This is a genomic window from Chryseobacterium taiwanense (genome assembly GCF_000813825.1).
GTDB classification, from domain to species: Bacteria; Bacteroidota; Bacteroidia; order Flavobacteriales; family Weeksellaceae; genus Chryseobacterium; species Chryseobacterium taiwanense.
In genome coordinates this window covers 1-57671 of record NZ_JWTA01000003.1, presented here as the reverse complement: position 1 = coordinate 57671, position 57671 = coordinate 1, and the positions used below count along the sequence as shown (strand labels likewise).

General features: G+C 34.2%; 47 protein-coding genes (1 of these 47 running past the window's edge). 29 read left to right on the top strand and 18 right to left on the bottom strand.

Annotation, left to right across the window (positions count from 1 at the left end):
* From RM51_RS03025 to RM51_RS02985, 9 genes are all read left to right on the top strand, one after another.
* On the top strand, positions 1-2859 hold the 3' portion of the coding sequence (locus RM51_RS03025; protein WP_039365007.1) for a T9SS C-terminal target domain-containing protein. Its footprint begins 495 nt before the window's first position; only the last 2859 of its 3354 coding nucleotides appear in the window; its start codon lies beyond the left edge, outside the window; it ends in the stop codon at positions 2857-2859.
* 250 nt (positions 2860-3109) lie between these two features.
* Positions 3110-5962, top strand: a complete 2853-nt coding sequence (locus RM51_RS03020; RefSeq protein ID WP_039365004.1) for a T9SS C-terminal target domain-containing protein — start codon at positions 3110-3112, stop codon at positions 5960-5962.
* Positions 5963-6101: 139 nt separating this feature from the next.
* Complete coding sequence (locus RM51_RS03015; RefSeq protein ID WP_039365000.1) at positions 6102-8948, top strand: T9SS type B sorting domain-containing protein; 2847 nt, start codon at positions 6102-6104, stop codon at positions 8946-8948.
* Between the two features lie 139 nt (positions 8949-9087).
* Positions 9088-11934 carry a T9SS C-terminal target domain-containing protein gene (locus RM51_RS03010; protein WP_039364997.1) on the top strand — a complete coding sequence of 949 codons (2847 nt, stop codon included), beginning with the start codon at positions 9088-9090 and terminating at the stop codon, positions 11932-11934.
* Positions 11935-12092: 158 nt separating this feature from the next.
* Positions 12093-15455, top strand: a complete 3363-nt coding sequence (locus tag RM51_RS03005; protein WP_228375768.1) for a T9SS type B sorting domain-containing protein — start codon at positions 12093-12095, stop codon at positions 15453-15455.
* Between the two features lie 127 nt (positions 15456-15582).
* Complete coding sequence (locus RM51_RS03000) at positions 15583-16371, top strand: hypothetical protein (protein ID WP_039364991.1); 789 nt, start codon at positions 15583-15585, stop codon at positions 16369-16371.
* Between the two features lie 115 nt (positions 16372-16486).
* On the top strand, positions 16487-17266 hold the full coding sequence (locus RM51_RS02995; RefSeq protein ID WP_039364989.1) for a DUF6759 domain-containing protein: 780 nt from the start codon (positions 16487-16489) through the stop codon (positions 17264-17266).
* An 81-nt stretch (positions 17267-17347) separates the two neighbouring features.
* Positions 17348-18025: a tRNA (guanosine(46)-N7)-methyltransferase TrmB gene (gene trmB, locus RM51_RS02990; protein WP_039364986.1), complete on the top strand. Its 678-nt coding sequence runs from the start codon at positions 17348-17350 to the stop codon at positions 18023-18025.
* Between the two features lie 95 nt (positions 18026-18120).
* The gene (locus RM51_RS02985) at positions 18121-18579 is read left to right on the top strand and encodes a DUF6759 domain-containing protein (RefSeq protein WP_039364984.1); all 459 of its coding nucleotides are present in this window, start codon (positions 18121-18123) and stop codon (positions 18577-18579) included.
* Positions 18580-18655: 76 nt separating this feature from the next.
* Here RM51_RS02985 and rpsB read toward each other — a convergent pair whose 3' ends face one another.
* The 3 genes from rpsB to rplM all read right to left on the bottom strand — a co-directional run bounded on the left by rpsB (position 18656) and on the right by rplM (position 20449).
* Positions 18656-19417, bottom strand: a complete 762-nt coding sequence (rpsB, locus tag RM51_RS02980; protein WP_039364980.1) for a 30S ribosomal protein S2 — start codon at positions 19415-19417, stop codon at positions 18656-18658.
* A 182-nt stretch (positions 19418-19599) separates the two neighbouring features.
* Complete coding sequence (gene rpsI, locus RM51_RS02975; RefSeq protein WP_039364978.1) at positions 19600-19986, bottom strand: 30S ribosomal protein S9; 387 nt, start codon at positions 19984-19986, stop codon at positions 19600-19602.
* A gap of 7 nt (positions 19987-19993) precedes the next feature.
* Positions 19994-20449, bottom strand: coding sequence for a 50S ribosomal protein L13 (gene rplM / locus RM51_RS02970; RefSeq protein WP_007843275.1), 456 nt, complete (start codon positions 20447-20449; stop codon positions 19994-19996).
* A gap of 326 nt (positions 20450-20775) precedes the next feature.
* On the opposite strand from rplM, the gene RM51_RS02965 reads away from it, so the two are divergent.
* Positions 20776-21900, top strand: coding sequence for a DUF3667 domain-containing protein (locus RM51_RS02965; RefSeq protein WP_039364972.1), 1125 nt, complete (start codon positions 20776-20778; stop codon positions 21898-21900).
* Here the strand turns inward: RM51_RS02965 and RM51_RS02960 are convergent.
* Positions 21897-22229 (bottom strand): hypothetical protein, encoded by a 333-nt coding sequence (locus RM51_RS02960; protein ID WP_039364970.1) that lies wholly within the window; start codon positions 22227-22229, stop codon positions 21897-21899. The genes RM51_RS02965 and RM51_RS02960 overlap by 4 nt on opposite strands.
* Positions 22230-22438: 209 nt before the next feature.
* On the opposite strand from RM51_RS02960, the gene RM51_RS02955 reads away from it, so the two are divergent.
* From RM51_RS02955 to RM51_RS02930, 6 genes are all read left to right on the top strand, one after another.
* The gene (locus RM51_RS02955; RefSeq protein WP_039364968.1) at positions 22439-25786 is read left to right on the top strand and encodes a methylmalonyl-CoA mutase family protein; all 3348 of its coding nucleotides are present in this window, start codon (positions 22439-22441) and stop codon (positions 25784-25786) included.
* A 117-nt stretch (positions 25787-25903) separates the two neighbouring features.
* A complete protein-coding gene (locus RM51_RS02950) occupies positions 25904-26770 on the top strand; it encodes a peptidase associated/transthyretin-like domain-containing protein (protein ID WP_039364966.1) in 867 nt (288 codons plus the stop codon).
* The gene (locus RM51_RS02945) at positions 26767-27477 is read left to right on the top strand and encodes a Dph6-related ATP pyrophosphatase (RefSeq protein ID WP_039364964.1); all 711 of its coding nucleotides are present in this window, start codon (positions 26767-26769) and stop codon (positions 27475-27477) included. The genes RM51_RS02950 and RM51_RS02945 overlap by 4 nt, the downstream gene beginning before the upstream one ends.
* A 36-nt stretch (positions 27478-27513) precedes the next feature.
* Complete coding sequence (locus tag RM51_RS02940; RefSeq protein WP_039364962.1) at positions 27514-28401, top strand: carboxypeptidase-like regulatory domain-containing protein; 888 nt, start codon at positions 27514-27516, stop codon at positions 28399-28401.
* A gap of 127 nt (positions 28402-28528) precedes the next feature.
* Positions 28529-29020 carry a T9SS type A sorting domain-containing protein gene (locus tag RM51_RS02935; protein WP_039364960.1) on the top strand — a complete coding sequence of 164 codons (492 nt, stop codon included), beginning with the start codon at positions 28529-28531 and terminating at the stop codon, positions 29018-29020.
* Entirely contained in the window at positions 29017-31152 is a 2136-nt protein-coding gene (locus RM51_RS02930; RefSeq protein WP_052248366.1) for a carbohydrate-binding domain-containing protein, read from the top strand. Before RM51_RS02935 ends, RM51_RS02930 begins: the two co-directional genes overlap by 4 nt.
* Positions 31153-31227: 75 nt before the next feature.
* On the opposite strand, the gene RM51_RS19000 is transcribed toward RM51_RS02930, so the two are convergent.
* From RM51_RS19000 to RM51_RS02910, 4 genes are read right to left on the bottom strand one after another with little or no spacing between them, the layout of a single operon-like run.
* Complete coding sequence (locus tag RM51_RS19000) at positions 31228-31941, bottom strand: hypothetical protein (RefSeq protein WP_052248365.1); 714 nt, start codon at positions 31939-31941, stop codon at positions 31228-31230.
* Entirely contained in the window at positions 31938-32552 is a 615-nt protein-coding gene (locus RM51_RS18995; protein WP_052248364.1) for a hypothetical protein, read from the bottom strand. The genes RM51_RS19000 and RM51_RS18995 overlap by 4 nt, the downstream gene beginning before the upstream one ends.
* Positions 32553-32556: 4 nt before the next feature.
* Entirely contained in the window at positions 32557-33255 is a 699-nt protein-coding gene (locus RM51_RS18990) for a hypothetical protein (protein WP_052248363.1), read from the bottom strand.
* Positions 33252-33575: a PadR family transcriptional regulator gene (locus RM51_RS02910; protein WP_039364958.1), complete on the bottom strand. Its 324-nt coding sequence runs from the start codon at positions 33573-33575 to the stop codon at positions 33252-33254. The genes RM51_RS18990 and RM51_RS02910 overlap by 4 nt, the downstream gene beginning before the upstream one ends.
* An 88-nt stretch (positions 33576-33663) precedes the next feature.
* Here RM51_RS02910 and RM51_RS02905 point away from each other — a divergent pair, with 88 nt between their 5' ends.
* Positions 33664-34191: a 2'-5' RNA ligase family protein gene (locus tag RM51_RS02905; RefSeq protein ID WP_039364956.1), complete on the top strand. Its 528-nt coding sequence runs from the start codon at positions 33664-33666 to the stop codon at positions 34189-34191.
* Positions 34192-34243: 52 nt separating this feature from the next.
* Entirely contained in the window at positions 34244-34798 is a 555-nt protein-coding gene (gene ruvC / locus RM51_RS02900; protein ID WP_185094995.1) for a crossover junction endodeoxyribonuclease RuvC, read from the top strand.
* A gap of 3 nt (positions 34799-34801) precedes the next feature.
* Here ruvC and RM51_RS02895 read toward each other — a convergent pair whose 3' ends face one another.
* The 3 genes from RM51_RS02895 to RM51_RS02885 all read right to left on the bottom strand — a co-directional run bounded on the left by RM51_RS02895 (position 34802) and on the right by RM51_RS02885 (position 37700).
* Positions 34802-35212, bottom strand: coding sequence for a hypothetical protein (locus tag RM51_RS02895; RefSeq protein WP_039364952.1), 411 nt, complete (start codon positions 35210-35212; stop codon positions 34802-34804).
* A 69-nt stretch (positions 35213-35281) separates the two neighbouring features.
* Entirely contained in the window at positions 35282-35743 is a 462-nt protein-coding gene (locus RM51_RS02890) for a lipocalin-like domain-containing protein (RefSeq protein ID WP_084110908.1), read from the bottom strand.
* 55 nt (positions 35744-35798) lie between these two features.
* Complete coding sequence (locus RM51_RS02885) at positions 35799-37700, bottom strand: zinc-dependent metalloprotease (RefSeq protein WP_039364948.1); 1902 nt, start codon at positions 37698-37700, stop codon at positions 35799-35801.
* A 226-nt stretch (positions 37701-37926) separates the two neighbouring features.
* On the opposite strand from RM51_RS02885, the gene RM51_RS02880 reads away from it, so the two are divergent.
* Positions 37927-38994: a DUF4407 domain-containing protein gene (locus RM51_RS02880; RefSeq protein WP_039364946.1), complete on the top strand. Its 1068-nt coding sequence runs from the start codon at positions 37927-37929 to the stop codon at positions 38992-38994.
* 56 nt (positions 38995-39050) lie between these two features.
* Here the strand turns inward: RM51_RS02880 and guaB are convergent, their stop codons facing one another.
* The 7 genes from guaB to RM51_RS02845 form a co-directional block, all read right to left on the bottom strand.
* On the bottom strand, positions 39051-40511 hold the full coding sequence (gene guaB, locus RM51_RS02875; RefSeq protein ID WP_039364944.1) for an IMP dehydrogenase: 1461 nt from the start codon (positions 40509-40511) through the stop codon (positions 39051-39053).
* A gap of 160 nt (positions 40512-40671) precedes the next feature.
* Complete coding sequence (locus RM51_RS02870; RefSeq protein WP_039364942.1) at positions 40672-41178, bottom strand: DUF4252 domain-containing protein; 507 nt, start codon at positions 41176-41178, stop codon at positions 40672-40674.
* Between the two features lie 19 nt (positions 41179-41197).
* The gene (locus RM51_RS02865) at positions 41198-42469 is read right to left on the bottom strand and encodes a DUF4252 domain-containing protein (protein ID WP_039364940.1); all 1272 of its coding nucleotides are present in this window, start codon (positions 42467-42469) and stop codon (positions 41198-41200) included.
* 60 nt (positions 42470-42529) lie between these two features.
* Entirely contained in the window at positions 42530-43204 is a 675-nt protein-coding gene (locus RM51_RS02860) for a hypothetical protein (RefSeq protein WP_185094994.1), read from the bottom strand.
* Complete coding sequence (locus RM51_RS02855) at positions 43179-43688, bottom strand: RNA polymerase sigma factor (protein ID WP_039364938.1); 510 nt, start codon at positions 43686-43688, stop codon at positions 43179-43181. The genes RM51_RS02860 and RM51_RS02855 overlap by 26 nt, the downstream gene beginning before the upstream one ends.
* Positions 43689-43788: 100 nt before the next feature.
* Complete coding sequence (locus RM51_RS02850) at positions 43789-44949, bottom strand: GlmU family protein (RefSeq protein ID WP_039364935.1); 1161 nt, start codon at positions 44947-44949, stop codon at positions 43789-43791.
* A gap of 179 nt (positions 44950-45128) precedes the next feature.
* Entirely contained in the window at positions 45129-45380 is a 252-nt protein-coding gene (locus RM51_RS02845) for a type B 50S ribosomal protein L31 (protein ID WP_039364933.1), read from the bottom strand.
* 184 nt (positions 45381-45564) lie between these two features.
* Here RM51_RS02845 and RM51_RS02840 point away from each other — a divergent pair, with 184 nt between their 5' ends.
* From RM51_RS02840 to RM51_RS19595, 10 genes are all read left to right on the top strand, one after another.
* Positions 45565-46968 (top strand): hypothetical protein, encoded by a 1404-nt coding sequence (locus RM51_RS02840; RefSeq protein ID WP_039364931.1) that lies wholly within the window; start codon positions 45565-45567, stop codon positions 46966-46968.
* Positions 46969-47004: 36 nt separating this feature from the next.
* A complete protein-coding gene (locus tag RM51_RS02835; RefSeq protein WP_034678907.1) occupies positions 47005-47331 on the top strand; it encodes a nucleotide pyrophosphohydrolase in 327 nt (108 codons plus the stop codon).
* Between the two features lie 71 nt (positions 47332-47402).
* Positions 47403-48632: a 3-phosphoshikimate 1-carboxyvinyltransferase gene (locus RM51_RS02830; protein ID WP_039364927.1), complete on the top strand. Its 1230-nt coding sequence runs from the start codon at positions 47403-47405 to the stop codon at positions 48630-48632.
* A complete protein-coding gene (locus RM51_RS02825; protein ID WP_039364923.1) occupies positions 48633-49298 on the top strand; it encodes a hypothetical protein in 666 nt (221 codons plus the stop codon).
* Positions 49298-50092 (top strand): SDR family oxidoreductase, encoded by a 795-nt coding sequence (locus tag RM51_RS02820; protein WP_039364921.1) that lies wholly within the window; start codon positions 49298-49300, stop codon positions 50090-50092. The genes RM51_RS02825 and RM51_RS02820 overlap by 1 nt, the downstream gene beginning before the upstream one ends.
* A gap of 120 nt (positions 50093-50212) precedes the next feature.
* Positions 50213-51790 carry a BamA/TamA family outer membrane protein gene (locus tag RM51_RS02815; RefSeq protein ID WP_228375767.1) on the top strand — a complete coding sequence of 526 codons (1578 nt, stop codon included), beginning with the start codon at positions 50213-50215 and terminating at the stop codon, positions 51788-51790.
* Between the two features lie 196 nt (positions 51791-51986).
* Positions 51987-52562, top strand: a complete 576-nt coding sequence (locus RM51_RS02810; RefSeq protein ID WP_039364918.1) for a hypothetical protein — start codon at positions 51987-51989, stop codon at positions 52560-52562.
* Positions 52563-52655: 93 nt separating this feature from the next.
* Positions 52656-53456: a COG1470 family protein gene (locus tag RM51_RS02805; RefSeq protein ID WP_039364915.1), complete on the top strand. Its 801-nt coding sequence runs from the start codon at positions 52656-52658 to the stop codon at positions 53454-53456.
* A complete protein-coding gene (locus RM51_RS02800) occupies positions 53449-56205 on the top strand; it encodes a COG1470 family protein (protein ID WP_039364912.1) in 2757 nt (918 codons plus the stop codon). Before RM51_RS02805 ends, RM51_RS02800 begins: the two co-directional genes overlap by 8 nt.
* Positions 56202-57239: a hypothetical protein gene (locus RM51_RS19595; RefSeq protein WP_185094993.1), complete on the top strand. Its 1038-nt coding sequence runs from the start codon at positions 56202-56204 to the stop codon at positions 57237-57239. Before RM51_RS02800 ends, RM51_RS19595 begins: the two co-directional genes overlap by 4 nt.
* Positions 57240-57671: the final 432 nt, after the last annotated feature.

The window sequence follows — 57671 nt, the reverse complement described above, 5'->3', positions numbered from 1 at the left end:
TCCGGATACAATCCTAATGTTGTTTTTTCTGATGGAAGCTCCACACCAACTAAAACGTTTATACTCAATAAAGGGCAATCTTATATTTTAGATGCAATAAGTACAGACTCTCAATATAATTTAGATGGGTTAGTCGGTGCAAAAATAGAATCTACAAAACCGATTTCTGTAACTAATGGAAATTTCAACGGAATATATACCAATTTAAATTTCACCAACAATGATGTTTTGATGGATCAAGCTGTTCCGGTTGACAGATTAGGTAAAGATTTTGTCGTAGTAAAAGGTAACGGAAACGTTGCGTATCAAATGGAAACCGCCCTGATCATTGCGACAGAAGATAACACTCAAATTACATTGAATGGAGCAAGTATCGGTATTACTCTAAATGCTGGACAATATTTTATGGTTCCGAGCACTAATTACATTAATCAGGGTAACGGAAATTACAATATGGGAATTTCTACCAATAAGAATGTTTATGTTTACCAATTATTAGCAGGAATTACCGGAAGCTCAACGGTTAATGAATACGCGACAGGTGGAATGAACTTTATCCCACCTTTAAGTTGTTTCATGCCTAATAAAGTTGATGAAATTGGCTTTATTAATACAATAGGAGGCACTGCATACAATACAAAACTTAATATCATTACTCAAACAGGAGCTACCGTAACCCTAAACAGCGGACCTATTGCGGCAGCAAATGGCCCTTATCAAGTAACAGGAAATCCAAATTGGGTTACTTATTCCATTCCAAATGTCACAGGAAATATTACCGTAAATTCCACAAAATCCGTAACTGCAGGAATTGCTGCAGGAAGTGGAGCAGTAGGATACGGAGGATATTTCGCCGGATTTTCATCGGTTCCCGTTATTTCTAAGACAGGAGATTGTTATTTGGGTGTTCTATTACAGGTTGACAATTCATATGACGGCTATCAGTGGTATCTGAACGGAACAATTATTCCGGGTGCAACTTCCTATTCTATCAACCCGGAATTATACGGTGCAGGAAATTATACTTGTTTGGTTACTAAAAACAATTGTGAATCTAAGCTGACTACCGCCTACAATTACACACTTTGTCCTCCAATTACCACTACAACATATACTATTGGATCTTGTAATACAAAAATTATTACTCCCGCTTTCACTAATTCTACTCAAACAATTATTCCCACAAATACAGCAATTATTTCTGCCCCAACTTCTGGAACAGCAACTGTAAATCCAACAACAGGACAAATTACTTATACACCAAACGCAGGATTAACAACCGATACAAATGACTCTTTTATCTACTATGTACAAGGCAACGGCAACCCTGCAGATTTTGAATATTTTAAGATCATTGTAAACATAGATGTACTGCAGGTAAATACTGCTTCACTATCGTCTTGTGCAGATACAAACGGAAACGGAACATTCAACCTTACGACTACCACAGTATCTCCAGATTCAGGAACTACTGTCACCTATTTTACGAATTCCAATTTAACAGGTCAGATTACAGTCCCTGCAACTTACACAGGACCAGCAGGAACCATCTATGCTAATGTGACTTCTCAATACGGATGTTCAAAAACAACACAAATTACTTTAACAACTACTCCATCTCCAAATATTAATACCACTAACTTCAATGCAACTTTATGTGATGAAAACTTTGATGGAATTGTAAATGTTAATTTTGCCAATATTACCCCTCAGATTGTTAACAACTCCACCAGTTTTAATGTGAGATATTATTTGCTTCAAGCAGATGCAAATGCAGGAAATACAAACTCTCTTCCAACAAACTGGACATACACAACAAACACAACGGTTTATGTAAGAGTAGACGCACTGACAGGAAACTGTACGACTGTTTTCGGACAAATCAACTTTAAAATTGGTAATAAAATCACTCTTCTGAACAATAATATTACTGTTGATATTTGCGATAACGATCTTGACGGCTCACAAACAGCAAACCTAAACGACTATAAAAATCAATTTACAGCAGATCCGTCTGTAACCTTAACATTTCATGCCAGTTTAGCTGATGCACAAGCCGGGATCAATGCTATTCCTTCTTCACAAGTTATTACTTCAACCGGAACATTTTATATCAGATTCCAAAGCAGTACAGAATGTCCTAATACAGCGGTTATTACTATTAAACTTAAATCACCTAAAAAATCAGGAACACTTACTGATCAAACGATTTGTTCAAATGAAAAAGCAACACTTAATGCAGGTACAGGCTTTACCTCTTACCTTTGGAGTACGGGAGCAACCACTCAATCCATTACAGTTGGAGCAGGTACTTATTATGTAGATTTAGGATTTAACGGTTGTGTTTATCATCAGGTAGTAAATGTAACCACTGCACAGGCTCCTACTATTACAAAAATTGAAACTTCAGGATCTGCAGCTACTATTTTTGTTTCCGGAGGCACACCACCTTACCAGTATTCTCTAAACGGAATTGATTATCAAAGTTCGAATGTTTTCACGGGATTATCAAGAGGTCCACATAAAGTTTATGTATTAGGTGCAGACGGATGCCAACCTACAACAAAAGATTTTTTAATTGTAAATCTTATCAATGCCATTACGCCTAACGGAGATGGACATAATGATGTATTAAATTATTCAGATTTAAGAATTAAGCAGAATGTTTCTATAGAGGTTGTTGACAGATATGGTGCTCTTGTCTATAAATCTTCTGACAAGAATTACATATGGGATGGAAAATCCGGCGGAAGAACACTTTCTACAGGCACCTACTGGTACATCTTAAAATGGACAGAACCAGATACTAAACTACCGGTTTCATACTCAGGGTGGATATTAATTAAAAACAGAGAATAAAATTTATTTTTTCTGAATAAATTAAATATAAAAACGACTTCATTTGAGGTCGTTTTATTTTTTAACAAACATTAAAACTCAGTGCAGGAAAGACTTTTACAAACTTCAAAAACCAATTTTCATAACAAATTTTTTTTCATTTTCCATTTATATTTCAATAAAATTCCGAAAATTACTTTTAAGATTAATTATTAGTAAACAATATTCAAAATATTATTTTAATTTTGTAGAAATCCTAATTCCGACAACTATGAAAAGATTCTTACTCTCTTTCGTATTATTGTTTTTTACATTTAATACTGTCTTTGCACAGAAAGACACAGAACATTGGTTCGCACCTTTTTACAACAGCACGAGTGCATACATCTCAAGGCTTTATATGTCCACTGATTCTGCGGCACCTTTTGAAGTTAAAATTTATAGCAACAATGTTCAGATTGGTTCAGTAATGATTAGCAAAGGTAACCCAAAAATTTTCCCAGATCCTACGGTTACCCCTGCACAGCCTTTATTAGCTCCATATGTAAACGCAACAACTACAACAGAAGCGTTTACAATAATCAACACTAAAGGTTTATATCTTAAAGGTGATAAACCTTTTTTTGCCAGTTTAAGATCTACAAACCTTACTCAACATGGAGAAATTATAACAAGTAAAGGAAGAGCAGGTATTGGAAATAAATTCTATGCTGGTGCAACACCGGTTACCAATACTACTTCAAGTAATTTTACCGCAGGTATTATGGCTACGGAAGATAATACAACCGTAACGATTACATGGAACGCTGCTTTACCGGTAACATTTATTAATGGAAGTCCTACAGGAAATACACAGACTGTAACCCTGAACAAAGCTGAATCATTTATCTTAGCTGGTACTGGAAATCAAAATATCAGTAACTTTATTGGAACTAAAATAGAGTCTAACAAACCGATTACAGTAACAAATGGGAACTGTAATGGTAACTTCGGAGCAGGAGGCTCTTCAGGAAGTGATTTAATTATGGATCAAGCTGTTCCTGTAGAAAGGTTAGGGAATACTTTTGCGATGGTCAAAAGTTTATCCTCTGCTTCTACTGAAAATTTGGAAGGCGCCATTGTAATTGCAACCGAAGATAATACGCAAATTTTTGTAAATGGCATTGGTACAGCATTAACAACCATCAATGCAGGGCAATGGTATAGAATAGATGAAACAAATTATGTAGCTCAAGGAACCAGCGGACATAAAAACATGTTTATTTCCACTTCAAAAAATGTTTGTGTTTATCAGCTTGTAGGAACTAATAGTAATGCGACTTGTGGCTATAACTTTATTCCGCCATTGAGTTGTTATTTGCCTAAAAAAATTGATGAAATAGGTAATATAAATGAAATGCCTAATATTACCTTAGCTATTAATTTAAAACTGAATATCGTTACTGAAGCCGGAGCAACTGTTACTTATACAACGAGTGCTACAGGAGGTGTACCAACAACGCCTACTGCCGCACAAGGACCATACCCTCTTGCCGGAAGTACAACTTGGGTTACTTATGATATCTCAAATATTTCAGGAAATGTTGCTATTCAATCCAATAAAGCCGTAACAGCAGGTGTAAATGGCGGATTTAACACAGCCGGATATGGAGGATATTTCGCTGGTTTCTCATCGATTCCTTTTATCACAAAGCAAACAGGAGAGTGTGCTCCGGGTATTATCCTAGAAGTAGATGCCGGGTTTGATGCTTATCAGTGGTATTTAAATGGTAATATTATTCCGGGTGCGACTTCAAATACTTATGCTCCACTAGTAGGAGGGAATTACACAGTAAAAGTAACTGCAGGAGGTTGCCAACCTGTAACAACTCCAATTTTCAAAGTTTTCTCATGTGTGAAACAAACCACAAAAACAGTGGGAACTTGTGGTCCAATAATCATACAACCAACATTCACTTCCTCAACACAAACGCCAGTGGCTAGCACAGTGACAATTACCACACCTCCAACACATGGTACTGCGGTAGTAAATGCTAATGGAACAATTACTTATACTCCGAATTCAAGTTTTGCCGGAAATGACGTATTTGTTTATAAATTCTGTGGAAATGCTCCCGAATTTATAGATTGTGAACAAGTAACACTTACAATTACAACGACTCCTCTTCAAGTAAATGAGCCTACTATTACCGCATGTCTTTATGACATCGATCCTACAGCTTCATTTAATCTTACAGAGGCAAATGTAACCGACTTTCCTTTGCCTACCATAAAAACTTATTACCCTACACTAAATGATTTAAATACAAACAATAACCAAATTACAAACCCTACAAAATACCCATCAGCAGGAGGCTATGTTTATGTTAGAATAATAGCAGAGGGAGGATGTATTGGAACAACAAAAATTAAATTAGAACCAATTCCGGTAAAAAAATCACCAGTTTTGGTTGACAAATTTATTTGTATTGATGGCAGAACATCATTAGACGCAGGTCCTGGATATGACAGCTATCAATGGAGTACAGGGGCTACAACATCTTCTATTCAAGGAGTACCTGTTGGAGAATATATGGTAATTCTTGAACATAATAACTGTTTCTTAGAACAAACTGTACATGTTAAAAAAGTTCAGGATCCAGTAATCACTAAAATTGAAATTACAAACAATACCGCTACTGTTATTGTGAATGGAGGAACAGCTCCTTACAAATATGCAGTAGATGGAACAACAACTTGGCAAGATTCAAATGTATTTACAAATCTTTCAAGAGGACAACATACTTTCTACGTAAAAGATGCATACGTTTGTGACCCTATTTCTGTAGAAGTAACTGTACCAAACTTAATCAATGCAATTACTCCAAACGGAGATAATGTAAATGATTATATTGATTATAGTGAATTAGCTTACAAAGAGAACCTTACATTTGTTATTTATGACAGATATGGTAACAAGGTTTTCACCGGAGATAAATTCAACAACTATCGTTGGGATGGAAAATCATCTGGTAAAAAAATTGTCACAGGTACCTATTGGTATCATATCAACTGGAATGAACCAAATACAGCAAAAACTCCAATAAAATACACTGGTTGGATATTGGTGAAAAACAGAGAGTAATTTTTAATATTATATTTCAAAAGCCACGTTTTAAAAAAACGCGGCTTTTTTTTATTATCTCCCTTATCTATTTTGCTTTTTTTTATTAAAAAATATAAAATATTATTCTATTTTTGCAGAAATCCTAATTCAAATAACTATGAAAAGATTTCTACTCTCTTTTGTATTATTGTTCTTTACATTTAATACGGCCTTTGCACAAAAAGACACGGAACACTGGATCGCTCCCTATTATGTCAGTACCAGTGCCTCTGGATATACAAATGCCGTATATCTTTCTACAGATTCTACCACTCCCGTAACGGTACAGATTTTCAGTAACGACAGCAATGGAAATTATGTACAACTGGGAACTGATGTTACCATTAGTAAAGGTATTCCACAGACTGTAACAATTCCGGTAGCCATGATTTCCACAACCAGTTCAACAGAGGCAGGCCTTCCTGTTAATAAAGGGTTGTACATAAAAGGAACTAAAGCTTTTTTCTGTAGCTTAAGAGCTGCTCAGTTTAGCCATGGCGAAATTGTTACCTCTAAAGGAAAAGCTGGCATAGGGACAACATTTTATGCTGCTGCTGCTCCCATCAATACTGCTAGTACCACTTTACTGAACTTCACTACCGGTATTATGGCAACTGAAAATGGGACTACAGTAACAATTTCGGGATATGATCCCGGCTTAAACCTTGTAAATATCTCTCCAACTCCGACAAATATTACTTTTACACTAAACAAAGGACAATCATACCTTGTTGCTGGACTTGCTAACGGCGGTGCCAATTCTACAGGTTTTATAGGAGCTAAAATAGTCTCCAACAAACCAATTACAGTTACCAACGGAAACGCAAACGGTAACTTTTCAATCCCTAATGGAGGGGGATCAGACTTAATTCTAGACCAGTCTGTACCTACTGATCGTCTAGGTACTGATTTTGCAATGGTGAGAAGTTTATCTCCTGCTTCTTCAAGTGAAATGGAAGGAGGGATTATTATAGCAACAGAAAATAATACTGAAATTTATTTAAATAACGTAGGTACAGCTGTTGCAACTCTAAATGCAGGACAATTTTATAGAATTCTAGATGCAAACTACGTAGCCCAAACCAATGGACATTACAATATGTACATCCGTGCTACCAAAAAAGTATACTTATATCAATTAGTTGGTTCCAATGGTACAGCTACCGGAGGATACAATTACATCCCACCATTGAACTGCTTCCTGCCAAGAAAAATTGACGAAATAGGATTAATTAATGAAATGCCTGGAATTGCTACAAATACTATCACTTTAAAACTTAATATCCTTACAGAAGCTGGAGCAACGGTTACTTATAGTATTAATGGTGCACCACCTGTAACACCAACTACTGCTGAAGGTCCATATCCACTTTTAGGAAATACAAACTGGGTAACTTATGCAATTACCGGAGTAAATGGAAACCTAGCAATTACATCTAATAAAGCGGTAACCGCAGGGGTAAACGGAGGATTTAGCTCTGCAGGGTACGGTGGTTATTTTGCTGGATTCTCATCCGTACCGGTTATCTCAAAACAAACAGGAGAATGTGCACCGGGGATTATTCTTGAAGTAGATCCTGGCTACGATTCTTATCAGTGGTATCTCAATGGAAATATTATTACTGGAGCAACTTCAAATACATATGCTCCATTAGTTGGGGGTAACTATACCGTTAGGGTAACTATGGGAGGATGTCAACCTGTGGTAACACTTGCCTACAAAGTCTTTTCATGTTTAAAAGAAACCACAAAAAGCAGTGAAACTTGTGGAAAAAAAATCATTCAACCTGTATTTACCTCTTCCCCACAAGCCCCTGTTGCAAATACTGTAAAAATTATAACACCTCCGACTCATGGTACAGCAGTAGTAAATGCAAATGGAACCATCAGCTACACTCCAAACACTGGTTTCGTTGGTTCAGATGTTTTTGTCTATAAATTCTGCGGAAATGATCCTGAATTTGTAGATTGTGAACAAGTAACCCACACTATAAAAATTGTACCTATTGTTGTAAAAGAACCAACAATTACAGCATGCCAGTACGATAATGATCCAACTGCAATATTTGATCTTACATTGGCAAATGTAACTGACTATACTTCTCCTTTTGTAAAAAGATATTATCCTACACTCAATGATCTGAACACGAATAATAATGAAATCACTGAGCCTAAAAAGTATGCTTCAGCGGCCGGCTACGTTTACGTTCATATATCAGCTGAAGGAGGATGTAATGCAACTACAAAAATTAAATTAGAACCAATTCCTGTAAAAAGATCTCCAGTTTTGGTTGACAAATTTATTTGTATTGATGGCAGAACATCATTAGACGCAGGTCCCGGATATGACAGCTACCAATGGAATACCGGAGCTACAACATCTTCTATACAGGGAGTACCTGTTGGAGAATACACCGTAATTCTTGAACATAATAACTGTTTCTTAGAACAAACTGTACATGTAAAAAAAGTTCAGGATCCGGTAATCACTAAAATTGAAATTACAAATAATACCGCTACTGTTATTGTGAGCGGAGGAACTGCTCCTTACAAATATGCAGTGGATGGAACTACAACTTGGCAAGATTCAAATGTATTTACTAACCTTTCAAGAGGGCAACATACCTTCTACGTAAAAGATGCATACGTTTGTGATCCTATTTCTGTAGAGGTAACTGTACCAAACTTAATCAATGCCATTACACCAAATGGAGATAATGTAAATGATTATATAGATTATAGTGAATTAGCTTATAAAGAGAACCTTACATTTGTTATCTATGACAGATATGGTAACAAGATTTTCACCGGAGATAAATTCAACAACTATCGTTGGGATGGAAGATCATCTGGTAAAAAAATTGTAACAGGTACCTATTGGTATCATATTAATTGGAATGAACCAAACGCAGCTAAAACGCCAATAAAATATACTGGCTGGATATTGGTAAAAAACAGAGAGTAATTTTTGAAATCATATTTAGAAGCCACAATTTTTGAAAAATTGTGGCTTTTTTATTATTTCCTTATAATATTTTATTATATTTTTTACAAAACATATCAAATATTCTTTTAATTTTGCAAAAATCCTAATTCTAACGTTTATGAAAAAATTTCTACTCAGCTTTGTATTGATTTTCTTTTCAATCAGTACTTTGTTTGCTCAGAGAGATACTGAACACTGGATAGCTCCGTACTTTATGGCGACCAGTGCTACAGGGTATGCTAATGCGTTGTATCTTTCTACAGACTCTACAACCCCCTTTGAGGTAAAGATTTACAACAACAATACACTTCTTACCACAGTAACACTCAGTAAAGGAGCCCCTCAAACTTATACGGTTACCCCTGCTCTTATATCCACAAGTAATGCTTCTGAAGCAGCAACCGTGACTACAAAAGGATTGTATCTGAAAGGAGACAAACCTTATTTCTGTAGCTTAAGAGCAGCACAGAGCGTTCATGGTGAAATTATAACATCCAAAGGAAAAGCTGGTATCGGTACAAAATTCTATGCCGCCGCAGCTCCTATTACTTATGCATTTAGCTCTTTTGACACCTTAATAGACTTTACAACTGGTATTTTGGCCACTGAAGATGGTACAACTGTAACAGTTTCAGGCTATGACCCTAACATTCAATTCGTTAACAACTCACCTGCTCCATTAACAGTTACATTTACTCTAAACAAAGGGCAATCTTATCTTCTTGCAGGGCTTTTAAGTCAAAGTACTGTAAATAGAACAGGATTTATAGGAGCTAAAATCGTATCTAACAAACCTATTTCTGTAACCAATGGAAATGCAAACGGTAACTTTGGAACATCTCCAAGTGGTTCAGATTTAATTTTAGATCAATCTGTTCCTACCAACCGTCTTGGAAATGAATTTGCCATGGTAAGAAGTTTATCTCAAAATCCAGCAGATAATATGGAGGGAGGGATTGTCATTGCAACAGAAAACAATACCGAAGTTTATCTTAATAATATCGCAACACCGGTAGCAACGCTTGATGAAGGAGACTGGTATAGAATAAACGAAACTTCATACGTTGATCAGGGGAACGGACACCGTAATATGTATATACGTACAACAAAAAATGTATATCTATATCAAACAGTTGCTCGAGACGGATCTCAATCCGGAGGATATAACTACATTCCGCCATTGAACTGCTTCTTGCCAAGAAAAATTGATGAAATTGGTAAAGTAAATGAAATGCCTTCAATTACTACTAGCACTATTACCCTAAAATTAAACATTCTTACAGAAGCAGGCGCAACGGTTACTTATAGTGTTAACGGTGGTGCCCCAATAACCCCAACTGCTGCTCAAGGACCATTCCCACTTTCAGGAAACTCGAACTGGGTAACTTATGGGATCACAGGAGTTGCAGGAAATCTATCTATTAATTCTAACAAAGCTGTTACGGCTGGGGTTAATGGAGGATATAGTGCAGCAGGATACGGAGGATACTTCGCAGGATTCTCTTCAATTCCATTAATTTCAAAAACAACGGGAGACTGTATTCCAGGAATTAAATTAGAGGTTGATGACAGTTATGAAACTTATCAATGGTACTTAAATGGTAATCCAATTACTGGAGCAAATTCAAATACTTACACCCCTACATTAGGAGGTAATTACACTGTAAAAATTACTATAGGTAGTTGTCCACCAGAAACAACTCCTGTCTTCAAAGTATTCACTTGTTTAACAGAATCTACTAAAGCGATGAATGTTTGTGATATTTCTCAAGTAGTTATCCCAGAATTTACCGCTTCAACACAAACATACAACCCTAGTACAGTAACTATTGTTACACCTCCTACAAATGGTATAGCAACAGTAAATCCGGTAACAGGAGTTATTAACTATACTCCAAATGTAAACTATGTTGGTACTGATACTATCGTCTATAAATTCTGTGGAAATGCTCCGGAATTTGTAGATTGCGAACAAGTAACACTTACATTCACTGTTTCAGAACTTCCTATTGTAACAGACGCAACATTGAGAACTTGTTTCTTAGAAAGCAACACAGCGACAGGAGAATTTAACCTAACAAATGCTCTTGTAACTGGACAAGGTGGCGTAACAAAAAAATACTACCCTTCAACTACGGATGCTGTAAACGGTACAAATGAAATTTTAACTCCTGACCACTATATTGCACCAAATGGAGTTGTTTATGTAAAAGTAACAAACGGAAACGGATGTTATAGAATCGCTAAGATTACCCTTATTGTATTCCCTCCTACAAAATCATCAGTATTAACTGAAAAAGTGATTTGTATGGAAGATAAAACGACATTAGATGCAGGTCCTGATTTTGATGGATACTTATGGAGCACAGGAGCAACTACGCAAACAATATCTGATGTAACCGTAGGTACATATTGGGTAAGATTAAAAACTGGTGAATGTTGGACTACACAAACTGTGAAAGTATATGCAGCACAACAACCTGTAATTTCTAGTGTTGACATCGCAACTAATACAGTGACTGTATATGCAACAGGAGGAACTGCTCCATATAAATACTCTATGGATAACATCAGCTGGCAAGATTCTAACGTCTTTACAGATGTACCTAGAGGAAATGGAACTGTATATGTAAAAGATGCTTATGATTGTAATCCTATCTCTGTAGAAATTACAATCCCTAACCTAATCAATGTTATTACTCCAAACAATGATGGTGTAAATGATGTTTTAGATTATTCTGAATTAGGACATAAATCTAATTTGGTAATTGACATCTTTGATAGATACGGAACTAGAATCTATCAAGCAAATAAAGCAAACGGATACAAATGGGATGGTACTACTAACGGAAGTAAAAAAGTATCTACCGGAAACTATTGGTTTAGCGTAAGCTGGAATGAGCCAAATGCTAAGCAAACTCCAATCAAATATTCAGGATGGATTTTGGTTAAAAACAGAGAATAAATAATACTCATACTAAATTTATTAAAAACCACGATTTTAAAATCGTGGTTTTTTTATTGCTTTTTCAACTTAATACTACTTTTTATTATTAAATTTGTGACAAAAGCTATTCCTGAATGAGAAAAATTCTATCTTTTTTATTTATATTTTTCATTTCCATGTCAACTTTTGCACAGTTTGACAGAGAGCATTGGTTTGCTCCAATGATGGATAGAACAGGAAACCCAAATCCTTTCCAAAAACTGTATTTATCAACCAGTCGTACCACTCCGTTCCCAGTAAGCATCTACAATAATAATATTTTAATTGGTACTGTAACAATTAGTAAAAATAGTCCGCAGAAATTTGATGTTCTAAGAGACTATATTATCACCACTTTACAAACCGATCTTTTTGTACCCACTACAAAAGGTCTTTATCTAAAAGCTGATTTTCCTTTTTACGCTAACCTTAGGTTTTCGGTTTTCAACCACGCTGAAATCATCACATCAAAAGGAATACCGTCTACCGGAAAAACTTTTTATGCTGCCAATGCTCCTATTACGGTAAGCAATGATATCCTGAACTTCATGACAAGTATTCTGGCAACAGAAAACAATACTACAGTTACCGTCTCTGGATATAAATCTACTGTCCAATTTTCCAATGGAACAACAGGGGTTACCAATCCAACATTAACATTTACTTTAAATAAAGGACAATCTTATATCATTGAAGGTAAAGGTGATCTCACAGGTAATTTTGATGGATTTATAGGAGCAAAGATTGTGGCTAACAAAGCCATTAATGTAACTAATGGTAATTTTAATGGACAGTATGCAGGAAACAACCCTACAAGTTCAGATATTTTGATGGATCAGGCTGTACCTGTTGAAAGACTAGGAACCGAATTTGCCTTAGTAAAAGGAAATGGAAGTATCGGGTCCAATATGGAAACAGCTCTCGTAATAGCTACGGAAGACAATACACAAATTTATGTGAACAATGAAATCCCTCCTATTGCTACATTAAATACAGGTCAATATTATGTAGTTCCAGACACCAAATATATTTCGCAGGGAAACAATCACTACAATTTATATTTAAGAACCACAAAAAATGCATACGTTTATCAGATGCTTGCCGGAAATTCAGCGGCAGGAACGGAGGTTGCAACAGGTGGTTTTAATTTCATCCCGGCTTTAAATTGTTATTTACCTAAGCAAATCAACGAACTTGGTCTTATCGATGAAAACTTCGTTCTTTCTAATAATAATCCAACCGGTATTTTAAACATTCCGACCAAATTAAATCTTATTACCCAAAAAGGTGCTGTCGTAACAGTAAATGGAAATACTCCTCTTGCAAGTACAGGACCTTTTGATATGACCGGAACCAACAACTGGGTAACCTATGGAATCCCGAATACAGCAGGGACAATAACCGTTATTTCAAATAAAGCAATTACTGCAGGAATCAACGCAGGAAGTGATGCCGTAGGATATGGTGGCTTTTTTGCCGGATTTCCCACACAACCCCTCATTTTACAATCAGGAGCAGGCTGCGCTCCGGGTATCCAACTTACGATTGACCCACTAATCTACGACAGCTATCAATGGTATAGAAATGGAGCTATTATTACAGGAGCTACAAGTTCGACATACAATCCTACTCAGGCTGGTTTTTATACATGTTCGGTAACAATGGGAAGTTGCGCTCCGCTTATTTCCAATGAAATAAAGATTTTAAACTGTACGAAGCAAAGTACTGCTATTTACACTGTTTGTAATACTAAAACAATTACTCCAGCATTCACAACTTCTACACAAACGCCGGTTCCTTCTACAGTATCAATAGTAACACAACCTACCCTTGGTACAGCAACGATTAATGCTACAACAGGAGTTATTACCTATACTGTTACGAATCCCGGAACAACAGGTACAGATACGTTCACTTATACATTCTGTGGAAACGACACCGTTTTTCCGGATTGTGAAACTGTAGTCGTAACCGTAAATCTAGAAGCACTTAACACAAATAATGTTACTCTTTCGGCTTGTAATGTAAGCAATAATCAAGGTACTTTCAACCTTACTTCTGCCAATGTAAGTAATAACTCTCCTATTACCATCACTTATTATCCGACTTTAGCAGATGCACAAACTGAAAATCCGGGGGCACTTATCGCCTCTCCGACCAATTACTCAGCAACCAGCGGAACAATTGTATACGCTGTTGTAAAAAATAATCTTGGATGTAAAAGTATTGCACAAATTACACTAAACCTTTATAATCTGGCTATCGTAACTTCTAATTATTCAGGGGTATTTTGTGATGATAATTTTGACGGAACCGTTATAGTAAACCTTTTAAACATCACTCCAATTGTCCTTAATAATCCGACTTATTTTACCAATGTAAGATATTATGCAAATATTACGGATGCTAATGCAGGAAATACCAATACGCTTCCTAACAACTGGAGCTATACAACAACGACTACCATTTACATTCGCGTAGATTCACCGGACGGATGTGCGGCTGTAATACAACCGCTAAATTTCTCTATCGGACAGCAAATTCAATTATTGACTGACCGTGTTACAACAAGTATTTGTGACGAAGACTTAGATGGAAATAAGCAGATTAACTTACTCCCTTTTATTCCTCAATTTACAACTGATCCGGGTGTTACGTATACTTTCCATAGCAGTTTACTGGATGCACAAAATGGTACAACACCAATCAACAGTACATTAACTCTTTCAGGAACTCAGACGATCTACATAAGATTTGAAAAAAATGGAATCTGCCCTACGATCGGAAGAATAATTCTTACTATTAAAACTCCTAAAAAATCTGATATTTTATTAGATCAAACAATCTGTGCAAAAACTACGACTATTTTGGACGCAGGTTCAGGTTTTGAATCCTATGTTTGGAGTACAGGAGCAACAACATCTTCTATCACGAATGTTCCTATCGGAAATTATTGGGTAGATCTTACCTACAACGGTTGTGTTTACAAGCAATATGTAAACGTTATTGAAGCACAGCTTCCTGCTATTCTTTCCATCGATATCAATGGAACAACGGTAACGGTAAATGTAGGCGGAGGTTTCCCTCCTTACCAATATTCTTTGGATGGAATCAACTGGCAGAGTTCAAATGTTTTCTATAATGTGGCAAGAGGTTCTTACGTTGTATATGTAAGAGATTCTAAAAACTGTCAAATGGTGGAGAAACCTTTCGTGGTTGTAAAACTCGTAAATACCATTACTCCAAGTGGAGATGGCCATAATGATCAGATTAACTATTCCGGACTTGCCGATAAAACCAATTTTGAATTCAGAATTTTCGACCGATATGGTGCTGAAGTTTTCAGAGGAACACCAACCAATAATTATACTTGGGACGGAACAATGGGAGGCAGAAATGTACCAACAGCAACCTACTGGTATTTCATCAGTTGGATAGAATCCGGAATAACACCTACTACCGTAAAATATACAAGCTGGCTTTTGGTAAAACACAGATAAAAAGTATAAAAAGCATATTTATAACAGTCATTAACAATTTTACAATAAAGTTTAATATACTTTAACCTGTTTTTGCTGCCTATTAAGTAAGAAATTGGAGTATTTCTATGTAATTTTGCCAAATTATATGAAGAAACTAATTACTTTAATTTTATTGATTTTTATAGCTAAAATCAATGCCCAAATTTTCTCTGGTGAAGTTTTTTTAAGAGACAATTCTATCTTGTATCTTAATCAAGTGTATGTAACCAACCTTACCACACAAAAAACGGTACTTACCAATTATAATGGTAATTTCAATCTCGAAGCAAAATTGGGGGATGTTGTTCGTTTCACTTCAATCATTACCGAAAGAAAAGATTTCAAAATCACTCAGCAAATGTTGGGTGGTAAAAACTTAATTGAACTTAAAATAGCTTATTACGATATTCAGGAAGTATGGATCAGCAGGTTCAAACCTACAGGTAATCTTAGATACGATGTCAATTCAATCAGAAAAGAAGATAAAGGCCTTGCGCTAAAAAAGATGATTGGCTTACCTATTCCTAAAGGAGACGGGACTCCTCCTGAGCTTCCGGTTGCAGGATTGAGAGACGGTGGACTTACCTTCAGCCTAGAAAGTATCTATGATATTCTTTCAGGCGAGCGTAAGAAGAAACAGCGTTATTTAGCATATGAAAGAATGAATTCTTCTATTACTCAAATAAAAAATTATTTAGGGAAAGACTATTTTACAAAATTTAAAATTCCTGAGAACTTAATTGATAATTTCTTACAGTTCGTATATACATCAGAAAATATAGAGGCTTATGTATTAGCAGGAAACTTTGAAGCGATCAAAATACCGATCGAAAAATACCTTCCGATTTATCAAAAAAGACTTAAGAGTTCGCATCTTCAGGAGGTCGCAAAATAAAAAGTTTTTAAATTTCCCTTTTAGAAATGAGGAATCTTTTTTAAAATATTTATAATTTTATCACCTGTTTAATTATTAACGAGACACTATCACAAGTTTAAAAGCATATATTTTAATGAAGAATTTACTTTTTTTATTGAGTACAGTATTATGTATCAATCTTTCAGCACAAGGCGGGAAAGACAAGGATTATAGTAATATCTTAAAAAGTAAAAACATCTATGAGCTCAATGCTTTCTTGAGAGATGCCCATCCTGATGAGCCTCGTCGTTCTGTAATAAAACCAAGAGTCATGCAGCTGATGAAGGAATATATCCAAAATGCAGCTCCGGGAGACCCAAAAGTAAAAAGTATGCAGGAAAACCTTGCTCTTTTAAAAAGACGACCTTCTACCAAGATTACTTTTGACGAAATGAATGCCAAAATACGTGAAAAGCAAATCGCAAGATATAGATCAGAACTCAATTCTGGAGTAACATCTATAAAATACACTCCAAGTACCTCTCAAAATGTGTATGTTGTCAACACTCCGGCTACCGCAACAAAAGCTGCCATTGTAAATACTGAGGCGGATGAATTTAATATGCTTATGGCAAGCAATCCGGTTGAGCACAAAAATAAAACCGTAAAAATATTAAACTCATTATTTGATAATGATCCTAATGCCAAAGAATGCATTGTGATGATCGAAAATAATTCTGACTGTAACATTATCGTAAGAATGGAAGGTGTGGGAAATACCAAATACCGTCTTGCTATTCCCGCTCATGCTGACAACTCTATTGTAATTGAAAAAGGAAATTATTTGTTTACCAGTATCGTTTGTGGGGCTCAATATGCATCTCAAAAAACGGTTCAAAAACCAATTATGGTAGCCTTAAGCAATCCTAAATAAGATAAGAAATCATCTCAAAATCATTGCAAAAAACAAAAAATCAGGTATTTTTTTCATACTTTTGTCCGATTTTAAAAGATTATGGGCAAGAATAAATTAGCAAGGTTCACTGAAAACAAAATATTACCAAATGTAGTTCAGCCAACAAGAGAAGAAGCTCTCAATGGTTTTAAGCTAAAAGGAAACTGGAGAAAAGATTTCTTCAAAAACGATCATCCAATCGTTTTAGAATTGGGGTGCGGAAAAGGAGAATATTCTGTAGGTCTTGCCAAAACATTCCCAGAAAAAAACTTTATCGGAATAGATATTAAAGGAGCAAGATTCTGGTTCGGAGCTAAAGAAGCGGTTGAAAATAACATGAATAATGTTGCTTTCCTAAGAAGCCAGATTGAACTTGTAGACCACTTTTTTGCCGAAAATGAAGTAGATGAAATTTGGATTACTTTCCCGGATCCTCAGATCAAATACAGACGTACAAAGCATAGACTAACCCATCCAGATTTCTTAGACAGATATAAAAAGTTTCTAAAACCCGGTGGAATTGTTCACCTAAAAACGGATTCTGAGTTTTTACATGGGTATACATTAGGGTATTTACAAGGAGCAGGCTATGAAATCATCACAGCACATCATGATATTTACGGAGCTCCTGAATATGATCCTGACACTCCACATTTAAGAGACATCAGAACCTATTATGAAGAGTTATTTTCTGCAAAAGGGAAAACAATTACATACATAAAGTTCAGAATAAACTAATATAAAAGGTAAGTTTTCTTACCTTTTTTCGTTTATATAAGTGATGTATCGATTTATTTATAATAACATTTCATTTACCAATTAAAATATATTCTATGAAAGAGAAAATAGTTTTTGGAACACTTATTTCTTTTCTTTTAATCAGTTGTAATACGAATTACAAGACCAGCTCTTCCTCTACTCCTAAAAAGGTACAGCCTCGAATCTCTCCTACTATATCTATAACACCATCAACATCACAAACAGAACAGGAATACAACGCCTTAATAAAGACCTATAAACCCGAAACAGCTGATGTTTTAACCGATCTATTCAATGACAGATCAAATAACCCTAAAACATCGATTACGGTCACCAATAAGTCTCGTTGCAATATGGTTTTGACGATTAGTGGGAAGAATTATTCAAAAAAGATTCCGATTGGTGCCGGAAAGATCGGATATGCGATGGTTCTTAAAAATCAGAATTATAATCTATCCGGAATGGTTTGTAATTCGGTCTATAAAAAAACTCAATTTATTTCGTCATCTTATAGCATCACTCTTTCCAATTAATATAAAACTTCATCAAATAAAAAATCCGTTAAGAATGAACTTAACGGATTTTTATATTTTAAAGATAAATCTTTAATTATTCAGCATCGAAATCAGCATCTTTATCAGCAGATACTACTTCTCCTTCTTCTTTAGATTTTTCTTTATCAGCTTTTCTTTGAGACTGACCTTCTTTGATAGATTCTGAAACAATGCTCAAGATCATATCGATAGATTTAGAAGCATCATCGTTTCCTGGGATAACGAAGTCAACTTTTCTTGGGTCAGAGTTTGTATCAACAATACCGAAAACTGGAATACCTAATTTCTTAGCTTCAGTTACAGCGATGTGCTCTCTCAAGATATCTACAACGAAGATTGCAGAAGGAAGACGAACCATGTCAGAGATAGAACCTAAGTTTTTCTCTAAGTTAGCTCTTTGTCTGTCTACTTGTAATCTTTCTTTTTTAGATAAAGTTTCGAACGTACCGTCTTTTTTCATTTTGTCGATAGAGTTCATTTTCTTTACAGCCTTTCTGATAGTAACAAAGTTTGTTAACATACCTCCTGGCCATCTTTCTGTAATATAAGGCATATTAAGTTCTGAAGCGTGTTTTGCAACAACCTCTTTCGCTTGCTTCTTAGTAGCTACGAAAAGAACTTTTTTACCTGCAGAAGTTAATTTTTCTAAAGCTCCACAAGCTTCATCCAATTTAACTGCTGTTTTATGTAAGTCTACAATGTGAATACCATTTTTCTCCATAAAAATGTATGGAGCCATATTTGGATTCCACTTTCTAGTCATGTGACCGAAGTGTACACCAGCCTCTAGAAGGTCTTTTACATTTGCTTTTGCCATGTTTTCTGTTTTTGTTAGTTTACTTTCCGCTTTTTAAACAATCAACAACTTCTTTAGATGGGAGAAGCGTTTGGATGCTAAACGTAACGGGCAATTTTTTTGTTTTGATAAATAGATTTAGATAGAAGATAACAGATTGAAAAAATTCCAGTATCTGAGATCCAATATCTGAAGTCTGAAAATTAACGTTTTGAGAATTGGAATCTCTTTCTTGCTTTTTTCTGACCTGGCTTCTTTCTTTCCACCATTCTTGCGTCTCTTGTAAGTAAACCAGCTGGTTTCAAAGCTAATCTGAATTCAGCATTGATTTCGCATAAAGCTCTTGAAATACCTAATCTGATAGCTTCTGCCTGACCAGTATTTCCACCACCGAAAACGTTTACAGTAACATCGTACTGACCAACAGTTTCAGAAAGGATAAACGGTTGGTTCAATTTGTAAACCATCACGTCTGTAGAGAAATAAGTTGCAGCATCTTTACCGTTTACTGTAATAACACCAGTTCCTGGCTTTACATAAACTCTAGCTACAGAAGTTTTTCTTCTTCCGATTTTGTGAACTATAGACATAAATTAATTATTTAAATTCGTTAACATTAATTGTTTTAGGCTGTTGAGCTTCATGTTTGTGCTCAGTTCCTTCATATAAATAAAGGTTCTTTAATAAAGCAGATCCTAATCTGTTTTTAGGCAACATACCTTTTACAGACTTTTCTAATACTTTTAAAGAATCTTTCTTTTGAAGTTCAGCCGCAGTCATAGACTTCTGTCCTCCAGGGTAACCTGTATGCCAGATATAAGTCTTATCGTTCCACTTGTTTCCAGAAAGAGTAACTTTCCCAGCATTCAAAACGATTACATTATCACCACAATCTACGTGAGGTGTATAATTCGTTTTGTGCTTACCTCTCAAAATCTTTGCAACCGTAGAAGCTAGTCTTCCTAACGGTTGTCCTTCAGCGTCTACCACAACCCATTCTTTATTAGCAGTAGCTTTGTTCGCTGAAACAGTTTTGTAACTTAATGTATTCACACGTTTTAGTTAAAGATTAAACATAATTTCCCCCTAAAAGGGTGTGCAAAGGTACAAATTATTTTCGGAATGCAAAAACATATTTTATTTAATCTATTGATTATGTGTTTGACTTCTCCGATTTGATAGACTCATTCAATAAAATTGACTCTCTTCATTCATCCGACTTTAACATTTTAAAAAATTGTAAAAACAAAAAACTTTTAAATATTCAACATTTATTACCTTCTATTTATTAATTTTATTTAAACATTCAATCAAAAAATTGTCGATATAATTATTTTATCTATATAATTAATTATATTTGTGCTAAACACTAATATGCTATGAGCCACGGAAAAACAAGAGAAGATAAAACGTGCCTTAACTGCGGACATTCCGTTGAAGAAAGATACTGCCCTCATTGTGGGCAGGAAAATATAGAACCTAAACAGCCGTTCCATTATCTTTTCACGCACTTCATTGAGGATTTTACTCACTATGACGGCGAGTTTTGGAAAACCATAAAGTATTTATTATTCCGTCCCGGAAAATTAACGAAAGAATATCTCGCAGGGAAAAGACAATTGTATGTTGCCCCTGTAAAACTTTATATCTTCATAAGTTTCATTACTTTTTTTCTTCCTCCTCTAATTTCCAGTTCAGAAGAAGAATCAGGCGAACATGATAAAAAAACACAGGTTGCGAAGGAAATTGAAAAAGAAAAAGCCAAAGAAGAACAGTTTGCAAAAATTACGGACAGCTTAAAACAACATCTTACTAAAGAGCACCTCAATAAAGATTCACTCCAATCAAAGCAAACTCTAAAAGATGTTAAAGTAACAGAAGTGAACGGAAACGATATTGATACAGACGCTTTAGGAGAAACTAAAGACGGCAGAATAAGTGTTCTTGGAGCACTAAATATGAAGCAATTTGATTCTCTGCATTTAAATGACAAAAAAAATTATGCGGTCTATACCTTCATGAAGCCTTTTGCCAAAAAGATTTTTCATATGCAGGATCAGGGGTTAAAGAAAGATCTTATTATGGACAAGTTTAAGGAAACTTTGATCCACACCCTTCCGAAGGCATTATTCATTTACCTTCCGGTTTTCGCTTTCTTCCTTTGGCTCTTTCACAATAAAAAGAAATGGTGGTATTTTGATCATGGAATTTTCACCCTCCACTATTTTTCATTCCTATTATTAGGAACCCTTATTTTAATATTTTTTGATAGAATCACAGATCTTTTACCAGATTATAGTGCCTTAAGTTTATTAATCATCCTTGTAAATACGGCATCTATTATTTATATGTCTATCTATTTCTTTATAGCCCATCACAGAGTCTATGAAAGCTCCAGGACAATGAGTATTTTCAAAGGAATCTTCTTATTTATGATCAATTTTATAGGAATAATCTTTATGGGATTACTACTAATGTATGCAAGTTTTATGATGATGCATTAATCACGAAGTGTTTTATTTGCTCTGAAACTCGCAATTAAATAATACGCTACAAATACAGTAGAAAATTTAAGGATAGAAGGAATCGCCAATTCAAGGTTAAATAGTAAAGCTCCGACAAATACCAACACTGCCATTGCTAAAAAAGAAAGTCCCAACTTTTTTGGCAAAGTAAAATTTGGAGTATCCAGATAATAGGCAATTCCCCATGCAATACCGAAAGCCAAAGCATAATAAATATCAAGACCAAGGTTTTCTGAACTGTAAAAGAAATAGTTAATTAAAAAACTCAAAACAGTTCCCAACGCAAAATACAGCAATGCTTTTTTCATACCTTATATAATATGGTGCAAAAGTAGAGAAATTAATTTGAGAATTTAAAAATGAATACACGTTCATTTCTAAACGAATGTTTGTTCCGTGGGTAAACATTTAATTAACAAAACCAACACAACAATTTTAATATCAATAATTTAAACTAAAATAAGCGGTTACTATTTTATTATTATATTTGGGAATTCAGAAATTTTCTAGATTTTTTATGGAAACCCAAAAATATACTCCAACCAATAAAGTAAGAATCGTGACTGCTGCATCGTTATTCGATGGTCATGATGCTGCTATTAATATTATGCGCCGTGTCATTCAGGGAACAGGATGTGAAGTCATTCACCTTGGACACGACAAATCTGCAGAGGAAGTTGTAAATACAGCTATTCAGGAAGATGCCAATGCGATTGCCTTAACTTCTTATCAAGGGGGGCACAACGAATATTTTAAATACATCTACGATCTTTTAAGAGAAAAAAACTCTCCACAAATCAAAATCTTTGGTGGCGGTGGCGGTGTAATCCTGCCTGAAGAAATCGAAGATATCATGTCATACGGAATCGATAGAATTTATTCTCCGGATGACGGTCGTGAACTTGGTTTACAAGGAATGATCGATGATTTGGTGAAAAGATCAGACTTCGCGACAGGAGAAGAAGTAGAAGCAAGTGATTTAGATTCTATCAGTTTTGAAAATTCTACAAGTATTGCAAAAATTATTTCTGCGGTAGAAAACTTCTCAGAAGAAAAACCAGAATTAGTTCAAGCGATTGACGAGAAATCAAAAGATCTAAACATTCCAATCATTGGTATTACAGGTACCGGAGGAGCCGGAAAATCTTCATTAACAGACGAATTGGTAAGACGTTTTATCCGTTCAAACCCCGATAAAAAAATTGCGATCATCTCCATCGACCCTTCTAAAAAGAAAACAGGAGGCGCACTTTTGGGTGACAGAATTCGTATGAATGCGATCAATGATCCAAGAGTTTATATGCGTTCGATGGCAACAAGAGAGAACAACGTTTCTGTTTCTCCGTTCATTCATTCTGCTTTGAATGTTTTGAAATTAGCTCATCCAGACGTAATTATCCTTGAAACTTCAGGTATCGGACAATCCGGTTCAGAGGTTTCTGATTTTGCAGATGTTTCAATGTACGTAATGACTCCTGAATATGGAGCTTCAACACAGTTGGAAAAAATCGACATGCTAGATTATGCAGATTTGGTTGCTTTAAATAAATCCGACAAAAGAGGTGCTCTTGATGCACTTCAAGCGGTTAGAAAGCAGTTCCAGAGAAACCATTTATTATGGGAACAGCAACTGGATGAAATGCCTGTTTATGCAACAAAAGCATCTCAGTTCAATGACCATGGAACAACAGAATTGTACAACAGATTGGTTTCTAAAGTAAACGATAAATTTGCTGATTTAAATCTACAAGGTTTTGTTGAACAGGAAATTACAGACGAAGTAACAATTATCCCTCCGAAAAGAGTTCGTTATCTTTCTGAAATTGTTGAAAACAACAAACAATATGATGCAAACATTGAAAAACAAGCTGAGCTTGCGAGAACAATGTATCATATTGAAGGTGTTAAAAATATTATTTCTAATGAAGCTTTAGATGCTGAATATCAAAAGGCAGAAAAAGAACTTCAACAGGAAAATATCGACTTCCTAAAAACTTGGGATGATACGAAAAAGGCGTTTCACGAAGAGTTTTATTCTTACTTTGTAAGAGGAAAAGAAATTAAAGTGGAAACCTCAACAGAATCTTTATCCCATTTAAGAATTCCAAAAATCGCTTTACCAAAATACAATGATTGGGGTGATTTGATTAAATGGAAAGGTCAGGAAAATCTTCCGGGAGGATTTCCTTACACAGCAGGAATTTATCCTTTCAAAAGAACCGGAGAAGATCCAACGAGAATGTTCGCCGGAGAAGGAGGTCCTGAAAGAACCAACAGAAGATTCCACTATGTTTCTGCAGAAATGCCTGCAAAACGTTTATCTACCGCTTTCGACTCGGTGACTCTTTACGGACAAGACCCTGCTTTACCACCGGATATTTATGGTAAAATCGGAAATGCTGGAGTTTCTATTGCAACGTTAGATGATGCTAAAAAACTATACTCAGGTTTTGATTTGGTAAATGCGTTGACTTCAGTTTCAATGACAATCAACGGTCCAGCTCCAATGTTGCTAGCTTTCTTTATGAATGCGGCGATTGACCAGAATGTTGAAAAATATATTGCTGAACATAAATTAGAATCTAAAGTTGAAGAAGTTTTAAAAGCAAAATTCGACGATAAAGGTTTAGCAAGACCAAAATATAACGGAGAATTACCTCCTTCTAATAATGGTTTAGGTTTAAAATTATTAGGAATCACGGGAGACGAAGTAATTCCTACAGAAGCTTATGCTGAAATTAAAGCTAAAACCATTGCAACCGTTCGTGGAACCGTTCAGGCTGATATTTTAAAAGAAGACCAAGCTCAAAACACTTGTATTTTCTCGACTGAATTTGCCTTGAGATTAATGGGTGACGTTCAGGAATATTTCATCAAAGAAAAAGTAAGAAACTTCTACTCAGTTTCTATTTCTGGGTATCACATTGCAGAAGCGGGAGCAAATCCGGTTTCTCAGTTAGCATTTACATTGGCAAATGGTTTCACGTATGTTGAATATTATTTGTCAAGAGGAATGGATATTAATGATTTTGCACCGAACTTATCATTCTTCTTCTCCAATGGAATCGACCCTGAATATTCAGTAATCGGGCGTGTAGCAAGAAGAATCTGGGCAAAAGCAATGAAATTAAAATACGGAGCTGACGAAAGAAGCCAGATGTTGAAATACCACATTCAGACTTCGGGACGTTCGCTTCACGCTCAAGAGATTGATTTTAACGATATCAGAACTACTCTTCAAGCGCTTTATGCAATTTACGATAACTGTAATTCACTTCACACAAATGCTTATGATGAAGCAATTACAACTCCGACCGAGCAGTCTGTAAGAAGAGCGATGGCAATTCAGTTGATTATCAATAAAGAATTAGGTCTAGCGAAAAATGAAAATCCACTTCAAGGTTCATTTATTATTGAAGAATTGACGGATTTAGTTGAGGAAGCTGTTTATACAGAATTCGACAGAATCACGGAAAGAGGTGGTGTTCTTGGAGCAATGGAAACGATGTATCAACGTTCAAAAATCCAGGAAGAATCGATGCATTACGAATGGTTGAAACATACAGGAGAATATCCAATCATCGGAGTAAATACGTTCTTAGGAAAAGATGGTTCGCCAACAGTTCGTCCGGGAGAAGTTATCCGTTCGACTGAGGAAGAAAAGCAATTCCAAATCGAAATGCTTCACAACTTCCAGAATTCTAATCACGATAAATCGGAAGAAGCATTGAAAACTTTACAACACGCTGCCATCAATCAGCAAAATTTATTTGAAGTAATGATGGATGCCGTAAAATACTGTTCTCTTGGGCAAATTACCAATGCTTTGTTCGAAGTAGGCGGTAAGTACAGAAGAAATATGTAGTCCGGCCCGTGTCGGGCAGACAATTATTGACTACTAACTGTTCAATAATTATAAATTAAAACCTCATGGAATTTTCTTTGAGGTTTTATTTTTTAATTATCTTTATAAAAAAATGTGATGAAAATTTTTCAGGTAGAAAATCCTTGTGAAGAAAAATGGAACAACATGCACAATATTCCTGAAGGAAAATTTTGTGATTTGTGTTCAAAAAAAGTATTGGATTTGACTCAAAAAACGAATGATGAAATCTTTCAACTTTTGGAAATATCGAACGGGAAAATCTGTGGAAAAATTTTCCAGCATCAATCAAATAGAAGTTTTTCAAGGCCTGAAAGAATCATCATTAATCATGAAAAAAGAAAAGGCTATTCACGACTTGTTGCGGGATTGACAATTGCTGCAAGCTTAACAGGAATCCAAACCAATGCGGTAACCATTCAACATCCTTCAACAGAAATTTCACAAAATAAAAATCTAAAAGAAAACAATTCTGAAGAAGAAAAAATATCAGATAAAGATTTCATTATTTCCGGAAAATTAATCAACTCTGAAACAGGAAAACCTCTACAAAATATTCAGGTCACTTTAATCACAAAAGGAAAAATTTTTAAAACTAATACGAATCAAGAAGGAATCTACAAATTAATTGTTCCCATTTTTTATATTCAAAAAAATAACAATGTACTCCACTTTGATTTTGGAGGCTACAATGATAAAAAATACATTCTTACTAAAGATGAACTAAGGAAAAAAGAATTTTCTTTTAAGAATAATGAAATCAATACTTTTATTAGCATCACCGGAGGTATTTCATCAAAAAAATTCGAGCCCACTATTTTAGTGGATGGTGAAGAAATTGATGAAAAAGAATTATCTGAACTAGATCAAAGAAATTTTAATTTTTTCCATTTTTCTGGAAAAACAGCAAAAGCTGTTTATAGCGAGGCTTCAGAGGACGGCTTATATTTATTTTATACAAAATGAAACCAAAAGCCATTTTCAACTGGAGCAGCGGAAAAGATTCTGCACTTGCATTATACAAAACTTTACAGGAAGACCAATTTGAAATCACTTCTTTGCTGACAAGTATTAATCAAGAATTTCAAAGAATCTCTATGCATGGGGTTCATGTTTCATTATTGGAAAAACAGGCTGAAAGTTTAGGGTTTCCTTTAATTAAAATGGAAATTCCGAAAGAACCTTCGATGGAGGAATATCGTGAAATCATGAATAAAACCGTGAGCAAGATAAAATCTCAAGGGGTTACTCATTCTATTTTTGGAGATATTTTTTTAGAAGATTTGAGAAAATATAGAGAAGATCAGTTACAATCCATCGGAATGAAAGGAGTTTTCCCTTTATGGAAAATTGACACAACCAACCTCATCCATGAGTTTTTAGACTTAGGCTTTAAAACCATTGTGACTTGTGTGAACGAAACATATTTAGATAAAAGTTTTGCAGGAAGAATTATTGATAAAGACTTCATTAAAGATTTACCAACAAATGTAGATCCTTGTGGAGAAAACGGAGAGTTTCACACCTTTACCTTTGATGGCCCGATCTTTAAAAATCCTATTCAATTTGAAATTGGAGAGATAGTCAAAAAAACATACCCGAAACCTAAAACTGATGACAATGAAGAAAATGGAGAATATGTTTTCTGGTTTTGCGATTTGATTTCAAAATAATAATTTAAAACTTTCGTTTTATTCTAAACTAAGACAATGAGACCTTATCTGAGAATTGAAAAACCTTGTGAAGAGCCTTTGAACAATATGCATGATGTTCCGGGAGGAAAACATTGCGACTTATGTTCAAAAAAAGTTTTAGATCTCTCAAACTTAAAGGATGCTGAAATTTTAAAGATTATTCAAGAAAACAAAGGTGAAAAATTCTGTGGAATCTTTTTCAAAAATCAATTAAACCGTCCTTTACAAGAAAAAAGAATAATTGCAAATAGTTCTCCAAGAAAAATTACCTTTTCAAAAGCAGCCGCTGGATTAGCTTTAACAGCAAGTATGATCAGTTCTTATCCCGCTCAAACTACAGCAATTCATTCGGAAGAAATAACACTATCTGCAGATTCAAAGAGAAAAACCAATGATGAAGAACCTCAAAAAGACGATACCAATTTTGTAATTTCAGGAAGAATAATTGCTTCAGACAAAGGGATACCGATTCCTGCAGAAGTCAGTTTTATTACAGTTTTGAAAGTTTATACCACAACAACAGATAAAGACGGTTATTATCACCTTGAAGTACCGAAAGACATTCTGAAATACGAAAGCTTATTGGAATTTAGCCCCGACATTCATTCCTATGATAAAAAATTAGCTATTTATACCATTGAAAACCTTGGTAAAAAACAGCTGATAAAATTAGATTATAATGGTTCAGATAAAATGTATGGTGAAATTACCTATGGTCCACCTTTAGCCACAGAAAAATCCCTTGTGATTGCAGAAGGAAAAAAACTTGATTATAAGCTTTTTAATAAAAGCTACTCTCTATTTCCTAATAAATATGAGGTTCATTACATCCCTAAAGAGTTTGTAAAATTCTTCACTCAAAAAGAAACAATTAATAACATTTACATCGTTTTTATAAAATAAGAATATCTTAAAATAAAATCAATTTAAGTACATATTTCTCATTTACCGACACATTTTCACCGTTTACCTCAAATTTTATTTTCATTGTGATGCAAATTTTATTTTTGTTCTATAAAATAATATAACAATGAAAAATCTAAAGCTTTTAAGTAAATCTTTACTGATTTTCTTTCTGCTCACTGCGACCTTATATTTTTCACAGACAGGAATCAGAATTACTTACTACAACGGAACTACACAAGATTACAGTATCGAGAATAGTGGCAAATTATATTTCACCTCGACTAATCTTTTAGTTAAAACTTCCGCAACCGCAACTGATGTTTCTATCCCAATGACAATCATCAGGAAAATCACATTTGTTAATTCAGTATTGTCGACTCAGGAGGTTGGAAAAAACGAGTACAACACCAAACTATATCCCAACCCAACATCAGACTTTATCAAAATAACTTCTGATAAAAATGACCGAATGAAGGTGAAAATTTATTCTTCTTCCGGACAGCTCGTCCATACAGGAACTTATCTTCCGAATGAAAGTATAGACATTAGTCACCTTACAGCAGGCTTTTACCTGGTACAAGTAGATCAAAACGTTTTAAAACTGATAAAAAAATGAGAAAGCACATCTATTTTATCGTAGCTATGCTTCTATCTTTAAGCATAAAGGCACAGCAAAACATCATTGCACACAATTCAGGAAACAATATGTATGCTTCTCCTACATCAGTAGTAGACAGCATTAAATTCGACACCAATGATTCCAAATTTCACATTAGTGGAAATTCGGGAAATCCTAATCTTCCGAAATCTATTGTCGATAGTCTTACCTTTACTTCCACAGCAGTGAACTTGACTAAAATTTATATTATTTATAAAGGTACAGATAATGCAACGATCATTAATCCTTATGCAAATCAAGGGGTAAATATTACCGCAACAGGAGGAACAGTCAACGTTGTTTCAACAGCAACGATCAGTAATCTGGAATATAATTTATTAGGAACAAGTACCACAGGAAGCTTAACAATGAGCTCTACCCTACCTGCAACTTTTGTAATGAATAATCTGAATATTACTAATGCTTCAGGATCGGCAATCAATATTACAGGAGGGCAAACTCATACGTTTACTCTTCAGTCAGGAACGACAAACTCCCTTACTGATGGATCTTCAAGTACTAAAAACGGAACGCTTCAAACGGATGGCAAAATTATTTTTGCAGGAACCGGAACGTTAAATATTAAAGGAATTAAAAAACATGCTGTTTCCACATCGTCTATCATTGAAGTTCAGAATGGAAATATTAATGTAATCTCTGCTGCTTCAGACGGGTTTCATTCTGAAGGATATGTCATGAGCAACGGAACAATAGTTACCACTGCAACAGGTGATGCTATCGATGCTGGAGATGCTGCTGTATCAATTTCAGGAGGAAATATTACCGCCACATTAGCTTCTGCAGATGTAAAAGCGATTAAAACAGGCACTAATACAATTACTATTTCAGGAGGAACATTTAATTTAAATTTAACCGGAGCTCAATCGAAAGCAATCAGCGCCAAAGGAAATATTACTTTTAACGGAGGAAATATAACAGCGACATTATCCGGAGCCGCAGTTCTTACAGCTTCAGGAAGTGGTTATGATCCTTCATATTCTACCGCAGTAAAATCAGATGCTGTCATCACGGTAAACAGCGGAACATTTAATCTGACGTTAGCTTCAACAGCAAGTGGAGGAAAAGGATTTTCAGCAGACGGAGAGCTTATCATTAACGGAGGTACTTTCACCATCAACAATGCAGGAACAGGAACTACATATACCAATACATCGGGTGTTGTTGATTCCTATACTGCTTCAGGTTTAAAAAGTGATACGAATATCAAAATTTACGCTGGAACATTAAACATAACGAGTACAGGAATTGGAGGAAAAGGAATTTCTGCCGATGGAGAAATTGTTTTAGGAAATATAGGAGCTTCCAATAGCTTATTAAACTTAAATGTTTCCACTACAGGAATTCGATTTTTAGTTTCAGGATCCGGAAACAGTGCAGATTACGCCAATCCAAAAGCCGTAAAAGCGGAAGGGAATCTTACGGTAAATAGTGGCACTATTACAATCAACTGTACACAAACTTCAGATGGCGGTGAGGGATTGGAAAGTAAAAACATTCTTACTATTAATGGTGGAGTTACGGAAATCTCAACTTGGGATGATGCAATCAATGCCGCAAATGCAATCGTGATTAATGGAGGAACAACTTACTGCTACGCAAAAAACAATGATGGTATTGACAGTAACGGAACTTTAACGATCACTGGAGGTACAACAATCTCCAATGGAGCTAGAACTCCCGAAGAAGGTTTTGATTGCGACAATAACACATTCAATATTACAGGAGGAATTATTGTAGGAACAGGAGGAGCAACAAGCAATCCGACTTCAGTTTCAACGCAGAAATCGGTAAAAGTAACCACCACTGCGGGAAATCATGTGTATATAAAGAATTCTTCCAACCAAACAATCTTAATGTATAAAGTTCCTTCATTTTACGGAACAGGATCCAGCAATTCAGTGACTTTACTTTTCACAGATCCTAATTTTGTAAACGGAACGTATACCATTTACAGAGGAGGAACAATCTCCGGAGGAACCGACTCTCATGGGTATATTACAGGAGGAACTTATACGGGCGGAACCTCATCTACATTTACTGTAAGTAGTTATTTGACAACTGTAAATTAAAATATATAATTACAAACCCCTGAAATACGTTTGCATTTTAGGGGTTTTATTTTTTAAATTGATTTATCTGTCTATTTATTCTGCTACGAATACGGATAACTTTTTCAATGTTTTTTTATGCTCAAAGAAATTAAGAATCCCAAAAATAACCGTCATTTGTATTAAAAAAGGAAAAAATAGTGTTAGTAAGGAAAGTAAAATATCACCCATATCATTCATTCTAAATAATAAATAGGCATGCTTACCATCTTTGGCAACAATCTGAGCCATTGCACTTGTAGTTGCCACCATAATTCCTATATTTTGCTGGTAGATGGAATAGAGTGATCTTCCTTTATATTTAAAATCTTTTTTAACGTATTTTCTGATTTTATAATTGAGCGTCCATACTAAGGCAGGAGCTAGTAAAAACAATAAATTCTGTCCTCTAAAAAAATCGGTATAGGTTTCCTGACTATCAGAAACATAGATCAGTAATAGATTTACTCCAAAAGAAATCAACGCATACAAAAGAGACTTTTTAAGAATCTTATTATACTTTGCCTTAACAATTTTCTTCACTATTACCGGAATTTTTTCCGAATAAAATATTGAATACCTTGTCATTTTAAACTCATTCTCCCACAGTTTCTGAGTTTTCAAAAAAGCTTCATCAAAACTTATATTTTCGTTCTTCTGAATATCTAAAATCTGTGAAGCCATATGATCTTCCACTTCTAATAAAATATCTAATGGAAGTTTTTGAAAAATAAGATAATCTCTTACAAGGTCTAATTGTTCTTTGTTCATGAGAGTAATACATTTATTTTTTTAGTTCTGAAATATAAAAGTTGGATTTGCACTATCACACAATACAAAAGAATGATCTGGTTCAATATTGGTTTCCAGAAATCAAATGCTTCCGAAAAATATCCGAATAAGGAAACAGCTATAACCGCCACTATTATATTTCTCAACAACAAAGGATGAAAGCTTATCTGCTGATATTCTTTAAAACTCATTTTCTTCCAGATAAAATTATAAATTAGCAGGAACGTTAAAGATAAAAGAACCAGAATCTCTGAATAAAAAAACATTTCTTCAGAAATTAAAACAATCAATCCCAATAGTGCAGAAAAAAGAAGAGATGAATATATAATCTTTTTAAATCTTGTCTGCAATATCTTTTTTTCAATCCTTGCGATCTTTCTAAATGAAAAAGTATCCGCTTTTACCATTTCAAGTTCATATTGCCAATTCAGTTTTGCCTGAACAAAAGCTTCCTGGAAACTGATATTATTTTTGTTCATCAATTCAGAAATCTGCATAACAAAATGGTCATAGATCTCAACAAGCACAGCATTACTCAATTTTTTGCTTTTCAGATATTTTTCTATTTCCGTAAAATATTCTTTATTCATGATATTACAGATTAAAAGTTGTAAGATAGGGTTTCATCTTTTTCATAGATTTCACAAAGCCTAACAGAATAAAAAAACTATATGAATACAATCCAACACATCCCGAAAAAATGATGAGTGAGAAAAGTCCTGTCATAGAACTTTGTTCAAATCCATTATAAATCAACACTCCCAACTTCCCATACTTCCCAAGTAAAAAAGGCTGAAAAGCTCCCACTAAGATCAAAGGTATATTTGAGTTTTGAAAAATAGTGAACTTAACATTTCTAAATTGACCTACATAGTTAAAATAACGTATATACAAAAGGAAGAGCATTGATGGTATAGAAGTTAAAGTCATTACTAAAAATGGGAATATCTCACTAAAGATTTCTTTTTCCAACATCTTCGAAAGTGTAAAAAGAATCACATTCATCAAGAAAAATACCATTAATGATTTCCTGAAAATCTTAATCATTTCCCTATCTCTTATATCCTTCACAAAAACCACAACTTCTTTTCCATTATACATTTTCGTCAATTCAAGATCTTCTTGCCAAATTTTCTTTACCTCATCAAAAGCTTTTTCAAAAGAAATATTTTTTATCATCGTATGATCAATTTGACTTAGAAAATGATCTTCCAATTCCATCAAAATATCTATCGGAATTTTTTTGGAAAGCAAATAATCACGTACCTCCTTTCTTTGTTCTGCCGAAATCATATATCAAAAATTGTTTTAAGATTAAACAGATAACTTCTCATTTCATCTTCCTGTAGCGCCTGTTGCTTTTTCCCTTTATCTGTTAACAGATAGTATTTTCGGTTTCTACCATTTATTTCCTGTACTTCAGAGGTAATAATTCCATCACCTTCCAATTTATGTAAAAGAGGATATAATGCTCCTTCCGTCATTTCCAACTCTCCTTCTGTAAGCTCTTTTGCACGTTGTGTAATTTGATACCCATACATTTTCACTTCTTTTGAAAGCAGCTTTAAAATAATATTCTGGAGTGTTCCTCTGTAGAGACTGTTCTTTTTCATCCCAAAGATTTAATACCTTACAAATCTATACATAATTTTCTTATGTATTAAAATATTTTTTAATTTAAATAAATCTTACCTTTGAAATATGAAAAAGATGTACTTCATAGCAATCTATCCCCCACAAAATATTATTGAAGAAATTAATGTTTTTAAAAAAGATCTGGTTGCTAATTTTGCTAATTCTAAAGCATTAAAAAATGAAGCTCACATTACTTTGTTTCCTCCGTTCGACAGAGAGATTGAACTTGAAGAGGACATCCATGTAGCCTTTCAAAAAATTAATACAGATCTGTCCCGGTTTGAAATTACCCTCAATGGTTTTGGAAGTTTTTCTAGTCCTAAAAATCCAGTTCTATATGTAAAACCTGAAAAAAACGAGAATTTGAAACAACTTCAACTTAACGTTAAAGAAAAATTTAATTTTAAAAATTATTCATTCAATCCTCATGTTACGGTAGGATACAGAGATCTTACGTATGAAAACTTTCTTAAAGCATGGGAAATTTACCAACATAAAATTTATCAAACTAAATTCTTAGTTGACAAAATAACATTGCTTCGTCATGATGGAAAATGGGTTCGGATTGCTGAGAAAGAACTGTCAGGAAAATAATCTTTAATCCATTTTTCAACTCCCTGAAGAAAGCAGTATCTTTGAAGCAATGATTTCAGCTGAAAAAATAATATTAGGAATTGACCCCGGAACTACGGTTATGGGATTCGGATTAATTTCCGTGAAGAAAGGAAAAATGGAAATGGTTTCTATTCACGAATTAATTTTAAAAAAATACCCGAATCACGAAACAAAGCTTAAATATATTTTTGATAAAACATTGGCTCTGATTGATGAATTTCATCCTGACGAAGTGGCATTAGAAGCTCCTTTTTACGGAAAGAATGTTCAGAGTATGCTCAAATTAGGAAGAGCACAAGGCGTTGCCATGGCTGCAAGTCTTTACAGAAATATTCCCATTACAGAATACTCTCCGAAAAAAATAAAAATGGCCATTACCGGAAACGGAAACGCCAGCAAAGAACAGGTTGCGGGAATGTTGCAAAATCTTCTGAAATTAAAAGAATTCCCAACAAAATATCTTGATGCTTCCGATGGTTTGGCTGTAGCTGTTTGCCATCATTTTAATTCAGGAACCATCACGGATATGAAATCATATACAGGATGGGAAAGCTTTTTAAAGCAAAATCCGGATCGTCTGAAATAAATATTATTTGATTTTATACTCTGCAGGTGTAATGGTAAAATCGGCAGTTGGTTTTCCTTTTTTATCAGAATAAGAATAATGTAAAGTCACGTCATTATTTCTGAACTCTTCCATATCAGCAGAAGTTTTCACGGCTTTAATCGCTTCTTCTTTTGCCTGACTTTTAAATGCTTCAATTTCTTGAGGTGTTACACTTTCTTTTACGTCTTCAGTTAGCGTATAGTTATATTTAAAAATCTTATTTGGTAAAGCAGAAACACTATCAAGACGAACTCCGTCACTAAGAACCTGCGGTGTAAGCTTGTTCATATTCACTGCAGCTTCCTTCAATTCTTCATCTACAGTTTTCTCGTTTTTACAAGAAGTTAAAGCTACAATTATACAGATTAATGAAAGTCTTATTACATTTTTCATAACTAGCTTTTTTTGTGGATTAGTTATTTAAAGGTAAGACTATTTTTACAAATGGATTTTTATCTTGTATTAAAACCGTTCATACACATCTTCAATCTGTCGGACTTTACCTTCTAGAATTTCGTTATAAATAATTGAAAATTTATTTTTCGGCTCAATTTTATAATATTCATTTCTTTTTAGATCACCTTCTAAGTAAGAGAAAAAACCATCATTAATAGAAACTAATATCTTCCCTGAATTACTTTTTCTTTCACAATTCTTACCATCCGCATAGCTTTTGGTTAAAAAGGTTTTAGTTTCTTCTTTTTCAAAACTTAAAGTATATTTTTTTTCGCATTCATGAAGGGGATATGATTTTTTAACCTCACCATCCCAATAATTTCTTTCAATCAGTTTCCAGTTTCCAAGGAGATCACTTTTATGATCGAACATAGTCTCTTGATCTTTATGTAAAATCAAATCATTCTTTTGAGATTGACAATTCACAAACAGCAAACAATACACTAAAAAATATATAATCTTTTTCATCTTTTGTAATAATAAAAAAAGGAGCTCTTTTTCAAGAGCTCCTTTTATATTTTAATTAGTTATTGATAAACTTCTTAGACCCTCCTTTATCATTATTCGAATAGTTAATAATATAGGCTCCTTTTGGAAGTTCCTGATTAATCTGAACTTCATTTGTTTTCGAGTTCCCTTTCTGAATTAATTTTCCACTCATATCAAAAAGTTGGTAGTCTCCGAAAACTTCATTTCTGCTTCCTACAAGTTTTAGCTTATTTTCAGCTTTCACATAAACGATTTTAGTATCAACATTATCTTTCACATCTGAGGTTCCTAAAACATCTAATACTCTTACTGCATAATCTTCCATTTGTCCATACTGCAATTGTGAACACGGTCCAAAATCAGGAAGATCAGAAAAATCATAGGTAGCAGCATCTACAGCAACTCTCATTCTTAAATACGTATTTTTTACAGCTGAAGCAGGAGCAGTAATATTATTTGTAAGAGTAACTGAAGCTGAAGCACTCACAGGATTTGTAGAAACATTATTGACAACTAATTCAGCTGTTTCAAAAGTTCCGTTATTATTATAATCTATCCAAACTTTTGTTCTGAATTTATTGTCTTGACCAAATCCATTCAAGTAACTTATTTTAAGCGGAGTACTCGTAGATGTCGAAATATCAGTATAATAAGCAGGTCTGATACATGTTGCATTGGCATAATCGGCATAATAAACAGGAGATGCTTCATCGGAATCATAACCAGTACTCATACTGTTAATAGACCCCATCACAACTCTATAAGGACCAATTGCAAAATTATTATTCGTTGGGTTAAGTGTTCCCGCAGGATTACATTGTGCTGCAATTACGCTCACAGGCGAGGTAACTGTAGTAGAAAGATCTGTAGCACCTAATGAATTAATTAGATTTTTTCTGTATTCCATCATCAATAATACTGCTCTATCTCTTTGCCCATCTGTAAATTTCCTTTCAACATTGGTATAATTCATAATGTTGTATTGAGTTCCGTCAAAATTTACACCTGTACAAGGATCAACGCTTGTATTGCCGGGAACAGATACTCCATACATACTTCTTGAAGGAGAAGTGTCACAAACTCTATCACCATCTGTTGCACAGTTAGTATTTGTCGGGCATGTAGTCTGACTTGTATATGATATTCCTTGGAATGTATGATATAATCCAAATGCATGTCCTAATTCATGAGTAAGCGTTGTATCATTTGAATTTTTAATAGTAGCCACTTTCATAAAACTTTCATAATCAAAATCGTATGAATCAGGGAACTTTGCATACCCCATCAAGCCATAAGATAATTGTTGTTGGCCATCAAACCCAATTACTACATAAATATTAAAATAAGAATTTTCTGGCCAGTGTGGTGCAACTTGAGTTTTAATCATATAGTCAGGTACTCCGTTAGCACTTTGCATGGCAACTCCATACGAATCATAACCTGCTAATGTACTTCCATTATACCTTACAATTCCTGTTGTAGGTGTACAGCTTGGAGACCTTTTTGCTAATACAAGTCTAAAAGGAATGACCGCCCCTCCTGTTGGACCTGAACCTTCAGCATAAAATCCATTACCATAGGTTGTTGCATACATACTGTTTGCTCTACCTATCCAGTTAATAATTTCCTGATCTGTAAGATGTAAATTCGAATTCGCTGCAGCACTAGATTCTATAACATGTACTACTACAGGAATTTCATATATTTGTCCTGTGTAAAGTCCATTCCAAGTTGTAGTAGCCCCAACTCTATTCAGGTAAGATTGTACATTTAAACCTGCGAACTTCGCATCTATTTCTTCCCTGTTTCTTTCTAAATTCGGGTATTTGGAATTCATTCTTCTCATTATTTCATCAAAACCACAAGACTTTTCAATGTTTTGAGAAAACGCATTAATAAAAGAAATTAATGCAAAAATTATACTTATTTTCTTCATATTATATATACTTATGTAATATTTCCGGCAAAACTATTATATTTTTTTAAATCTATCTTAATATTTTTCAATTAAATTTTACAAAAATTTAACATTATTCTAATTTATCCATCAAAAAACTAAAAATCAATGGGTTAAATACTTAATCAAATATACTTGGTAAAACATAATACTATTTTTAACATTGGTATGATTTTTAGTATTACTTTTGTATAAATTTTCAACAATGAAAAAAACACAATCAATTATAAATCAAACCGATTATAAGATTAATTGGTTTCAGAAATTTCTTATGATCTGCTCTGGGGGGAACATTCATATTTTAAGAAAAACCCCCAGCGAATGGAATAAGTTTGCCGGAATTGGTGGAATTGTACTTTTCACGGCTGTATTTGCTACATTATCTGCAGGCTATGCTATGTTTACTGTATTTGATAATATTTGGACAGCCATCGGATTTGGTATTTTATGGGGATTAATGATTTTCAATCTGGATCGTTATATTGTTTCCTCCATTAAGAAAACAGGCACATGGTGGAATCAAATATTAATGGCAATTCCACGTCTTGTATTAGCAACATTTTTAGGGATTATTATTTCAAAACCACTAGAGCTTAAAATTTTTGAAAAAGAAGTCAACAAACAGCTAAATACTATTATCCAAAGAAATAAAAAACAGCTTCAGGGAGAGATGAACGGACGTATTTTGCAACAAAGTGGACCTTTTGAAACTGAAAAGAAACAAATCTCTGAAAAAATTGTTCAATACCAAAAATCTTATGATTCCGCCTCAGTAGAACTTGAAAAAGAAATTTTGGGGACTAAAACTGGGCTTACCAGTGGAAAAGTCGGCTTTGGAAGCAATGCAAAACGTAAACAAGAGCTAAAGGAACAAAGAAGACAGGATTTAGAAAATTACAAAAAACAGGTTGCTCCACGATTAGAATATCTTGATAAGGAAATTTCAAAAATCTATACCAATCTGGAAACAGAAAGAAAATCTACTGAAACTTTCGAAGACAAATTCAATGGATTTGCTGCAAGACTTCAAGCATTGGATGAATTAGGAAAAAATTCAGCAATTATTGGTTTAGCAGCGAGTTTTATTATGGGGCTTTTTATATGCTTAGAAATTTCTCCTGTTCTGGTAAAACTTATTTCTCATATTGGTCCTTATGACCATCTTTTGGATAAAACAGAAAATGATTTCCGATTATATGCTAAAGAAAAAATAGAGAAAGGAAATGCTGCAACTGATTTTAGGATTGATGATTTTAAGGAAAAACTGAAATAAAAACAGAATCGGCGGTCGCTTTGCGACCGCCGATTCTCTTGTATGTTAAAATATTCTTATAATGAATAATTCGGAGCTTCTTGAGTGATAATCACATCATGCGGGTGAGATTCTTTCAATCCACTACCTGTAATCATGACCATCTTAGTGTCTTTTTGTAAAGCTTCAACATCTTTCGCTCCACAATATCCCATTCCGGCTCTAAGACCTCCTGTCAATTGGAAAATCACATCTTCCAATTTACCTTTACTAGGAACTCTTCCTTCAATTCCTTCCGGAACGAATTTTTTAGCCTCACTTTGGAAATATCTTTCCTTTCCACCTCTCTTCATTGCAGAAAGACTTCCCATTCCTTGATAAGTTTTGAATTTTCTACCTTGGAAGATAATTTCTTCACCCGGAGCTTCATCCGTTCCTGCTAAAAGAGATCCTAACATTACAGCTCCTGCTCCACTTGCAATTGCTTTTACGATATCCCCTGAAAGTTTAATACCACCATCAGCAATTACAGCTACATTTTTAGTCTGAGCATATTCATAAACATTGTAAATAGCAGATAATTGAGGAACTCCAACTCCAGCAACAACTCTCGTTGTACAGATAGAACCGGGACCAACTCCTACTTTAAGAACGTTTGCTCCTGCTTTAATCAAATCTTCTGCAGCTTCAGCGGTTACGATATTTCCACCAACGATATCCAAATCTGGATACGCTTTTCTGATTTCTGAAATTTTATCTAAAACTCCTTTTGAATGACCGTGAGCAGAATCAATACCGATAATGTCTACTCCAGCCTGAACCAAAGCAGCAATTCTGTCTAAAGTATCTTCTCCAACTCCAACTCCTGCTCCAACAATTAAACGACCATTTTGATCTTTGTTTGCATTTGGATATTCTAATTGATTGTCGATATCTTTAATCGTGATCAACCCAACCAATTTATTGTTGGCATCAACGATAGGAAGTTTTTCAACTCTGTTCTTAAGAAGAATTTCTTTTGCTTTTTCCAGATTTGTATTTTTATCAGAAGTGATAAGATTATCTTTTGTCATAATCTCTTCAACTTTCATATCAAGGTTTTCCTGATATTTTACATCTCTGTTTGTAATGATACCAATTAATGTATTTTCAGCATCTACAACAGGCAGACCTGAAATTTTATATTTCGCCATTGTTTCTTTAGCCTGAGCCAAAGTATGATCTTTTGAAAGGGTAACAGGATCAGAAATCATTCCGTTTTCTGAACGTTTTACACGATTTACTTGTGCAGCCTGTTCCGCAATCGTCATATTTTTATGGATGAAACCTAAACCTCCAACTCTTGCTAATGCAATTGCCAAATCAGCTTCTGTTACGGTATCCATAGCAGCAGAAACGATAGGAACATTCAGCGTAATTTTGTCGGTAAGTCTTGATTTTAATGAAACCTGATTAGGTAAAACTTCTGAATAAGAAGGAACTAGAAGCACGTCATCGAAAGTGATGGCTGTCTCTACAATTTTGTTATGAATAGACATCTTTACTTTCTTGCAAAATTAAGACATTTTGGCGAGATACGAAAATCGATTTTAATAGTTTACATAAAATTCACTCATCAATAACTTAAATCAAAAAACCGCTCCAAATTGCGGAACGGTCTTTTTTGTACAAAATAATAAGTATATGAATATGAAGTGTCTATTTATCAGTTGCTGAAACAATCATTCTAGAGATATCATCTGCAGTAAAGCTTCCCTTTACGTCTACAAATACAAGCTCCTTATCAGAATTTACTGTAATCAGCATATTTTTGATAACATCGTCTTTCTGTTTCACACGAATGTTTACATTATCTCCCTCATGTTTTATAGTTGCCCAATCTTCATAATTATTGTTATTTAAATAATTAGTAAAATCTTTCAGCATTGTTCTATCACCGTTTTCTACGGTCAAGACTTTTATCTTTGAAACCTTTTTTACCAGTTTAATAATTTCTTCATTATCTTCCCCATCTTCTCTCAATGCTTTTTTAATCATTGGTTTTGCGATAAACATGGGTACATTAATGCTTGTAAATTTCGCTCCTTTAAAATCGTTCCCAGAATCTGAAAAGTATACCATATTTCCTTTTCCGGAAGAAACAATACAAGACTGCATCAGAAACATCGTACAAACGATCAGAAAAATGTTTTTAATTATTTTCATGGTGATTAGGTTTTAACACTTAGTTAATTTGTTTCAAAGCTCCTCCGGAATTTTTGCTGATATCAGATGTGATTTCCGGATTTCCTTTATATTTAATCATCCCTCCTGAAGATGCTTTTGCTTTTAATTTACTCGCAACATTCACTGATATATTAGATCCTGATGAAGATTCTGCTTCCGCCATATTTGTTCTTAAATTATCCGCCTTGCAAAAAGCCCCACTACTAATATCAAAGCTTGCCATTCCAGCCTGTCCGTCAAACGTTGTATTCGAACCACTTGATCCTTTGAATGCAAAGTTTTTAGAATTAATATCAATTTTAATATCTGATCCTGAAGTTGCTTCGACTGTTGTATTATTAGAAATATTAAATTTACCTTTTACCATAGATCCTGAAGAAGCATCAATCACCATATTATTTTCTTTCACAGCATTTACTGTTGTAAAAGTAGATCCTGAAGATGTTTTAATATTGTCCATTCTTGGCGAAGAAACATTTACACTGATATTTTTGAACTTTAAGTTTTTCTGTCCTTTATTATCAACATATACTTTCAACACTCCATTTTCAACTTTAGTAACAATATATTGAAGCTTATCGGCATCAGCAATTACTTTAATATTCGTTGGACTTTCCTGTTTGAAAACTACGTTTACACCGGTACTCACCTGAATTCCTGAAAATTCACCTACATTTCTGGATTCGCCATTCAAATAAGAAGAAGTATTATCTGAAATAAAACTATTTCTAGTATTGGTAACAGGATTGATTTTTGTCTCCGTTGAGCTGATAATTTTATTAATATCATCCATTGACAATTTTCCATCCAGTTTTACCAGAATATTTTCATCTCCGCCACTGTCAATGCTTAGCAACAAATCATCCAAAATTCCATTTTTTTCTTCCGCAGAAAGGAATTTTATTTTGGCACCACCACTGTTCATGGTCATGATTTCATTGTAATTCAAGTTGGCTAGATAAGAAGAAATATCTTTGCTTATCTGCGAAAGCTTCTGTCCTTTTGCAGAACCTGCATCCTGAGATTTTTCCGCGATGAGTAATTTCAACCCATTAATTTTTGATAATAAAGGTTTGATTTGATCTAATTCGGCATCACCAAGATCCAGATTGTTCAACATTCCGAACATTGGTTTTGCAATTTTTATAGAGGTCACCCCTTCTACTTCCTGATATTTATCAAAAAGTTGGTCGAGTTTATCTTTTTCCTGCCCGTACACATTGAAAAAATGTGAGAAAGCAAGTGCGAATATTATGATTACTTTTTTCATGAGTCAATTTTTATTTTCTGATTATTAGAGCCTGATCAGGAGCATAATCTTTAAGGTTAATTAATAATCGTCGTCAACGACTTTTGGTTGTACTAATTTTTCACTGACGTTATTTGCAAATATTTGGAATGAATACTTAGTCACATTAATAGCTTCTTCTACATTTTCAATTCTTTTTCCGTTTACAATCACGTAAGAATCTTTGTAGCCCGTAGAATCTGCAGCTTTTTTAGCAGAGGAATTATACACATATTTCAGCCTTCTTTCCTTTTTCAATCTTCCTCTTTTCGGTAAAATTTCATCTAAAACATCTTTCTCAGCCATTGTATTTCCCTGAAAAATAGAATCCTGCTTTGCTCCGGAAACCGAATCATTCGGATGGTTCACAGCAACCTGAGATTGATGATCATTATTTTCTTCGATGAAATTATTTTTCTGTTGTTTTATCTGACTTTCCACCAACTGAGCCTGATTTTTGATATCCGAATGTTGATATTGATTCAATATAAAACCGATACCTAAAAACAAAACGACACTTGCCGCCATCCAAAACCATTTCGGGAAAGAAGGCTTATTTTTTCCGATCGGAATAATGGGAGCTTCTTCATTACTTTCCACCTCATCATCATTTCCTTCAGCTTTTTTTAGGAAATCTTCAAAATTCCAATCCATTTTCTCTTCCTTTATATTCTGGAAGATCTCGTCGTATTTATTTTGAAATTTGTCGTTGTTCATAGCTCATCAGTTGTGAGATTTGTTCTTTTACTTTTTGTCTAGCCCGCATCAGATTTACTCTTACTGCGTTTTCTTCCATTTCCAGCATTTCAGCAATTTCTGAAACTTCATATTCTTCTACATCTTTCAAATGGATAACCATCTTTTGTTTTTCCGGAAGTTGGTTGATATATCCTATAATCTGTTCTTTCAGATTATTCACTTCCATACTGTAAAGCTCTGAGCGGTGAAGCTGCATATCTGCAAATCCTAACTTCACATCGTGGTGCTTCAGTCTGTTCAGGCATTCGTTCCGGACGGCTTTCAACGCATAGGACTTTAAATTCCCAAATTGTATCAGCTCTTCTTTTTTCTGCCAAAACTTAATCATTAAATCCTGCACCACATCTTCTGCTTCATCACTGCTCATGACGAACCTTTTCGCAAAGCGATACATCTCATCTTTGAGAATGAATACCGTATCCTTAAAGGCTTCTTGGGTCATAAGTTTTGTTTCTATAAGTAAGACAATTAAAAATGAAATCTTATTACATCAAAAACAAAAAAAACTTCAAAAAATTTTGAAGTTTCTTTTATTGACCGTACTAGTACGTATCAAAAATATGTTTAAAAATTGCTTTATCATCATCTGTTAAAGGTACTTTTCTTCTTGCCATTGCTCTTTCTGCAACTTCATAAGCTTTATCCAGTTTAAATCTTTCATCATCTTTAAAACCTCCCCACGAGAAATTTTCAATTAAGTTCGGAGGAAATCCTTCTTTGAAAATATTGGAAGCCACTCCAATCACCGTTCCCGTATTCAATTGAGTGTTGATCGCTGTTTTAGAATGGTCTCCCATAATTAAACCGGCAAACTGCAATCCCGTATCTTCGAAAGCTTTTGTTCTGTAGTTCCACAGTTTTACGTGGCCGTAATTATTTTTAAGATTTGAAGAATTGGTATCTGCACCTAAATTACACCATTCACCAATCACAGAATTTCCAACAAAACCATCATGCCCTTTATTTGTATATCCGAAAATAATGATATTGCTTACTTCTCCACCTACTTTACAATGAGGACCAACTGTAGTTGCCCCGTATATTTTTGCGCCTAAATTAAACTTCGATTCCTCGCAAAGCGCAATCGGACCGCGAAGATTACAACCTTCCATGACTTCTGCATTTTTTCCGATGTAGATTTTCCCTGTCTTTGTATTTAATGTAGAAAATTCAACTTCGGCTCCTTCTTCAATGAACAGGTCTTTTTTATCTCCTAAGAACCCATTGGTAGAAGAAAGCTCTTGTGAAGTTCTTCCCTCCGTAAGCAGATCAAAATCAAAATCGATTGCTTTGTTATTGTAAGTAAAAAGATCGGTTGGCTTTTTAAAGAAAATCAGTTCTTCTTTTACATCGGTCATTTTCTCAATCTGATGCAGAGAAAAATCTTTCATATTGATTCTTGCCGCAATTAATTCATCTTCATACACCAATGCTTCTCCTTGTTTCAGTTCTTTAATTTGCTGGATCACATTGGGAGTCGGCAAGAAATTGGTCACTAAAAAAAGACTTTCTTTCTTTTCCGGTTCTTTAAATTTCTGTTGAAGGTAGCTCTCTGTAAAATATGAGATTTCTGTATTTTCTAAAATTTTCTGCCATCTTTCAGAAAAAGTAAGAATTCCGCATCGCATTTCTGCAATAGGACGTGTAAAGGTAAGCGGAAGAAAATCTTCCCAATATTGCGCATCTGAAAATACTAATTGCATTTCTATTATAGTTAGAAGTTAAGGGCTAGAAGTTAGAGGATGAAAGCCAAGAGTTTCCGTAATGTATTATTTCAATCAACTTTTAATTTTCTGCTTCTCATTTCTAGTTTTAACAAAATTACAAATAAAAAAAGTCTTCCGGAAACCGAAAGACTTTTAAATATTTTGATAGCAAAAAATTACTTAGCGAATTTTTTGTATTTGTTCATGAACTTATCAACTCTACCTGCAGTATCAACTAATTTAGTTTTTCCTGTGTAGAAAGGGTGAGAAGTTGAAGAGATTTCCATTTTGATTAGAGGGTACTCTTGTCCTTCAAACTCAATAGTATCTTTTGTTTCTGCAGTTGATTTGCAAAGAAATACTTCGTCGTTACTCATATCTTTGAAAACAACAAGTCTATAATTTTCTGGGTGGATTCCGTTTTTCATAATACAATTTTTAAAAAAATTAAAGTTCTGCTTTCGAAATAGTAATGGATATTTCTCTGCTAAATTTTAGGTTGCAAAAATACAATATTTTTTATAATATACAAATACTCATTCAATAATTTTTTCGGAATAACAAATTTCAAGTATTTTCGTTACATTTGAAGTTTAATAAACTTTAATTTCGATGAAATTCAAATTATTACTTGCTTTTTCTTTTTGGATGCTACTTCTGGCGGTATCTTGTAATAAAGATGATATTACGTTTGATGAACCAACTCAGCCTTTAAGTTTTTCGAGAGACACCGTATTTTGTGACACCGTATATCATCAGGTACGTTCGGAAACCTATGTAGTAAAAGTATATAATAATGAAAATAAAGATGTTCTTATCCCAAGAATCAACCTTGAGAAAGGAGCAGCTTCTTTATATAAGATAAATGTAGACGGAAAGGCAGGCTATGATTTTAAAGATGTTCCTTTAAGAAAGAAAGACAGCCTTTATATTTTTGTAGAAATTGCTCCTGAAGCTACAGGCCCTGAAGCGATTGCCGAGGACAGAGTTCTTTTCTCAAGCGGTGCAGGACAACAGCATGTTACTTTATTTTCTGTAGTACAGGATGCGGAATTTTTTATTAAGACGCCAACAAACCCCAATGTCATTGATGTCAATACTACATGGAGCAATAACAAAGCTAAAATAATCTACGGGGATCTTACCATTAATCCAGGGATAAAACTGAATATAGACCCGGGAACAAAAGTATATTTCCATTCCAATAGCGGGATGAAAGTTTCCGATGCGGCTACCTTAAATATTAATGGAGCATTGAATAATGAAGTTATTTTAAGAGGAGACAGAAACGATACCTATTATGATACGATTCCTAATAACTGGAACTCCATTAGAATGGAAGCCAATTCTATTCTGAACATGACTCACGCAAGATTATTCGGAGGAAAGAGAGGTTTAGACATGAAAAAAGCAACTGCTACGATCAATAATTCATTTATTCATACTTTTCAGGATTATGGAATTTATGCATTAAGTTCGACGGTGAATGCTACGAATCTAGTGATGAACAATTGTGGTTTATCATGTATATGGATTTATGGAGGAGGATATCACAGTTACACTCATGCTACAATTGCCAATTACTCAAAAACATTAGGTTCTTATACTAGGGAAGGGATTTTTGCGACTAATGAATGGAAAGATGATTCAGGACAAACACAACAAGCAGCTTTGCAGTTATTAAGGATTCGAAACAGTATCGTTTATTCAGATAAAGATAATGCTGTTCATGTCGAACCTACTTTAGGACAGCAATTTGAATTCATGCTTCAAAATTCTCTCGTCAAATATTCAAATACCTCAGAATCTGGTTATGATTTTGCCAATGCTCTCATTGTTACTCAAAGTGACAAGAACAAAGACCCTGAATTTATCAACTATTTTACAGCAAAACAAAATCTAAGAGTAAAATCGACTTCTCCTGCAAGAAATAAAGGAGTACTTATCTCTTCAGCTAATACAGATATCGTAGGAACTACACGAAGTGCTACTCCGACTTTAGGAGCTTATGAATAATTTTTTGTAGATTTTATTTTAAAACAACAGATCACAATGGAAATTACAAATCTGCAACAGCAGGTCGATGAATGGATAAAGACAATTGGCGTTCGTTATTTCAATGAACTGACCAATATGGCAATGCTAACGGAAGAAGTAGGTGAAGTGGCAAGAATTATTGCCAGAAGATATGGAGAGCAGAGCGAAAAGGAAAGCGATAAAAGCAAAGATCTGGGCGAAGAATTGGCAGATGTTTTATTTGTAACGTTATGTTTAGCCAATCAAACCGGAGTAAATCTTCAGGAAGCTTTCGATAAGAAAATGAAAATAAAAACTGATCGCGATAAAGACCGCCATCAGAATAATGAAAAACTTAAATAGTGATAAATGATGAGTTAGAAGTTATGACTTAATTTAAACTCATCATTTTAAATTTAATGCAGAAATAAATAATGAAGAAGCTAGAACAATCAAAATTAATAGGAAACAAAACCATACAAATCAGCGGTTCGAAAAGCATTTCGAATCGTTTGTTGATTTTAGAAAGTTTGTTTAAAAATATACAAATTGGGAATTTATCTAATTCTCAGGATACTCAATTGCTGAAAAAAGCGTTGTTGGAAAATACCGAAACGGTAGATATTCATCACGCGGGAACAGCAATGCGTTTCCTTACGTCTTACTACTCTATTGCGGAAGGAAAAACCACTATTCTTACAGGTTCTGGAAGAATGAAAGAACGCCCGATCAAAAATTTGGTAACCGCTTTGCAAAATCTGGGCGTTGAAATTGAATATCTGGAAAATGAAGGATTTCCTCCATTGAAAATTCAAGGAAGAAAAATCACAGAAACAAAAGTAGACGTTCCAGCCAATATTTCGAGCCAATTTATCACCTCTCTCTTATTGATTGCAGGGAAACTGGAAAAAGGATTGGAAATAAATCTTGTGGGTGAAGTTACTTCGAGATCTTATATTGAAATGACGTTGGATATTCTGAAAAAATTCGGAATTCAGGCAAGCTTTATCGGAAACTTAATTAAAGTTGAACCTTATAATGAAAGTAATCAATCTGCCGTTATCAATTATGAAGTGGAAAGTGACTGGAGCTCGGCTTCTTACTTCTACTCTTTTGCAGCGTTGGGAAGAGAAACGATTCATTTAAAAAGCTTCTATAAAGAATCCACTCAGGGAGATTCTGCCATAGCAAAAATTTATGAAGAGTTTTTCAGAATACAGACGATTTTCACAGAGGCAGAACATAAGTTGACCCTTCAGCCTGATCTCAACTTTCAATTCCCAGAAAAAATTGTTTTGGATATGAACAATTGTCCGGACATTGCCCAAACCCTTTGTGTAACTGCGGCCGCTTTAAAAATTCCTTTTGAAATTTCAGGACTTGGAACATTAAGAGTGAAAGAAACGGACAGACTTTTGGCTTTATATAATGAATTACAAAAACTAGGAACTCAAACAGAGATCACAGATAACACTATTAAATCTCTCAATTTCAATGATCCTGAAGAAAATATTTCTATCAAAACCTATCAGGATCACAGAATGGCAATGAGTTTCGCTCCGTTTTGTTTGATCAAAGAATTAAATATTGAAGATGAAGATGTAGTGGAAAAATCTTATCCAATGTTTTGGGAGGATCTGTCAAAGATTTTAAATAAAGAGTAAATGAAACTTTTTCTTTCTTTTTTATCCTTTATTATTTTTACAACATTTCAATCGCAAGAGCTGGAGGATTTTGTGATTCCAAAAGGTTATGAAAAAGTGTTGGAAGTAAAAGGCGATCTGGATAAAGACGGAAAAGAAGAAACAGTTATTGTATTTAACACTCCTGAAAAAATAGAGCATCAAGGTTTTAATAGAAAATTTTATGTTTTAAAAAATAGTCAGGGAAGTTTAAAAATATGGAAAGAAAACTCAACCATACTTAATTCAAGTGAAGCTGGTTTCTATCCTGAAGACAATAAACTGGAAATACTAGTGAAAAATAATTGTCTTGTTATTTCTCAATCATTTTATTCAAACTCCAGACATACGGATACGAGTAAATATACTTTTCGTTTTCAAAATGGAAACTTTTATCTGATTGGTGCCTTCAATCAATTTGAAGATACTTGTGAATTCAATTTTGTACAGGATGTAAATTTCTCTACAGGAAAAGTCATTGTGGATGAAACCTATTCTGAATGTGACGGAGATGAAAACAGAAAAATACCACAGGATTATCACAAAGAATTTATTCATAAATTCGACAAGCTTATAAAAATGAACGAGTTTAGGATCGGTGAAAACAAATTCAACATTCCTAATTCAAAAAAATATTTTACATACTAATGTCAAAAACTATTATCATCACGGGAACGTCATCAGGAATCGGTTTCGTATTAGCAGAATATTTCGGTAAGAAAGGTCATAAAGTGTATGGTTTGAGCAGAAAACATACTGAAAGCCAATATTTCACGTCTATTCCGACGGATGTTACAGATAATGAAGCGGTACAAAATGCTATTGCACAATTATTAACAACAGAAACAAGGATCGATGTTTTAATCAACAACGCTGGAATGGGAATGGTAGGAGCTGTGGAAGATTCTTCAAAAGAAGACATTTTGAAACTATTCAATCTGAATTTAGTCGGAGCTGTTCAAATGATGAGTGCTGTAATGCCCAAGATGCGTGAAAATAAATTCGGACAAATCATCAATGTTTCCAGTATCGGAAGTGAAATGGGACTTCCTTTCCGTGGATTTTACTCTGCTTCTAAATCAGCTTTGGATAAAGTGACTGAAGCAATGCGATATGAAGTCTATCCTTGGAATGTAAATGTTTGCTCTCTTCATTTAGGTGATATTAAAACGAATATTGCTGAAAACCGTGTGAGAACAAAAGTTTCTCAGCCCTATAAAAATGTATTCAATAAAGTATATGCTTTGATGAATTCTCATGTTGGAGACGGAACTGAACCTTTGGAAGTTGCGGAATATGTTGATGCCCTTTTAAATAAAAACCAATGGAAAGCTCATTACTATTTTGGTAAATTCGGACAAAAAATAGGAGTTCCTTTAAAATGGATTCTTCCACAGGGAACTTATGAAAATTTAATGAAGAAATATAATAAACTGGCTTAGTTTCAGTTATTAAAACAAATTTTATTTACATATTTTTGAGCCATTAAGATTTAATATTCCAAATACATGTTAATGGTTTAGATAAATTTAGAGTTGAAGCTATTCCTGAAAATATTCTTTGTGTTATTTTGCGTTTTTACCCAAGCGCAAAAGAAACATTATTGGCTTATAGATTCTGAAACCAACGCCAAAAAAAAAGTAAAAGACTCTCTTTCGGCTGCTAAATTCTTGGATTCTCTTTCTCAAAGCAATTATTTTCTGACTCAACTGAAAGAAGTAAAAGTAAAAGGCGACAGTACAGAGATTTTTTATGACAAAGGAAAAAACTTTAATGAAACCTATGTTGACCTTTCAGATTCATTAGTTACGAAACTGAAATCAAAAAAAGAGTTTTTTACAAAGAATTTAGATTCAACCAAGAAAAGCATCAATAAAGTATACATTGACGATGGGTATTCTTTCAGCAGAATTAAAGCGAAATATAAAGGGCAGAAAAACGGCTACCCAATTGTAAATCTTGACATCAATAAGAATGATAAAAGAACAATTGATGGTTTTGTGATGAAAGGCTACGTAAAAGTTCCCAAAAGATTCGTAAAAAATCTTGAAAAGGAATTTAAAGGTAAAACTTATGATGATAAAAATCTTTTATCCATTAATAAAAACTTCCAAAGTCATCCTTTTCTCTCTTTGGAACGGCAACCACAAACACTGTTCACCAAAGATTCTACACAAATTTATCTCTTTCTAGAAAAGAAAAAGACCAATACTTTTGATGGGGTCATTGGTTTCGGAAATGATAAAACAGATAAGTTCACCCTAAATGGAACCTTGAATGTGAATTTCAAGAATATGTTTAATGGTTTTGAAGCAATTAATTTATACTGGCAAAGAAACCCGGATAAAGGACAGACTTTCGACCTTCAAACCGATATTCCTTATCTTTTCAAATCGAATGTCGGACTGAATATGAAAATCAATATTTTCAGACAGGATTCTACGTATGCCAATGTGAAAATGCTTCCGGCTCTTTACTATCATATTAATAACAGGAATAAAATAGGACTTCGAGGCACTTTTGAAACATCGAGTATCATTGATAGTTTATATATCCAAGGGAAAGATTACAATAAAAAAGGTCTCGGTGTATGGTTTGAAATGACAGAACCTACCGATATTGATCTTTTTCTTTACAAAACAAGAATCAATGCAGGATATGATTTCTTAACGACAACATATACCAAAGATAATATTAAAGCCAATCAAAATCAATTCTATTTTTTTGGAGAGCATAATTATCATATTAATGGCAACCATTTCCTTAACATAAAAGGAGAAGGAGCTATGATGGATTCTAAGGTTGAGTTTTCAGCTAATGAATTATACCGTTTCGGTGGGTGGAATTCTATGCGGGGCTTTAATGAAAATTCTCTCGCCGCCGATTTTTATTACTACGGAAGTTTAGAATACCGATACTTAATCGGAAGCCAAGCCTTCTTCGATTTGTTCGGACAATACGGTCAACTCAACAACAAATCTTTAAATGTAAAGCCCAAACTCTATAGTGTTGGGTTTGGATTCAACTTTTTTATCCCTATAGGCCTCATGAGTTTCCAACTTTCTAACGGAAATGAGTTCGGAAATCCTTTTAAATTTAATGATATTAAAATTCACTGGGGAATCCTAAGTAGGTTCTAATTTATTTCGTTAATTCCCAAAATTAGTTTTCTTTTTACTGTAGACGAGCGTTTGATAAGTAAAATATAAAGTGGAGTTATTTGTAAATATTGCCTAAAATAGGCATAAAACTCTGCGATTTTTACAATAAAATAATATTTTCAGCATATTTTATTAAATTTTCTTATCTTCACTTCACTAAACAAACTAAAGAAACATGAAACGATTAAACCTTCCAGTATTGGCAGTATGCTTTGCTTTTGTAGCAATTTCTACCAATATGAAAGCACAAGCAGATTCTAACACAAGTGCTCACGATATTACGATAAGTATTCCTGAAGTAGCATTGGTTGATATTGAACCAACTGCCAGCAAAAACCTTACAATGGGCTTTACGGTTCCTACAGAAGCAGGCTTACCCATAGTTCCGGCCAGTACTAATAATACTCTTTGGCTTAATTATTCTTCTATTAAATCTGTTGCAGATGTAACCCGTACTATTTCTGTACAATTAGGTGCAGTAATTCAAGGTGTAGACATTAAAGTAACAGCTGCAGGTGCAACCGGAGGAGCAGGAGGAGGTTTATTAGGAAACCCAGCTTCTCAATTGACATTAACCGCTACACCCCAAACTATAATTTCAGGAATAGGAAGTGCATATACCGGTGACGGAGCAAGTAATGGTCACAATTTGTCTTATTCGGTAGTTTCGGCAACAGGTGTTAATTATCAAAATTTATCTGCTACAGCAACGTCTACAGCAACCGTAACATACACTATTTCTGATAATTAAATAAAAAAACACCATATAAACACTAAGATGAGAAGAATCTAGCCAAAGTTTCTTCTTGTTTTTCTGTGTCTTTTATTCTTAAAGATATTCTTCATGATAAAGCGTATTTTATTTTTTCTTGCCTTTATTTTACAGTTCGCATCATTGCAAGCAGGTATTGTCGTGCTTAATGGTCTCACTCATATGTACAAAGTTGAGAACGGACAGATATATAAAGGAAAAGTTAGCTTACAGAATACAGGAAATGCTCCTCAAAATGTAAAAATTTTCCTGCAGGACTTCAGTTATAAAGCAGATGGAACGACCTATTATACTGCCCCTCATACCAACGAGAAATCAAATACAGGCTGGATAAAACTAAATACAAATTTAGTAAGTCTGAATGCTAAAGAAACAACGGATGTTTATTATGAAATTACCGTACCTGATAAAGATCTTCAGTCTGGCAGTTATTGGAGTGTTATTATTGTAGAACCTGTCGAAGATATAAAACCGAGTAACAATACACCAGGAGTAAATATTACTTCTATTGTTCGATATGCCATTCAGGTCATTACCAATTATGATACTGAAAATGTGAAGCCTGCTCTTAAGTTTGAAAGTGTAAAAGTAGAAAAAGCAGGAAAACAGCAGAGTGTAAAAATAGGAATTACTAACAATGGAAATGTATATTGTAAACCTACTGCCAATATTGAAATTTACAATCGCAGAACAGGAGAAAAAGTAGGCACGTTTTCCAGTTTACAGATGGGACTGCTTCCTAGTACCTCGAAATCATTCGATATAGATATCAGTAAAATTCTTCCTGATAAATACAACGCTGTAATCATAGCAACTGATGAAGATGAAAATGCCTTTGCTCTTAATGTGGAATTAGAAGTTAAAAATGATTAGGAAATGGATTATATATATCATCCTATTATTCCCAATACTAATTTTTTCTCAAGAACAATCTCATAGAATTGTTATTAAAAAAGATAGTTTACGACCGGGAGCCCCTACCTCTGTTTCTTTTAAAATAGAGAATACATCTTCCGCAAGTAAAACTTACCTGTTGAATGTTGAAAGTCCATCTTCTTTTATTAGTCCTATCCTTATAAAAGATGAGATTACAGTTTCTCCATTTGATACCAGAATTTATATTGTTCCCTTACGAATTGCTGCAGAAACTTCTGCAGGAAACTATGAAATTTCATTGCATATTTCGGAAAAGGATACCGAGAATAAGCTTACCGAAAAAACAGAAATCATTGTTGCCGAACGTCGGAATATTTCTATTACTCTGCTAGATTCTCCTGAGTTTGTAAAAGCAGGACAGGTAATAAGGGCTACTTTTATTCTTAAAAATAACGGAAATACCAAAGAACATCTGGTAATGGAAAGTAGTAATTCACTAATAAGCCAGGTGAGTACTTTGATTCTTCCGCCCGGAGCTAATAAAGTAATCACGGTTATTAAAAATACAGATCCGAATTTAGGTAAAAATGATTATCAAAATTTACATCTTACTGCACGTTCTACCATTAATCCTGATCAGGCAACAACCGCATATAGCAGTGTCAAAATTATTTCGACCAAACCTGTTGAAGAAGATATTTATTTTCGTCTTCCAGTTTCGGCATCACTTTCTTTTATAGGAAGCCGGAATAGAGGCGTTTATCAGGATGGTTTTCAAGGAGAAGTTTATGGTAAAGGTAGTTTGAATAATAAAAATACCAATCAGATCGAGTTTCATGCAGCAACTAAAAATCCGATTGACTTCAATGCTTTTACTCCATACGAAGAATATTTTATCAATTATAAAGATGCCAATCTTTTTGTTCATCTTGGAGATAAAACCTATTCAGCATCTTATCTAACAGAATTCGCCAGATATGGACGAGGGGCAGAACTGCGTTATGATTTTAAAAAGATTAGTATTGGAGGTTTTTATAATCGTCCCAGATTTTTCAGAGATATTAAGGAAGAATTTAATATTTATTCGAAATTTAAAATAAAAAGAGAGTCAGAGATTGCTGTCGGATATCTTTATAAAACCCCTCTTTCAGAAAAAAACAATTTTACATCTGTCAATACAATTTTTAACTCCAATACTCATTTGCCTTATGTAGCAGGTAAATTTAAGGTTCTTAAAAACCTTGATCTTTCTGGAGAAATTACCTACAGTAAAACTGATGAAACACAAGGAACAGCATATATGCTTCAAACGTATGCCAATTTTAAGAAAGTCAGCGGAAGCCTGATGTACTTAAAAGCCAGTCCTAAATTTGCAGGTTATTTTTCTAATGCAAATACTCTTAACGGAAACATACAATATAGACCCTTAAAAAAAGTCACTCTGTTTGCCAATTTCATACAGGACGCACAAAACTATCAAAGAGATACTTTATTATTGGCAGCTCCTTACAGACGCTATTTACAATATGGGGCTCAATATAATTATATAAAAACAGGGTTTATTGCATTAAATGGTGGTTATCAAAAATACCAGGATCGTCTTATGCCAAGGCAATTTGATTATGATGAAAGATTTTTTAGAGTAAGCGTAAATCAGAAAATAGGAGAATTTACTGTTAATCTTGAAGGTCAATTTGGTAATACCAATAACTTTCTGACCGGATTTTCCGGAAATTCTACTTTCTATACAGCCAATATTGGATTTGAAAAATTTAAAACTTCATTTAGTTTATTTGGAAGTTATGCAATTACCTCCAGATATCAACTGCAAAATCAAAAGAATACCTATATCGGAGCACGAGTGATTAGCAGATTGTCAGATAAAACAAACTTCAGTATTTTTTATCAGAATAATTATATGCCTGAAGATTATTTTAAGGACAGAAATCTTTTTGAAGCTCTATTCCATCATCAGCTTTTCAAAAATCATGAAATAGATGTGTCAGGACGCTATAATTTACAACGTGGAGATCTTTCCAACAAAGACTTTATACTTTCTGTACGCTATACTCTTCGGATGAATGTTCCTGTACAAAAAATTGCAGAATACACTACTTTATCCGGAAATATCAGTAATCTTGGCGTAAAAAAAGTAGATGGTATAAGATTAATTATCGGAAATCATATTACTATTACCGATAAAGCCGGGAATTATGTATTCAAGAATGTTCCTCCCGGAGATTATTTCCTTGAAATAGATAAATCGACCACCCAATTAAATGATATACCCTATTCTAATTTTCCTGCAACCTTGCATCTTATTCACAAAGAGAATATTTATAATTTCGGTTTGACTACAGCTGCCAATATTCAAGGGAGTATTGTGCTTAACGAAAATGAAGAAAAGAGTCAGTATGTCTTTGCCAATTATCTACCTAAAAAAGACAGCAAAAAAAATAATAGTGTCATTGTAGAAGCTACCAATGGAGAACAAATCTATCGTAAGATATGTATTATAGGAGAACCATTTGACTTCACTTATTTACGCCCAGGAAGTTGGACGCTGAAAATCTATCGAAACGGATTGGATAAACGATATAAAATATCAACAGACAACCTTCAATTTGAATTAAAACCTTCTGAAACTAAAAATATAGTCATCACTATTGTAAAACAGCAAACAGAAATTAAATATCAACAGGAAGGTATAAAAGTAGGATATAACGAAATAAAAAAACAAAAATGACACTCTATACCAAAATATTATTCTCTTTGCTTATTCTTACGTTTTATCCTAGCTTAGCACAGACGTATACTGTTAGCTTTACCTTACCACAAGTTGCTTTAATGGATATTGAGCAGACAAGTAGCATCAATTTAGATCTTACAAAGCCTACTGAAGCAGGAAATCGCCTAGTAAATCCTTCCAATAACACAACCAAATGGCTTAACTATACTTCAGCAGTGGCTTCAGGTGGTTCGCGAAGCATATCAGCTTCCATTACTCAGCTCATTCCTGGTGTTGATGTAAAATTACAAGCCGCAGCAGCTTCGGGGAGTGGAGCAGGTACATTAGGAACACCCTCTTCACAAATTACTCTTTCTACGACACCAACTACGATCATCAGTGGGATCGGAGGAGCCTATACCGGAAATGGTGTTGGTAATGGTCATCAACTTACTCTTTCTGTATCTCCCAATACCTATACTAATCTTAATACCTCCAATAATACAGTTACTGTGACGTACACTATTACCGATAGTGGAGTTTCCCCTTCAGCAAATATCCCAGTAAATGTTGCAGGAAGCTCTTCTGCTATTACCATCTCACCCATCACAGAAGCAGGGAACGATTATACAGGAGGTCCATATACTACTAGTAATCCTATTAGCCCTATTACATTAGGAACTTATACTATTCCTCGTAATGTACTGTTAGGTCTTACTCTTTTAGAAACTGGAAGTATAGTCTCTCAAATCAAGATGAATTATCTCCCTACGATTTGGAATAATTCTCTTCGCCTTTATGCAAATAGAAATGGAGGTACAGGCACAGTCACCGGTGTATGCTTGTGTAGTGCTTATTTCAATAATGGTACTACTTACCCAGAAATACTTCAAACAGACTCTAATTTTTTTGAGCTTATGTTCTCTGGCATATTAGGTGCACTAGTAACTCAGGTATCTTATTCCACTATTCCGATATCTATAAGACTTGGTGGAGTTTCTGTAACAGTTCCTGCAGCTACCTATACTGCCCAGATAAATTTCCACCAATAGTCAATTAAAATACCAAGATTAAACAGAACGGAATAATTTACTTCAATTTTGTCTATATGAATGTACAAACTACAAAGTGTAATTATACTAACAACAAAAATCCAAAGAATCTTTTCTTTGGATTTTTTGTTGACTATTATTTATCGAAACCTAAATCTGCAATAAATATTTTTTGTAATTAAATTCTTGACGATGTATAGTATTACTCTTTTATATTAAGAGCTTCTTCCCGCTTTCACTACTCGCTTTTTTACACCTGTCTACCGGTTATTCCATTCCAGTAAAAAGAGCTCAAACATACCGTTCAATCGGGGCTATAAAGCCAGACTTAATTAATATATGACCCTAACCAACATAATTACTTGTTTTTTGTTTCTATCCTTGCTTTTCCGTTGTAGGTTTATTATCGGATTTGGTTATCTTGATTTTTCT

Excerpts from the sequence above, each read along its gene's own strand:
- RM51_RS19595 (WP_185094993.1), top strand. The coding sequence starts at position 56,202 with ATGACACTCTATACCAAAATATTATTCTCTTTGCTTATTCTTACGTTT.
- RM51_RS02960 (WP_039364970.1), bottom strand. The coding sequence starts at position 22,229 with ATGAAAAAAGCATTGCTGTATTTTGCGTTGGGAACTGTTTTGAGTTTT.
- RM51_RS02810 (WP_039364918.1), top strand. The coding sequence starts at position 51,987 with ATGAAACGATTAAACCTTCCAGTATTGGCAGTATGCTTTGCTTTTGTA.
- RM51_RS02910 (WP_039364958.1), bottom strand. The coding sequence starts at position 33,575 with ATGAAAAAGAACAGTCTCTACAGAGGAACACTCCAGAATATTATTTTA.
- RM51_RS02820 (WP_039364921.1), top strand. The coding sequence starts at position 49,298 with ATGTCAAAAACTATTATCATCACGGGAACGTCATCAGGAATCGGTTTC.
- RM51_RS02895 (WP_039364952.1), bottom strand. The coding sequence starts at position 35,212 with ATGAAAAATGTAATAAGACTTTCATTAATCTGTATAATTGTAGCTTTA.
- trmB (WP_039364986.1), top strand. The coding sequence starts at position 17,348 with ATGGGCAAGAATAAATTAGCAAGGTTCACTGAAAACAAAATATTACCA.
- guaB (WP_039364944.1), bottom strand. The coding sequence starts at position 40,511 with ATGTCTATTCATAACAAAATTGTAGAGACAGCCATCACTTTCGATGAC.
- RM51_RS02985 (WP_039364984.1), top strand. The coding sequence starts at position 18,121 with ATGAAAGAGAAAATAGTTTTTGGAACACTTATTTCTTTTCTTTTAATC.
- RM51_RS03020 (WP_039365004.1), top strand. The coding sequence starts at position 3,110 with ATGAAAAGATTCTTACTCTCTTTCGTATTATTGTTTTTTACATTTAAT.
- RM51_RS02995 (WP_039364989.1), top strand. The coding sequence starts at position 16,487 with ATGAAGAATTTACTTTTTTTATTGAGTACAGTATTATGTATCAATCTT.
- RM51_RS02830 (WP_039364927.1), top strand. The coding sequence starts at position 47,403 with ATGAAGAAGCTAGAACAATCAAAATTAATAGGAAACAAAACCATACAA.
- rpsI (WP_039364978.1), bottom strand. The coding sequence starts at position 19,986 with ATGTCTATAGTTCACAAAATCGGAAGAAGAAAAACTTCTGTAGCTAGA.
- RM51_RS03005 (WP_228375768.1), top strand. The coding sequence starts at position 12,093 with ATGTCAACTTTTGCACAGTTTGACAGAGAGCATTGGTTTGCTCCAATG.
- RM51_RS02885 (WP_039364948.1), bottom strand. The coding sequence starts at position 37,700 with ATGAAGAAAATAAGTATAATTTTTGCATTAATTTCTTTTATTAATGCG.
- RM51_RS02890 (WP_084110908.1), bottom strand. The coding sequence starts at position 35,743 with ATGAAAAAGATTATATATTTTTTAGTGTATTGTTTGCTGTTTGTGAAT.
- RM51_RS02930 (WP_052248366.1), top strand. The coding sequence starts at position 29,017 with ATGAGAAAGCACATCTATTTTATCGTAGCTATGCTTCTATCTTTAAGC.
- RM51_RS02880 (WP_039364946.1), top strand. The coding sequence starts at position 37,927 with ATGAAAAAAACACAATCAATTATAAATCAAACCGATTATAAGATTAAT.
- RM51_RS02800 (WP_039364912.1), top strand. The coding sequence starts at position 53,449 with ATGATTAGGAAATGGATTATATATATCATCCTATTATTCCCAATACTA.
- RM51_RS03010 (WP_039364997.1), top strand. The coding sequence starts at position 9,088 with ATGAAAAAATTTCTACTCAGCTTTGTATTGATTTTCTTTTCAATCAGT.
- RM51_RS02855 (WP_039364938.1), bottom strand. The coding sequence starts at position 43,688 with ATGACCCAAGAAGCCTTTAAGGATACGGTATTCATTCTCAAAGATGAG.
- RM51_RS03000 (WP_039364991.1), top strand. The coding sequence starts at position 15,583 with ATGAAGAAACTAATTACTTTAATTTTATTGATTTTTATAGCTAAAATC.
- RM51_RS02840 (WP_039364931.1), top strand. The coding sequence starts at position 45,565 with ATGAAATTCAAATTATTACTTGCTTTTTCTTTTTGGATGCTACTTCTG.
- RM51_RS19000 (WP_052248365.1), bottom strand. The coding sequence starts at position 31,941 with ATGAACAAAGAACAATTAGACCTTGTAAGAGATTATCTTATTTTTCAA.
- RM51_RS02860 (WP_185094994.1), bottom strand. The coding sequence starts at position 43,204 with ATGAACAACGACAAATTTCAAAATAAATACGACGAGATCTTCCAGAAT.
- RM51_RS02965 (WP_039364972.1), top strand. The coding sequence starts at position 20,776 with ATGAGCCACGGAAAAACAAGAGAAGATAAAACGTGCCTTAACTGCGGA.
- RM51_RS02945 (WP_039364964.1), top strand. The coding sequence starts at position 26,767 with ATGAAACCAAAAGCCATTTTCAACTGGAGCAGCGGAAAAGATTCTGCA.
- RM51_RS02950 (WP_039364966.1), top strand. The coding sequence starts at position 25,904 with ATGAAAATTTTTCAGGTAGAAAATCCTTGTGAAGAAAAATGGAACAAC.
- RM51_RS02825 (WP_039364923.1), top strand. The coding sequence starts at position 48,633 with ATGAAACTTTTTCTTTCTTTTTTATCCTTTATTATTTTTACAACATTT.
- RM51_RS02865 (WP_039364940.1), bottom strand. The coding sequence starts at position 42,469 with ATGAAAAAAGTAATCATAATATTCGCACTTGCTTTCTCACATTTTTTC.
- RM51_RS02850 (WP_039364935.1), bottom strand. The coding sequence starts at position 44,949 with ATGCAATTAGTATTTTCAGATGCGCAATATTGGGAAGATTTTCTTCCG.
- RM51_RS03015 (WP_039365000.1), top strand. The coding sequence starts at position 6,102 with ATGAAAAGATTTCTACTCTCTTTTGTATTATTGTTCTTTACATTTAAT.
- RM51_RS02805 (WP_039364915.1), top strand. The coding sequence starts at position 52,656 with ATGATAAAGCGTATTTTATTTTTTCTTGCCTTTATTTTACAGTTCGCA.
- RM51_RS02935 (WP_039364960.1), top strand. The coding sequence starts at position 28,529 with ATGAAAAATCTAAAGCTTTTAAGTAAATCTTTACTGATTTTCTTTCTG.
- RM51_RS02940 (WP_039364962.1), top strand. The coding sequence starts at position 27,514 with ATGAGACCTTATCTGAGAATTGAAAAACCTTGTGAAGAGCCTTTGAAC.
- RM51_RS02905 (WP_039364956.1), top strand. The coding sequence starts at position 33,664 with ATGAAAAAGATGTACTTCATAGCAATCTATCCCCCACAAAATATTATT.
- RM51_RS02955 (WP_039364968.1), top strand. The coding sequence starts at position 22,439 with ATGGAAACCCAAAAATATACTCCAACCAATAAAGTAAGAATCGTGACT.
- RM51_RS18990 (WP_052248363.1), bottom strand. The coding sequence starts at position 33,255 with ATGATTTCGGCAGAACAAAGAAAGGAGGTACGTGATTATTTGCTTTCC.
- RM51_RS02835 (WP_034678907.1), top strand. The coding sequence starts at position 47,005 with ATGGAAATTACAAATCTGCAACAGCAGGTCGATGAATGGATAAAGACA.
- RM51_RS18995 (WP_052248364.1), bottom strand. The coding sequence starts at position 32,552 with ATGAATAAAGAATATTTTACGGAAATAGAAAAATATCTGAAAAGCAAA.
- RM51_RS02845 (WP_039364933.1), bottom strand. The coding sequence starts at position 45,380 with ATGAAAAACGGAATCCACCCAGAAAATTATAGACTTGTTGTTTTCAAA.
- RM51_RS02870 (WP_039364942.1), bottom strand. The coding sequence starts at position 41,178 with ATGAAAATAATTAAAAACATTTTTCTGATCGTTTGTACGATGTTTCTG.
- rpsB (WP_039364980.1), bottom strand. The coding sequence starts at position 19,417 with ATGGCAAAAGCAAATGTAAAAGACCTTCTAGAGGCTGGTGTACACTTC.